The organism is Corynebacterium sp. LK26 (genome assembly GCF_014335085.1).
In the GTDB taxonomy this organism is placed as follows: domain Bacteria; phylum Actinomycetota; class Actinomycetes; order Mycobacteriales; family Mycobacteriaceae; genus Corynebacterium; species Corynebacterium jeikeium_D.
Genome location: NZ_PDHB01000001.1, coordinates 634,387 through 691,479, shown reverse-complemented (window position 1 = coordinate 691,479; position 57,093 = coordinate 634,387). Strand labels below are relative to the sequence as shown.

General features: G+C 58.4%; 56 protein-coding genes (1 of these 56 only partly in view). 31 read left to right on the top strand and 25 right to left on the bottom strand.

Going from position 1 to position 57,093, the window contains the following annotated elements:
* The 10 genes from CRD13_RS03045 to holA all read left to right on the top strand — a co-directional run.
* Window positions 1-77: the final stretch of a class E sortase gene (locus CRD13_RS03045; RefSeq protein WP_049171011.1), read on the top strand. 637 nt of this gene lie to the left of the window's left edge; only the last 77 of its 714 coding nucleotides appear in the window; its start codon lies beyond the left edge, outside the window; it ends in the stop codon at window positions 75-77.
* Window positions 78-230, top strand: coding sequence for a hypothetical protein (locus CRD13_RS03040; RefSeq protein ID WP_016422316.1), 153 nt, complete (start codon window positions 78-80; stop codon window positions 228-230).
* A 14-nt stretch (window positions 231-244) separates the two neighbouring features.
* Window positions 245-1,588: a glutamate-5-semialdehyde dehydrogenase gene (locus CRD13_RS03035; RefSeq protein WP_239660012.1), complete on the top strand. Its 1,344-nt coding sequence runs from the start codon at window positions 245-247 to the stop codon at window positions 1,586-1,588.
* Window positions 1,589-1,609: 21 nt separating this feature from the next.
* Window positions 1,610-2,365 carry a nicotinate-nucleotide adenylyltransferase gene (nadD, locus tag CRD13_RS03030; RefSeq protein ID WP_049171017.1) on the top strand — a complete coding sequence of 252 codons (756 nt, stop codon included), beginning with the start codon at window positions 1,610-1,612 and terminating at the stop codon, window positions 2,363-2,365.
* An 87-nt stretch (window positions 2,366-2,452) separates the two neighbouring features.
* A complete protein-coding gene (rsfS, locus tag CRD13_RS03025) occupies window positions 2,453-2,911 on the top strand; it encodes a ribosome silencing factor (protein ID WP_005511538.1) in 459 nt (152 codons plus the stop codon).
* Window positions 2,912-2,913: 2 nt separating this feature from the next.
* Complete coding sequence (locus tag CRD13_RS03020) at window positions 2,914-3,621, top strand: histidine phosphatase family protein (RefSeq protein WP_069359622.1); 708 nt, start codon at window positions 2,914-2,916, stop codon at window positions 3,619-3,621.
* A complete protein-coding gene (locus CRD13_RS03015) occupies window positions 3,611-4,951 on the top strand; it encodes a DegV family protein (protein WP_070546419.1) in 1,341 nt (446 codons plus the stop codon). Before CRD13_RS03020 ends, CRD13_RS03015 begins: the two co-directional genes overlap by 11 nt.
* A 126-nt stretch (window positions 4,952-5,077) precedes the next feature.
* Window positions 5,078-5,848: a ComEA family DNA-binding protein gene (locus tag CRD13_RS03010; RefSeq protein ID WP_242451371.1), complete on the top strand. Its 771-nt coding sequence runs from the start codon at window positions 5,078-5,080 to the stop codon at window positions 5,846-5,848.
* Window positions 5,832-7,808, top strand: a complete 1,977-nt coding sequence (locus CRD13_RS03005) for a ComEC/Rec2 family competence protein (RefSeq protein ID WP_070546423.1) — start codon at window positions 5,832-5,834, stop codon at window positions 7,806-7,808. The genes CRD13_RS03010 and CRD13_RS03005 overlap by 17 nt, the downstream gene beginning before the upstream one ends.
* Window positions 7,805-8,863, top strand: a complete 1,059-nt coding sequence (holA, locus tag CRD13_RS03000; protein WP_005511539.1) for a DNA polymerase III subunit delta — start codon at window positions 7,805-7,807, stop codon at window positions 8,861-8,863. Before CRD13_RS03005 ends, holA begins: the two co-directional genes overlap by 4 nt.
* A 257-nt stretch (window positions 8,864-9,120) precedes the next feature.
* Here the strand turns inward: holA and rpsT are convergent, their stop codons facing one another.
* Entirely contained in the window at window positions 9,121-9,387 is a 267-nt protein-coding gene (gene rpsT, locus CRD13_RS02995) for a 30S ribosomal protein S20 (protein WP_016422323.1), read from the bottom strand.
* Window positions 9,388-9,658: 271 nt separating this feature from the next.
* Window positions 9,659-10,273, bottom strand: a complete 615-nt coding sequence (locus CRD13_RS02990) for a type II toxin-antitoxin system PemK/MazF family toxin (RefSeq protein ID WP_070546425.1) — start codon at window positions 10,271-10,273, stop codon at window positions 9,659-9,661.
* A gap of 162 nt (window positions 10,274-10,435) precedes the next feature.
* Here CRD13_RS02990 and lepA point away from each other — a divergent pair, with 162 nt between their 5' ends.
* The 4 genes from lepA (at window position 10,436) to CRD13_RS02970 (ending at window position 15,637) form a co-directional block, all read left to right on the top strand.
* Window positions 10,436-12,283, top strand: a complete 1,848-nt coding sequence (gene lepA, locus CRD13_RS02985) for a translation elongation factor 4 (protein ID WP_070546426.1) — start codon at window positions 10,436-10,438, stop codon at window positions 12,281-12,283.
* A gap of 12 nt (window positions 12,284-12,295) precedes the next feature.
* Window positions 12,296-13,312: an ankyrin repeat domain-containing protein gene (locus CRD13_RS02980; RefSeq protein ID WP_070546428.1), complete on the top strand. Its 1,017-nt coding sequence runs from the start codon at window positions 12,296-12,298 to the stop codon at window positions 13,310-13,312.
* A 91-nt stretch (window positions 13,313-13,403) separates the two neighbouring features.
* Window positions 13,404-14,987, top strand: coding sequence for a cation:proton antiporter family protein (locus CRD13_RS02975; RefSeq protein WP_049189287.1), 1,584 nt, complete (start codon window positions 13,404-13,406; stop codon window positions 14,985-14,987).
* Between the two features lie 77 nt (window positions 14,988-15,064).
* Entirely contained in the window at window positions 15,065-15,637 is a 573-nt protein-coding gene (locus tag CRD13_RS02970; protein ID WP_049189288.1) for a histidine phosphatase family protein, read from the top strand.
* Between the two features lie 279 nt (window positions 15,638-15,916).
* Here CRD13_RS02970 and CRD13_RS02965 read toward each other — a convergent pair whose 3' ends face one another.
* Window positions 15,917-17,002 (bottom strand): biotin/lipoate A/B protein ligase family protein, encoded by a 1,086-nt coding sequence (locus CRD13_RS02965; protein ID WP_049172633.1) that lies wholly within the window; start codon window positions 17,000-17,002, stop codon window positions 15,917-15,919.
* A gap of 32 nt (window positions 17,003-17,034) precedes the next feature.
* On the opposite strand from CRD13_RS02965, the gene CRD13_RS02960 reads away from it, so the two are divergent.
* The gene (locus CRD13_RS02960; protein ID WP_049172738.1) at window positions 17,035-17,655 is read left to right on the top strand and encodes a cation transporter; all 621 of its coding nucleotides are present in this window, start codon (window positions 17,035-17,037) and stop codon (window positions 17,653-17,655) included.
* Between the two features lie 58 nt (window positions 17,656-17,713).
* Here CRD13_RS02960 and nagB read toward each other — a convergent pair whose 3' ends face one another.
* The 5 genes from nagB to CRD13_RS02935 form a co-directional block, all read right to left on the bottom strand.
* Window positions 17,714-18,499 carry a glucosamine-6-phosphate deaminase gene (nagB, locus tag CRD13_RS02955; RefSeq protein WP_049172635.1) on the bottom strand — a complete coding sequence of 262 codons (786 nt, stop codon included), beginning with the start codon at window positions 18,497-18,499 and terminating at the stop codon, window positions 17,714-17,716.
* 161 nt (window positions 18,500-18,660) lie between these two features.
* Window positions 18,661-18,972: a hypothetical protein gene (locus CRD13_RS02950; protein ID WP_049172637.1), complete on the bottom strand. Its 312-nt coding sequence runs from the start codon at window positions 18,970-18,972 to the stop codon at window positions 18,661-18,663.
* A gap of 81 nt (window positions 18,973-19,053) precedes the next feature.
* The gene (locus CRD13_RS02945; RefSeq protein ID WP_049193606.1) at window positions 19,054-19,368 is read right to left on the bottom strand and encodes a cupin; all 315 of its coding nucleotides are present in this window, start codon (window positions 19,366-19,368) and stop codon (window positions 19,054-19,056) included.
* 65 nt (window positions 19,369-19,433) lie between these two features.
* The gene (locus CRD13_RS02940; protein WP_049172640.1) at window positions 19,434-20,222 is read right to left on the bottom strand and encodes a MerR family transcriptional regulator; all 789 of its coding nucleotides are present in this window, start codon (window positions 20,220-20,222) and stop codon (window positions 19,434-19,436) included.
* Window positions 20,223-20,337: 115 nt separating this feature from the next.
* Window positions 20,338-22,077, bottom strand: coding sequence for an ABC-ATPase domain-containing protein (locus tag CRD13_RS02935; protein ID WP_070605501.1), 1,740 nt, complete (start codon window positions 22,075-22,077; stop codon window positions 20,338-20,340).
* 142 nt (window positions 22,078-22,219) lie between these two features.
* Here CRD13_RS02935 and CRD13_RS02930 point away from each other — a divergent pair, with 142 nt between their 5' ends.
* Window positions 22,220-23,539 carry an MFS transporter gene (locus CRD13_RS02930; protein ID WP_246839544.1) on the top strand — a complete coding sequence of 440 codons (1,320 nt, stop codon included), beginning with the start codon at window positions 22,220-22,222 and terminating at the stop codon, window positions 23,537-23,539.
* Here the strand turns inward: CRD13_RS02930 and CRD13_RS02925 are convergent.
* Together CRD13_RS02925 and CRD13_RS02920 are read right to left on the bottom strand one after the other, a co-directional pair.
* On the bottom strand, window positions 23,536-24,570 hold the full coding sequence (locus CRD13_RS02925; RefSeq protein ID WP_016422338.1) for an NADP-dependent oxidoreductase: 1,035 nt from the start codon (window positions 24,568-24,570) through the stop codon (window positions 23,536-23,538). The genes CRD13_RS02930 and CRD13_RS02925 overlap by 4 nt on opposite strands.
* Before the next feature lie 170 nt (window positions 24,571-24,740).
* A complete protein-coding gene (locus CRD13_RS02920; RefSeq protein ID WP_070866550.1) occupies window positions 24,741-25,337 on the bottom strand; it encodes an HD domain-containing protein in 597 nt (198 codons plus the stop codon).
* A gap of 57 nt (window positions 25,338-25,394) precedes the next feature.
* On the opposite strand from CRD13_RS02920, the gene CRD13_RS02915 reads away from it, so the two are divergent.
* Together CRD13_RS02915 and CRD13_RS02910 are read left to right on the top strand one after the other, a co-directional pair.
* Complete coding sequence (locus CRD13_RS02915; RefSeq protein ID WP_070866551.1) at window positions 25,395-26,489, top strand: trimeric intracellular cation channel family protein; 1,095 nt, start codon at window positions 25,395-25,397, stop codon at window positions 26,487-26,489.
* Window positions 26,490-26,504: 15 nt separating this feature from the next.
* On the top strand, window positions 26,505-27,800 hold the full coding sequence (locus CRD13_RS02910) for an alpha/beta fold hydrolase (RefSeq protein WP_070866552.1): 1,296 nt from the start codon (window positions 26,505-26,507) through the stop codon (window positions 27,798-27,800).
* A gap of 46 nt (window positions 27,801-27,846) precedes the next feature.
* Here CRD13_RS02910 and CRD13_RS02905 read toward each other — a convergent pair whose 3' ends face one another.
* The 8 genes from CRD13_RS02905 to arsC form a co-directional block, all read right to left on the bottom strand.
* Entirely contained in the window at window positions 27,847-29,673 is a 1,827-nt protein-coding gene (locus CRD13_RS02905) for an amino acid ABC transporter ATP-binding/permease protein (protein WP_070429479.1), read from the bottom strand.
* Window position 29,674: 1 nt separating this feature from the next.
* Complete coding sequence (locus CRD13_RS02900) at window positions 29,675-31,393, bottom strand: ABC transporter ATP-binding protein (RefSeq protein ID WP_246839545.1); 1,719 nt, start codon at window positions 31,391-31,393, stop codon at window positions 29,675-29,677.
* A gap of 117 nt (window positions 31,394-31,510) precedes the next feature.
* Entirely contained in the window at window positions 31,511-32,536 is a 1,026-nt protein-coding gene (locus CRD13_RS02895; RefSeq protein WP_070866554.1) for an ABC transporter substrate-binding protein, read from the bottom strand.
* An 84-nt stretch (window positions 32,537-32,620) separates the two neighbouring features.
* A complete protein-coding gene (locus CRD13_RS02890; RefSeq protein ID WP_070866555.1) occupies window positions 32,621-33,481 on the bottom strand; it encodes an ABC transporter ATP-binding protein in 861 nt (286 codons plus the stop codon).
* A complete protein-coding gene (locus CRD13_RS02885; RefSeq protein ID WP_246839546.1) occupies window positions 33,478-34,575 on the bottom strand; it encodes an iron ABC transporter permease in 1,098 nt (365 codons plus the stop codon). Before CRD13_RS02885 ends, CRD13_RS02890 begins: the two co-directional genes overlap by 4 nt.
* A gap of 141 nt (window positions 34,576-34,716) precedes the next feature.
* Entirely contained in the window at window positions 34,717-34,884 is a 168-nt protein-coding gene (locus CRD13_RS02880) for an antitoxin (RefSeq protein ID WP_080969535.1), read from the bottom strand.
* 142 nt (window positions 34,885-35,026) lie between these two features.
* On the bottom strand, window positions 35,027-36,424 hold the full coding sequence (locus CRD13_RS02875; RefSeq protein WP_070866557.1) for an MFS transporter: 1,398 nt from the start codon (window positions 36,422-36,424) through the stop codon (window positions 35,027-35,029).
* Window positions 36,425-36,621: 197 nt separating this feature from the next.
* The gene (gene arsC / locus CRD13_RS02870) at window positions 36,622-36,966 is read right to left on the bottom strand and encodes an arsenate reductase (glutaredoxin) (protein ID WP_049189324.1); all 345 of its coding nucleotides are present in this window, start codon (window positions 36,964-36,966) and stop codon (window positions 36,622-36,624) included.
* Window positions 36,967-37,240: 274 nt separating this feature from the next.
* Here arsC and CRD13_RS02865 point away from each other — a divergent pair, with 274 nt between their 5' ends.
* The 7 genes from CRD13_RS02865 (at window position 37,241) to CRD13_RS02835 (ending at window position 42,318) form a co-directional block, all read left to right on the top strand.
* The gene (locus CRD13_RS02865) at window positions 37,241-38,371 is read left to right on the top strand and encodes a metal ABC transporter substrate-binding protein (protein ID WP_016422351.1); all 1,131 of its coding nucleotides are present in this window, start codon (window positions 37,241-37,243) and stop codon (window positions 38,369-38,371) included.
* 23 nt (window positions 38,372-38,394) lie between these two features.
* Complete coding sequence (locus CRD13_RS02860) at window positions 38,395-39,063, top strand: metal ABC transporter ATP-binding protein (protein ID WP_070549455.1); 669 nt, start codon at window positions 38,395-38,397, stop codon at window positions 39,061-39,063.
* Window positions 39,053-39,883, top strand: coding sequence for a metal ABC transporter permease (locus tag CRD13_RS02855; protein ID WP_070549457.1), 831 nt, complete (start codon window positions 39,053-39,055; stop codon window positions 39,881-39,883). The genes CRD13_RS02860 and CRD13_RS02855 overlap by 11 nt, the downstream gene beginning before the upstream one ends.
* Window positions 39,876-40,694, top strand: coding sequence for a metal ABC transporter permease (locus CRD13_RS02850; RefSeq protein WP_016422354.1), 819 nt, complete (start codon window positions 39,876-39,878; stop codon window positions 40,692-40,694). Before CRD13_RS02855 ends, CRD13_RS02850 begins: the two co-directional genes overlap by 8 nt.
* A gap of 3 nt (window positions 40,695-40,697) precedes the next feature.
* Window positions 40,698-41,390, top strand: a complete 693-nt coding sequence (locus tag CRD13_RS02845) for a metal-dependent transcriptional regulator (RefSeq protein WP_049172669.1) — start codon at window positions 40,698-40,700, stop codon at window positions 41,388-41,390.
* Between the two features lie 77 nt (window positions 41,391-41,467).
* The gene (locus tag CRD13_RS02840; protein ID WP_049193624.1) at window positions 41,468-41,800 is read left to right on the top strand and encodes a hypothetical protein; all 333 of its coding nucleotides are present in this window, start codon (window positions 41,468-41,470) and stop codon (window positions 41,798-41,800) included.
* Window positions 41,797-42,318, top strand: coding sequence for a hypothetical protein (locus CRD13_RS02835; protein WP_187401237.1), 522 nt, complete (start codon window positions 41,797-41,799; stop codon window positions 42,316-42,318). The genes CRD13_RS02840 and CRD13_RS02835 overlap by 4 nt, the downstream gene beginning before the upstream one ends.
* A gap of 13 nt (window positions 42,319-42,331) precedes the next feature.
* On the opposite strand, the gene CRD13_RS02830 is transcribed toward CRD13_RS02835, so the two are convergent.
* Complete coding sequence (locus CRD13_RS02830) at window positions 42,332-43,297, bottom strand: NADP-dependent oxidoreductase (protein WP_239660055.1); 966 nt, start codon at window positions 43,295-43,297, stop codon at window positions 42,332-42,334.
* Between the two features lie 30 nt (window positions 43,298-43,327).
* Window positions 43,328-44,014, bottom strand: coding sequence for a GntR family transcriptional regulator (locus tag CRD13_RS02825; protein ID WP_049172746.1), 687 nt, complete (start codon window positions 44,012-44,014; stop codon window positions 43,328-43,330).
* 148 nt (window positions 44,015-44,162) lie between these two features.
* Between CRD13_RS02825 and CRD13_RS02820 the strand changes: the two genes are divergently transcribed.
* The 5 genes from CRD13_RS02820 to CRD13_RS02800 all read left to right on the top strand — a co-directional run bounded on the left by CRD13_RS02820 (window position 44,163) and on the right by CRD13_RS02800 (window position 48,425).
* The gene (locus CRD13_RS02820; RefSeq protein ID WP_049172676.1) at window positions 44,163-45,374 is read left to right on the top strand and encodes an NRAMP family divalent metal transporter; all 1,212 of its coding nucleotides are present in this window, start codon (window positions 44,163-44,165) and stop codon (window positions 45,372-45,374) included.
* A gap of 94 nt (window positions 45,375-45,468) precedes the next feature.
* Window positions 45,469-46,242, top strand: coding sequence for a LamB/YcsF family protein (locus CRD13_RS02815; RefSeq protein WP_049172677.1), 774 nt, complete (start codon window positions 45,469-45,471; stop codon window positions 46,240-46,242).
* Window positions 46,243-46,331: 89 nt separating this feature from the next.
* On the top strand, window positions 46,332-46,967 hold the full coding sequence (locus CRD13_RS02810; RefSeq protein WP_240593312.1) for an allophanate hydrolase subunit 1: 636 nt from the start codon (window positions 46,332-46,334) through the stop codon (window positions 46,965-46,967).
* An 18-nt stretch (window positions 46,968-46,985) separates the two neighbouring features.
* Entirely contained in the window at window positions 46,986-47,870 is an 885-nt protein-coding gene (locus tag CRD13_RS02805) for a biotin-dependent carboxyltransferase family protein (RefSeq protein ID WP_049172680.1), read from the top strand.
* 87 nt (window positions 47,871-47,957) lie between these two features.
* Window positions 47,958-48,425: a GNAT family N-acetyltransferase gene (locus tag CRD13_RS02800; RefSeq protein ID WP_126107948.1), complete on the top strand. Its 468-nt coding sequence runs from the start codon at window positions 47,958-47,960 to the stop codon at window positions 48,423-48,425.
* A gap of 49 nt (window positions 48,426-48,474) precedes the next feature.
* Here the strand turns inward: CRD13_RS02800 and CRD13_RS02795 are convergent, their stop codons facing one another.
* Both CRD13_RS02795 and CRD13_RS02790 read right to left on the bottom strand, forming a co-directional pair.
* Window positions 48,475-49,950 carry an NAD(P)(+) transhydrogenase (Re/Si-specific) subunit beta gene (locus CRD13_RS02795; RefSeq protein WP_187401236.1) on the bottom strand — a complete coding sequence of 492 codons (1,476 nt, stop codon included), beginning with the start codon at window positions 49,948-49,950 and terminating at the stop codon, window positions 48,475-48,477.
* A gap of 6 nt (window positions 49,951-49,956) precedes the next feature.
* Window positions 49,957-51,546, bottom strand: a complete 1,590-nt coding sequence (locus CRD13_RS02790) for a Re/Si-specific NAD(P)(+) transhydrogenase subunit alpha (protein ID WP_070705968.1) — start codon at window positions 51,544-51,546, stop codon at window positions 49,957-49,959.
* Between the two features lie 387 nt (window positions 51,547-51,933).
* Here CRD13_RS02790 and CRD13_RS02785 point away from each other — a divergent pair, with 387 nt between their 5' ends.
* A complete protein-coding gene (locus CRD13_RS02785; protein WP_187401235.1) occupies window positions 51,934-53,136 on the top strand; it encodes an alpha/beta hydrolase in 1,203 nt (400 codons plus the stop codon).
* 6 nt (window positions 53,137-53,142) lie between these two features.
* Here the strand turns inward: CRD13_RS02785 and CRD13_RS02780 are convergent, their stop codons facing one another.
* The 3 genes from CRD13_RS02780 to CRD13_RS02770 form a co-directional block, all read right to left on the bottom strand.
* Complete coding sequence (locus CRD13_RS02780; RefSeq protein WP_049189337.1) at window positions 53,143-53,688, bottom strand: TetR/AcrR family transcriptional regulator; 546 nt, start codon at window positions 53,686-53,688, stop codon at window positions 53,143-53,145.
* Window positions 53,675-55,171 carry an MFS transporter gene (locus tag CRD13_RS02775; RefSeq protein WP_187401234.1) on the bottom strand — a complete coding sequence of 499 codons (1,497 nt, stop codon included), beginning with the start codon at window positions 55,169-55,171 and terminating at the stop codon, window positions 53,675-53,677. Before CRD13_RS02775 ends, CRD13_RS02780 begins: the two co-directional genes overlap by 14 nt.
* 210 nt (window positions 55,172-55,381) lie before the next feature.
* Window positions 55,382-57,031 carry a hypothetical protein gene (locus CRD13_RS02770; RefSeq protein WP_255467758.1) on the bottom strand — a complete coding sequence of 550 codons (1,650 nt, stop codon included), beginning with the start codon at window positions 57,029-57,031 and terminating at the stop codon, window positions 55,382-55,384.
* Window positions 57,032-57,093: the final 62 nt, after the last annotated feature.

The following is a 57,093-nucleotide window of genomic DNA, read 5'->3' as shown; positions in this document are numbered from 1 at the left end:
ATCCGCAGTGGGACAACACTCATCGGCTCATTATTCACGCGGTTCTCGCCGGTGTTGAGACCAAGGAGGTCAACTAGATGTACGCAGCTTTTTGGCGATCCCTGCCGGGTCCGTGGTGGGTGAAAGCGATCATCACCATCGTGATTGCCGTCATCGTGTTCCTGCTGTTGATGAATTACATCTTTCCTTGGGTTGCTGAGCTAATTCCTTCAAATGATGTCTCACTCTAGTTATGCTGGTAGGCATGACTGCTCAAACGAACGAAACTGCTAACACCATTCAACAGGGCATTGCCGAGGATTCGGCTCTTAGCCCGGAGCGTGCTGCTGAGCGCGCCGAGGTTTTAGATAAGGCACAGCGTGCCAAGGCTGTCGCGGGAGAGCTGGCTCGCTTTACGTCGGCACGCAAGAACGAGCTCCTGCTGGCCGCAGCAGATGCGCTGGTCGCCCGTACTGAGGAGATTCTGGTAGCCAACGCCAAGGACATCGAGGCCGGTAAGGCCCGTGGTTTTAGTGACTCCCTGCTGGATCGCCTGCGTCTTGACGCCAATCGTGTTGAGGGTATTGCCGGTGGGCTGCGCCAGGTTGCGGCCCTGCCGGATCCGGTAGGCGAGGTGCTGCGGGGAAGCACTCTTCCTAACGGCATTAAGCTTTCCCAGGTCAGCGTTCCGCTGGGCGTGATGGGCATGGTCTATGAGGCTCGCCCGAACGTTACTGTCGATGCCTTTGGTCTGGCGCTGAAGTCGGGCAACGTGGCCTTGCTGCGTGGCTCCAAGTCCGCCGTCCACTCCAACACGCAGCTGGTCGCGGTTTTGCGTGAGGTGCTGGCCAACCACGATGCACCGGAGGACCTTGTTCAGCTGCTGCCGTGTGAGACCCACGATTCCGTGCAGGATCTCATCACTGCCCGCGGCCTGGTTGACGTAGTGATTCCGCGCGGCGGTGCCGGTCTGATTGAGGCCGTCGTGACGAAGGCAACGGTGCCGACCATTGAGACCGGTACCGGTAACTGCCATATCTACATCGATGCTTCCGCCGATATCGACGAGGCGATTGCGCTGATGATTAACGGCAAGACCCGCCGTCCGAGCGTCTGTAACGCCACTGAAACGGTTCTCATTGACTCGGCGCTGTCCGCGCAGGATCAGGTCCGCATTTTGGACGCGCTTGCCGACGCGGGCATTGCGGTCCACGGCGATGTCGATAATCTGGCGGCCTCTGGGTGGACCGGTGAGGTCATTCCTGCGACGGAAGAAGACTGGTCGGATGAGTACCTTTCGCTAGACATTGCCGCACGCATTGTCGACGGTGTGGTGGCCGCGACGGATCACATCACTGAGTACTCCTCGGGTCACACGGAAGCTATCTCTGCACGTGACTGGGGCGTGTGCCAGGAGTTCGTCGACCGTGTTGATGCTGCCGCTGTCAGCGTCAATACCTCCACTGCGTTCACCGATGGTGAGCAGTACGGTTTCGGCGCAGAGATTGGTATTTCCACCCAGAAGCTGCACGCCCGTGGGCCCATGGGGCTGCCGGAGTTGACCAGCAGCAAGTGGGTTCTGGCTGGTCGTGGACAGACTCGTCCGTAGTGCCCGGGTAAAGTGCCAGTCATGATTAAGCGCAAGAAAAGTGTGCGGTCGCGAGTACACGCCGCGTTGACAGCGAAGTCGGCGGAAGCGCCCCGGCAGCGCATTGGCGTAATGGGTGGCACTTTTGACCCCATTCACAATGGTCACCTGGTTGCCGCGAGCGAAGTGGCAGACCGTTTTGACCTCGACTTTGTGCTTTTCGTGCCCACGGGTGAACCGTGGCAAAAACGCGGCCGGAAGGTCTCTCACAGCGAAGACCGCTACCTGATGACGGTCATTGCCACTGCGTCGAACCCGCAGTTTTCGGTCTCGCGGGTTGATATTGATCGGCCGGGTGCGACCTATACCGTCGATACGCTGCGGGATTTGAAGGTCATCTATCCCAACGCGGATCTGTTCTTCATTACCGGTGCCGATGCGCTGCAGAAGATTATGACGTGGCGGGACTGGGAGGAGATGTTCGACGCAGCAACGTTCGTCGGTGTCACTCGTCCAGGGGTTCACCTGCGGGCAGAGGACCTGGAAGGAATCGACGCTTCACGGTTGCACCTCATCGAGATTCCCGCCATGGCTATTTCTTCTACCGATTGTCGAAAGCGTGCGGAGGCAGGACGCCCTGTTTGGTACTTGGTGCCGGATGGCGTGGTGCAGTACATCGCTAAGCGGGGTCTGTACCAGTCTGCTGAGGGCACGGTTGGTTCTGTGGGCCCCGCATCGGTGAACTCGACCTCCGAGGATGCGGCATCGGTGGATGCGAAGTCCGATACCGCGGACTGAAAGTTAGCAAAATCCCGCTGAGACGGTAAGTTACAAGTACAAACGCTGTTTTTCACGACTTTTAATCACAAGGAGCTGAAGTCTTTCGTGACTGCACAACCACGCGCCATTGAGCTGGCGACCGCCGCGGCGAAGGCCGCCGATAGCAAAAAGGGTGAGGACGTCGTTGTTCTCGATGTCTCTGGCCCGGTGGTGATTACGGACGCATTCGTCCTGGTCAGTGCTGACAATGAGCGTCTGGTTGCCGCAATCGTCGACGAAATTGAGGACGATCTGCGTGACCTCGGCGCAAAGCCGGTTCGCCGCGAAGGTGTCCGTGAGGGACGTTGGGCGCTGCTGGATTACGGCGACATTGTCGTGCATGTCTTCCGCAGTGAAGAACGCGACTTCTACGGCCTGGATCGACTGTGGCGCGATTGCCCGCGCATCGAGGTCGAGGGCATCGAGCAGCCGAGCAACGAGGACGGCGAAGATTCCGCCCGCAATGCTCGTTCTATCGACGAGATTCCGCTGGCTGCCGAAAACCCGGACACGGACGAGTTTTAATTGTGGCGGGCTCACGCGAGGCACATGTTGCCGCTCGACGTCGCCTGATTATGCTGCGGCACGGGCAGACCTCGTATAACGCTACCGGCCGCATTCAGGGACAGCTGGACACGCAGCTTTCCGACGTTGGTCGCGAGCAAGCCCGTACTGCGGCGCAGTACCTGGCGGAGGCTGAACCGCGAATCACAAAAATCGTGTCCTCTGACCTGACCCGGGCAGCCGACACCGCCCGCGCGCTAGCCGAGGCCACCGGTGCAGAGTTGAGTTTTGATAAGCGCCTGCGTGAGACCAACCTCGGTGAATGGCAAGAGCGCACCTACGACGAGATTGACTCCGCGTTTCCCGGTATGCGTGACCACTGGCGCCATAATCTCAACTGGGCACCCAAGGGCGGCGAGACCCGCTTTGAGGTCTCCAACCGAATGCTGGCGGTCATTGCTGAGCTAGCGGCCAACCCCGATTGGGAGTCGGATACCTTTGTGCTCGTGTCCCACGGTGGTGCCATTGCTGCCGCTACCGCAGCCCTGCTGCAGATGCCGCGCGACTACTTCAGCACGTTCAACGGCCTGGGCAACACTGCGTGGGTCGAAATGGAGCAGCGCACGCGCGTCAATGGTGAGACCTCCTGGTACCTGAATGCTTTTAACGCGAAGGTCCGCGAGCGGGAGTCCCAGGTTTCTGATTCTTCAGGAGGCCGCCATGCCCGGTGACGGTCGCGTTCGCATTGTTGTTGATGACACCGCGTGCTTGATGCCCGAGGTTGCCCGCAAGCTCGACATCACCGTGGTTCCCATCGGCCATGACATCAATGAAGACGCCGTCACCACGTCGGCAGTCAGTCCACTGAAGCTGTGCGCCGCATATGCGCGTGCGCTGGAACGCTCCAACAAGGATGGTTCTGACGCTGGCGTTGTCGCCCTGCATCTTGGCAAGGGAATGTCCGCTACCTGGTCTAACGCTGTCACCGCTGCTGGTGCGCTGGACCGTGTGACCGTCATCGATACCGACACCGTCGGAGCTGGAGTCGGTGCCGCTGCCATCGCGGCGGCCAAGGCTGCGAGGGCCGGGGCCAGTCGTGATGAGGTTGCCGATGTAGCGCGTGATGTGCTGCAGCGCTATCGACTCTGGTTGTTTGTACCAAAGCTTGATTCGCTACGTCGTGGCGGTCGCATCTCCGCGGGCCAAGCGATGCTTTCTACGGCTCTCGCTATCAAGCCCATCGTCGGCATCAAAGATGGCTCACTAGCGCTGGTCGCCAAGTGTCGGACAGAGGCGAAGGTCAAGCAGCGCATGGTGGATTTTGCCACGAAGATGGTGCGGTCCGCGTCATCGGCGAACCGTCCGCCTGCGGTATTGCTGCATCATTCCGATGCGCTTGACGACGTTCACGAGCTCCAGGCCATGCTTGCCGAAGAGCTACCCGACGATACCCGGTTTAGAATCCTGGATTTGCCGGAGTCTCTTACCGCTCATGTCGGGCAGGGAGCCTATGCAGTTGGCATGGTCTCCGGTGGCTCGATTGATTCGAATGCCATGGATTTTGAAACAGAGATGGGCGTGACAGCGCTGCTCCACAGTGTGGAGGAGAGTGACGCGCCTGCTGTTGATGCTGTGGCTGCAGACGCGGTAGACGACGATTCCGGGAACATAGACAATTCCGGTGACTCTGCTGACACGGACGGTTCGGCTGAAAACGCTGGCACCACAGACCCAGGTGAGCCGATCACCGATCAGGCTGCGGTGAAGGTAGTTGAGAATCCGGCTGCCAGTCGCAACCGCAATAAACGAATCCATCGCACAGTAGTGACTAATGAACAGGGAATTCCGCTTTTCACCACGGCGGTTTCTAAATTGCCAACGTGGAGTGAGAATCGCCAAGCAGCTCTGGATAAAGCTGAGCGTCTGGCGAAGGCTATCTCTGATTTGGCGCTGCGCGATAAGTCCGATCCCGAGGGAGCTGTATTTGGCACCGATGGGGAGAAATCGCGGGAGTCGTCGTCAAGCGACAAGCGTGATGATGACGGCGACGAGAAGAAGTAGCGGCTGAACTGCGAAGATGATCTGGCCTGTGGATAACCTCCACAGGTCATTTTTTATCCACAGATGACGCCTTGATGAGTGCTTTCGTCAAGGTGGGGTGTGGTGCGGGGCGCTAGGGTGCGCATCGTGACGAATTTGCGGAATCGGCTGGCGGACTATCTGGAACCGATTGATCAAGACAAGCGCATGGCGGTGGACTTTTCCACGCGCCGGGCGGTGGTGACGCCGCGGGTGGCGATGGCTGCGTGCCTTGTGATTGCGGTGTTGGCTGTTGGAGCAATCGCTGCGGTGGTGTGGCCGTCGACGCCGCAGGTGGAGATGCCTGCGGTGCAGGACGCGGCTGTCGCGGGGACGACACCGGAGACGACCGAAACCCCAGCGGAGGCGCCTGGCGGTCCGGGGCAGGAGACTAACGCTCAGGCACAGGTGGGGCCGTTGATTGTGTCGGTGGTGGGGTTGGTTGTGAATCCTGGCGTGGTGGAGGTGCCAGTGGGTGCGCGGGTGGTGGAGGCAATTGAGCGTGCGGGTGGGCTTTTGCCGGAGGCTAATCCTGCCAGCGTGAACCTGGCGGCACCGTTGGTAGATGGTCAACAGATTGTGGTCGGGACAGAGGCGCTGCCAGCAGGGACGGCGGAGGGCGGTTCCGATGTTTCTGGCGGTTCTGGCGCCGGTGCTGCAGGCGGGGCTGACCCGGGTGGCTCTGACGGAAAGATCAACATCAACACCGCCACTGCTACGCAGCTGGAGGAATTGCCCGGAATTGGACCCGCAACAGCGACCAAAATCATTGACTTTCGTGAAAAGAACGGGCCTTTTGCGAGTATCGACGCACTTGAGGAGGTACCGGGAATCGGCCCGGCGAAGGTAGAGGCTCTGCGCGATGCCACCACCGTCTGACCTGCGCGCTCGTGCTGGGCTCGATGTGCGGCTAGTGCCAGCAGCGGTGTTGGCGTGGGCGACTGCGGTGGCGGTGATCATGCGCCCAGAATGGGCGATAGTTGTGGTACCGAGCTCAATCGCGACTGCGGTGGCGTTGCCGTGGGCGTGGCAGCGTTGGTCGTGGCGATGGGGCAGAGGTGCGGTGACCTCCGGCTGGCGAGCAATCGCCACTATCGTGGTGCCAGCTGTGGCGGTGGCCAGCGTTGCGGTGGCCACGCGAATCCGCATAGCGCAAGCCCGAGCCCATGAGCTCTATGAGGACATTGGTGGGATGGCGAAAGTGCAATTGCGCCTCGTCACCGAGCCGAAAGCAACCGAGTTTGGGGCCAGTGCGAAGGCCCGCATCGAAGGTCTTCCGGGGCAGGTGACGGCTTTCGGCGACGAGTCACTGTTGGCTATCACGAGAGACACCGTAATTGAATCCACAGCCGGTATACGTGTGGCCAGCAAGCCCTGCATTAGTGGTATCCAGCTGAATCTGCGCGGTGATGTTGAGGTCATCGCGCCACCACAGGGGCTGGCAGCTGACGTGAGGCAGCAGCTCTTTGACTCGGCGCAGAATCTCCCCGTTGGTCCCGACCGCCTGATTCCCGCCATGGCCATCGGCGATGAGCGCGGCTTTAGCCTCACCGATGGCGATGTGATGACTGCTTCTGGGCTTTCACATCTATCAGCGGTCTCTGGAGCGAACGTTGCGCTTGTTGTCGGGGCTGTTGTAGCCGTGTTTTCGTGGGCTGGACCGCGGGTGCGCGTCGCAGTCGCCGCGCTTGCCCTGTATGGCTTTGTGGCAATTGTGGGTACAGAACCGTCAGTGCTACGCGCGGTGGTCACCGGCTGCATTGGGCTGTTGGCGATTCTTGTAGGACGAGCTGGCCAGGCCATCGCGGCGCTGTCGGCTGGCATTATTGGGTTGATTCTCCTGGCTCCAGACCTATCGGTATCAGTGGGCTTCGCCCTCTCGGTCGCAGCCACCGCCGGGTTAGTCCTTCTTGCCGAGCCCCTTGCCAGACGCCTGTCCGCCACCACCGTTATGGGTACCTGGCCCGCCCCAGTAGTCCGCGCCGTCGCCGTATCGATTGCCGCACACGTGGTCACCATGCCCGTGTTGGCGCTCCTTATCGGCGAAATTAGTCACGTCTCACTGCTCGCCAATCTCCTCGCCGCGCCCGCCGTCGCACCGGTTACTATCGCTGGTTCGCTCGCTGCCGTTGCCGCCGCACTGCATCTCAATTGGCTGGTCAGTGCGCTGCTCTGGTGCGCCGCGCCGTGCGCATGGTGGATTCATCAGGTCGCACGCCTCGCTGCGGGAATCGTCGCGCCCGCCACTGGGACGGTCACGTTGGTCATCTCCTGCACGCTCACGTTCGCATGCTTGACGGCGCTCTGGGCGTGGCCCCGTCTTGCGCTCCGCGCTGGTTGCTTCGCAGTGGTACTTGCCGTCTGTAGTTACGCGGTTATTTGGGTGTTCGGGCTGGACATTGCGCGTGCCCCACAGGGGTGGAAGGTTGCGGCCTGTGCGGAGAAGAACCAGGTTGTTCTCATTCACGCGGAGGCTGTCGGAGAACCCGCCAACCATGTGGCATCGGTTGGTTACCCTGCACCGACCTCGCTCAGCCGGCAGTGCCGAATTGCACTCGGACTCACCGAGGAAGAGGCGGGGTACGTCCAGGTGCTCGATGACACCACCAATAACCCCACGACAGAAACCGTGGCGGTGGAGTCCCCGTCGTACATCGCTGAATCCGTGAGCGGCCAACCGTCCCAATCAGGCCGCTCACCCCAGTGGTTTATCGCTCGCGAGTGTGGTCCGCGCGTGCGAGAAACCGTAATGACACCCGAGCAGATTCCTGTGGTGTGCCCGCAGCGAGATGGGCCGCAAGCCCTGTATTCCAATGGTGAAGTCTGGCGAGGAAGGTGAAATCCGGGCTGTCCCGTAGGCTAGAAACAACAGTCGCAGGAATTAACGCGGAAAAGAGGTCGGGATTGAGCGCCGTCGCACCCGTGAATTTGATTGTGGGCAAAGAGGAGCTGCTGAAAGACCGCGCCCGCCTCGCCATTGTCGCTGCCGTCCGCGCGCAGGCAGCAACGGAGTCCGATCCGGGTGGACGCTCGGTGCCTGTGACCACCATCCGCGCAGGGGACATGACCACTGTCGATGCCGTGGAGCTCTTCAGCCCTTCGTTGTTTGGAGATGACCGGATCGTGGTTGTCACCGACTGCCAAGACGCCGGCAAAGAGCCTGCCAAGCTGTTGATGGATTCGGTTAAGGATCCCGCGCCGGGCATCACGTTGATTCTCCTTCACAGCGGTGAGGGGCGTCAGAAAAAGATGGTCGCTGACCTGCGCAAGTTGGGGGTCCGCTTTTTCGAAGCTCAACCGCTCAAGCGAAACGACTTGCCCGGTTTTGTTGGCGAAGAGTTCGCCTCACACGGGGTTAAGGTGCGTCGCGACGTCATCGATACCGTCCTGGATGCGGTCGGTTCAGACCTCCGCGAGCTGGCCACCGCCATTTCCCAGCTGTGTGCGGATACCGCGGGCAAGGTCACCTCGGAAGCAGTGCGCACCTACTACGGTGCTTCGGCGGAGGTTTCGGGCTTTGAGATTGCCGAGCTCGCACTGCGCGGCCGGGGTGGGGAAGCGTTGGCCAAGATGCGCCGTGCCTTGCAGCTGGGCATGGCACCGGCACTGCTGTCGGCTGCAATCACGGGAATGGTTGGTGATGTAGCTCGGCTCCACGGTGCACGTGGTGTCAATGCGCGTAGAGATGCCCACCGCTATGGCATGCCGCCGTGGAAGTTGGAGAAAACTCAGCGGTTGGCATCTGCCTGGTCAACCCCGGCGGTTGCTCGCGCTGTGGTTGTCGCGGCACAGCTGGATGCAGACACCAAGGGAGCCTCATCGACGCCGGAACTATCGCTGGAACAGTCGGTGCTTCGTATCGCGGAGCTGGCCCATTCGTCCCATCGGCGTTAAAATTTACGGGCTGCAAATGTGAAACTGTGTGAGTTTATGACACTTTCAAGCCATTTTTCAGGCCATTTTTGTCATAAACGTAGTCAGTAACTCGCATCGCCCCACCGCCGCCAGCCATAAACGCAGCCACTAACTCGCGTTGGGGTTAAATAATAAAAACCGCCTCCCGCCACATCCGAAATGAAATCGGAAAATAGCAGGAAGCGGTTAATTTCACGGCACAAGCGCCACAAGAACGGCACAGCGCCAAAAGGGAATTAGCCCTCCAGCTTGTTGAAAGCCTTAGCCATACCGGACTTCTTGTTAGCCGCAGTGTTGCGGTGGAAGACGCCCTTGGTGACAGCCTTGTCCAGCTTGCGGGAAGCAACGCGCAGCTGAGCCTCAGCAGCAGCCTTGTCGCCAGCCTCAACAGCAGCCTGGAACTTGCGGATCTCGGTGCGGACTGCAGAGCGGATAGCCTGGTTACGCAGGCGAGCCTTCTCGTTGGTCTTGTTGCGCTTGATCTGGGACTTGATGTTTGCCATCGTGAATACCTCTTGTATCCGTAGTAGTTGGAATTGCTACCGCCCGCCACCAAGAAAAGTCCTGATCACAGTACAAATTTTGGCTCGAATCCCTGCCGTTCAAACTAATTAACCAGCGGGATAAAACCATGCACTGCGCTTATACGGCGATGAAAACGCGAACCCAAGGTCCTGCCCGCGCTCGCCGCAAAGGAACGCAACGGTAAACAACTTGCAGAATCTTAGCAAACAGCGCTGCCTAATACCAGCCGCTGCCTAATTCCAGCTGCGGCTAATTCCAGCCGTAGTCCCCGCGCAGTCGGGCGGCGATGAGCTCAAAGCGCCTGCGGGGCATCATCGCACCTGCGCGGCGAATCCCGGATTCCGGAATGAGCAAGATACGGTCCATCCGCACCCACGACGGCTTGGGGTCTTCATTCCAGAACCCACTGCCGATAAAGAGCCACTCCGGTTGCTCGCTGTGCTCGGTGCGAGTGGAAATCAGCATGCCCAGAAGGTACTGGTCATGGCGGCCAACCACGACAACTGCGCGCTCCCGCAAGGCGGCGTCTTCGCCTTCGAGTTGCAATGGAATCCACACCACTTCGCCGGGGTCGGCTTGACCATCCATGTCGGGGCTGTACACGATCGTGCGGGCCAGTTCCGCGGTTGGACGCGCGATGGTCACCGGGTCTCGCAGGCGAAGTAGGGCCTCCTTGGACTCGTCGGAAAGCGAGGTGTCCTGAGCGAGCCCAAGTTGCGTGTTGAGCTTAAACAGCGCCTCATCGAGGGTGTCGGGGCCGCGGAACCACTCGGTACCGGCGAAAAGACGCGCGCTGATGCGATTGCGCAGGCGGCGTGGCCAGCTTTCGCGTTCATTTTGATCGGTGGACGAAGTGGAGCTCATGGAATCTAAGTCTAGAGGTTTAGTGCGGAGGGAATCGATAGGTAAGATTGTGCGTGATTGTATTTAAGCCCGGCTGGTCGGTTTTCGAGGCCGGCGCATATGGGTCGGCCAACGCCGCGCCCCAATGCCCATAACGTCTTTATTTTTCGGAGTAGACCCAACGTGACCAAGAATTTTGCGGAGCAGACTTTTACGGACCCCTCACGGATTCGAAATTTCTGCATTATTGCGCACATTGACCACGGTAAGTCCACCCTGGCGGACCGAATTCTGCAGCTCTCGGGTGTTGTGGAGGCGCGCGACATGCGCGATCAGTACCTCGACAATATGGATATTGAGCGCGAACGCGGCATCACTATTAAGGCTCAGAACGTGCGCCTGCCGTGGGTTCCGAGCACAGGTCAGCACGCGGGGGAAGAGATTGTCCTGCACCTGATTGATACGCCTGGTCACGTCGACTTCACCTACGAGGTCTCGCGCGCGCTAGAGGCGTGTGAAGGCGCGATTCTGCTTGTCGACGCCGCGCAGGGCATCGAAGCGCAGACGCTGGCCAATCTGTACTTGGCCATGGAAAATGACCTGGAGATTATCCCGGTTCTGAACAAGATTGACCTGCCGGCCGCGGATCCGGATAAGTACGCGGAGGAAATCGCGCACATCATCGGCTGTGAGCCGGAGGATGTCATGCGTGTTTCGGGTAAGACCGGTGAGGGCGTTGAGGAGATGCTCGACCGAGTCTGTGAGCTCGTCCCGGCACCGGTCGGCGACCCGGAGGCACCTGCCCGTGCGCTGATCTTTGACTCCGTCTACGACACCTACCGCGGTGTGGTCACCTACATCCGTGTTGTTGATGGTCAGCTCAAGCCGCGTGAGGTCATTCAGATGATGTCCACCGGCACCAAGCACGAGCTGCTGGAAATCGGCATTGTTTCGCCGCAGCCGAAGAAGTGTAAGGGCCTTGGCGTCGGCGAGGTCGGTTATCTCATCACTGGTGTGAAGGATGTCCGTCAGTCCAAGGTCGGTGACACCGTCACGCTGAACGCCACACCGGCTGAGGAGCCTCTGGAAGGTTACGAAGAGCCCAAGCCGATGGTCTACTCCGGTCTGTTCCCAATCTCTCAGCAGGACTATCCCGACCTGCGTGATGCGTTGGAAAAGCTCCAGCTTAACGACGCTTCGTTGACATTCGAACCGGAGACTTCGGTTGCCCTCGGGTTTGGTTTCCGCGGTGGCTTCTTGGGCTTGCTGCACATGGAGATTACCCGTGCCCGCCTCGAGCGCGAGTTCGACCTGGATTTGATTTCGACGGCTCCGAACGTTGTCTACCGCGTTGTCATTGAGGACGGCACCGAGGTCACTGTTCACAATCCGAGTGACTGGCCGGAGGGCAAGCTCCGCGAAATTTACGAGCCGATGGTCAAGTGCACCATCGTTGTGCCGAGTGAATTCGTTGGCCCCACCATGGAGCTGTGTCAGCAGAAGCGCGGCGAGATGGGCGGTATGGACTACCTGTCGGAAGACCGCGTGGAGCTGCGCTACAAGATGCCACTGGGCGAGATCATCTTCGACTTCTTCGACATGCTGAAGTCCCGTACCAGGGGTTATGCCTCGCTGAACTACGAAGATGCCGGCGAGCAGCTTGCGGATCTGGTCAAGGTGGATATCCTCCTGCAGGGCGAAGCAGTCGATGCTTTCTCCGCTATCGTCCACCGCGACAATGCGCAGTGGTACGGCAACAAGATGACCAAGAAGCTGCGCGAGCTGATTCCTCGCCAGCAGTTCGAGGTCCCGGTTCAGGCCGCAATCGGTTCGAAGATTATTGCCCGCGAGAACATTCGTGCACTGCGCAAGGACGTCCTTGCTAAGTGTTACGGCGGTGACATCTCCCGTAAGCGCAAGCTGCTGGAGAAGCAGAAGGCCGGTAAGAAGCGTATGAAGAACATCGGTTCGGTTTCGGTGCCGCAGGAGGCATTCGTGGCTGCGCTGTCCACCGACGAGGGCGGTAAGTAAAGGGGAAACTGCATGCCACGGAAGCGGAAGAAACTGGTCGAGAACTTCGAAGAGCTGCTCGAAGCCGGTGACATGGATGCACTGAAGGCCGTCTATGACACTTGCGCTCTCGACGCAGTCTTTGGCTACAGCAAGGACACTGCACTGGCGCTCCGTGGCACCCCGCCAGAGCTCATGCGCTGGCTAATCGACCAGGGGATCGACGTCAACACTGAGAACCACTTCGGTAAGACCGCGCTGGCAGAGCATGCAAGCCGGGGCGATACCGACAAGATGAAAATCCTGCTCGAATGCGGTGCCGACATCGAAGCCGGTAAGTATCCTCCGCTTTTCATGGCAGCGAAGAGCCATCAGCCCAAGGCGATTGCGTTGCTGTTGGAAAATGGTGCTGACCTTCACCGCGAGAACCGCCTCGGTCACGGCCGGACAGCGTTCAAAGAGGCGGTTGCTGCTGCCGATACCGATTCCCTCAGTCGAGTCCTAGACAGCATCGAGGTGCTTCTGGACGCTGGTTCGGAAATCGACGACGAAGTGCGCGAAGAGTTCACCAAGTTCGGTCGCCGCTACAACCGCATGTCAGAGAAGCAACGCGACAAGTACCAGCCAGTTATGGATCGCCTCTACGAGCGCATCGGTGCGGAACGTCCGGACGTGATTACACCTCACGATGGCCACAGCGACATCATTGTCCCCGCAGGCAAGTCGACCAACGGTCAGTTCCGATACCTCTGGAACTACCTGGTGCCGGGTGGTGGCGCAGCCGCGACTGTGCAGGGCGAGGTTATTCGCATCGTGGGCCGGCTCGGGTACGAGGCCCTGGAGATGGGCTACGTCAACTGGGACGAAGACTTTGTCGCGATGACCGACTTTTGGCTGGAGACGGTTGGGGCTGCCGAGGATGCAATGGCCGTCGTAAAGCAGCGCAAAGCTGGTGAGGCGGACATTGATGCGTTGACGGCAGCGGCGGTCGCGTGGGTGGCAGAGCACCCGCAGCCGATTGCATTGGGCGAGGTTCCGTACCGACGCTAGCTCCCAAGACGCTAGCCCCAGTCGGGTGGCAAAGAACGGTTAATGGCCAACCTCTGCATTTATCAGTTGTGTCAGACGTTATCTTTGATGGGTGGAATCCGTATACCTAACAGCAATACTGTTTTCGATTATCGGCGGGCTCGGTGCTTCGTTGCTTCGGCTGCCGCCGCTGATTGGTTTCCTTGGGGCCGGTTTTGCCGTTCATGCAATGGGACTTGAGGAAATCCCGTTTATTGATTCGCTGGCCGAGCTCGGTGTTACCACCTTGCTCTTCACAATCGGTCTGAAGCTGAATCCCAAGGATATCGTGGCGCCGCGAGTGGTCTTTTCAGGGTTGGGTCACGCATTTTTAAACACGGTGGTTTTTGCCGTGCTGTTTGGTATCGCCAGTTTCTTGCCGCTGCGTGAACTCACGGGGCTGTCGGTGACTGCGTTGATTTACATCGGCATCGCGACTTCCTTCTCGTCGACGGTGTTTGTGATGAGCCACTTGGAGGAGCAGAACCGCGGTGCTTCGGCCATCGGACGCATCGCGATTGGTGTGCTCATTCTGCAGGACATCATTGCGGTCGGTGTGCTGGTGGCATCGTCGGGTAAGACCCCGGAGCTGTGGGCGCTGGCTCTACCACTGTTGTTCTTCATCCGTCCGCTGGCGGCGCGGCTTCCCAACCGCATGTTCCGCACTGAGCTGCTGGTTCTCACCGGCATTGGTATTGCTGTGGCCGCTTACTCGGCTTTCGAGCTGGCAGGGCTGTCCGGCTCGCTGGGGTCCTTGGTTGCCGGTATTCTGCTGTCCTCGCACCCGATTTCTGACCGTCTGTCGGAAGCTCTGATTAGTATCCGTGAGCTGCTGCTGGTCGCGTTCTTTATCGAAATTGGCCTCGGTGGTCTGCCAAGTGCTGGCGGCTACGTTATCGCCGCGATTATGGTCCTGTTCCTGGTGTTCAAGGTCACTATCTTCATCGGGATTCTCAAGCGCACCGGACTGTCCCTGCGCACTAGTGCGTTGGCGGGTCTGACGTTGAGTAACTACTCGGAGTTCGGCCTCATTGTCATGGCTGCGGCGACGCAACAGGACATTCTGCCCGATGAGTGGACCTCGATTATGGCAGTCGCCGTGGCGGGTAGCTTCATTGCCAGCTCGCTGATGGTCCCGCATGAGGACAAGCTGGTCAGCTTCCTGCAGAAGTTCGTCCCAGAAACCCCAGAGGACCGCCTGGTCCCAGAAGAGGCAACGGTCATTATTGATAACGCTGATGCCCTCATCATGGGTATGGGGCGCGTCGGCGTCGGTGTCTACGGCAGGTTGGTTAATGAGTACGGCATGAACGTCTTTGGCGTTGACTTCGATGAGGATCGCATCGAAGAGCTGCGTGAGCAGGGCTACCAGGTTATCCCGGGTGATGTGACAGACCCAGAGCTGTGGCACCACATCGAGTTGGAGAAGAAACCAGCGCTGTACGTGTTGGCGCTGTCTGAGCACGCTGAGACCTACGCGATGATTCAGAACATCCGTAAGCAGGACACCGAAGCCGTGGTTGCTACCACCACTAAGGTGCAGAGGTTTAAGGATCAGCTTCTCAACGTTGGTGCCGACATGGCCGTCTACCTTTATGACGGTGCTGGCGAGGAGCTTGCCGACCGCGCAGTGGAAACACTTCAGCAGCGTTCGTAGTCGGATCCGTGACCCCGTGATGGGCTAGCAGGGCTGCCGCGGCTAACCGCACTTTCAGATAAGCCTAAGCTGGAACTATGACTGATTTATATCTCGTGCGGCACGGCGAAACTGAGTGGTCGCGCACTGGGCAGCACACATCGGTAACTGATCTTCCTCTGACTGACAACGGTAGGGAAGAAGCCAAGGCCCTCAACGGCTGGCTGGATCCGAAGGACTTTGGGCTAGTGCTGGCATCACCCCGCCAGCGTGCCCAAGAGACCGCTCGATTGGCAGGATTCCACGACTTCGAAGTCGAAGAGGATCTCGCGGAATGGTTCTACGGCGACTACGAGGGGATTACCTCGAAGGAAGTGCAGAAGACTGTTCCCGACTGGCAGATTTGGACTCACGGTGTGCCCAATGGCGAAACCGCGGAGGAAGTCCGTGAGCGCGTTGAGCGCGTGGTCAAAAGGGTTCGTGAATCGGGTGAAGACAAGGCGATTTTGTTCGCACACGGTCACTCGCTGCGTGCGCTCACTACGGCCTGGTTGGAACTGCCCATTGAACTTGGCCAGTCCTTCCCATTGAATACTGCGTCCCTGTCAGTGCTTGGTCGCTACCATGACCGGCCTGCGGTTCTGCGCTGGAACCTCTCGCGGGGGCTGTAGCGGCGTTGTGGCCGGTGCCTCAGTGAATTCGCCGACACCGTTCAAGCTCTGTAGTGGGCGCCCGTGAATCACAATTCCGGTGCCTTCGATATCGGGGAGACCACCACGGCGGTGTTGTTACGGCGCGCGCCGAACCCTTCACCAGGTTTTGGTGCATATTCGCAGGATAGGACCCAATTGCACGCTCGCCGCTCACGTCGACTCTCCTTTGTTTACTTGTCTCCTTTAGTTAACTCCTTTTCCCGACCAGCTGTCGTATACAAGTAAGCAGTGCGACGTTTAGGGGACTCGGTGAGTCCAGCCCTCCGTGCCGTATTTGGTGTCAATAAGATGCTGCGCCGCAGCGAAGTCCTCGTCGGAAAGCGATGCCTCGGTGGCGCCGTAGCGGTTGATGAATGTCTGCTTCATCGTGTCAATGACTTCCGCGCGGCTGGCACCGGTCTGGCGACGGAGCGGATCGACGCGCTTCTTCGCGCTGCGCAGGCCCTTATCGGCAATCTTGGCCTTGCCAATGCGCAGGACTTCCATCATTTTGTCGGCATCGATGTCATAACTCATGGTGACGTGGTGGAGCACTGTCGAACCACGGCGCTTCTGTGCGGCACCACCAATCTTGCCGCCATCGGAGGTGATGTCATTGATGGGGACGTACCACGCATTGACGCCGAGCTGTGCGAGTGCGGCGATGACCCAGCGGTCGAGGAACTCATAGGATTCGACGTAGCTGAGGCCGGCGACCAGCTTCTCCGGAACATAGATCGAGTAGGTGACGCAGTTGCCACCCTCCATGAACATCGCGCCACCGCCGGAGAGACGACGCACCACTTGCACATCGTGCTTCTCTACGCCCTCGGGTTCGAGTTCATTGACATAGGACTGGTAGGAACCGATGACGGTGGCACGATCATCCCAATCCCAGAAGCGCAGAGTTGGTCCGCGCTGTCCGGAATTGACTTGGTCAAGGAGGAGTTCGTCGAGCGCAACATTCATCACCGTCGGCAGGACTCCCGGCTGCAAAACCTCCCACTCCAAATCAGTGAAGTCGACAGCCTGTGTCAGTGCACGTCGAACGACCTGCGCAATGATGTGGGTATCAAAACCGTGCAGTCGCACCTCGCGACCAGACTGCTCCTCAAAATCCTTCAGCGCCGCATCGAGGCGAGCCTGTAGGCGTTCCGTATTGTCCCCGGCAGGCGCACCGAGGAGAGCGTCATTAATAATGTCGTAGGCTTCATCGGGTTCGAGGAAAAAATCGCCCGAAATGCTTATCGACGAAATAGTGTCACCGGTGGTCTCGCAGTCGGCAACAACCAATTTGCCGCCGGGAACCTTCATTTCTGAGTGGAATTTCTGCGGGTGCGTCATAGGATTCGATGGTACTCGCGCCGGGCGTTACGATGTCCTCCGTGTTTACCTCATCAACTTTGGATCACCGCGCCCGCAAAATTGTTGCGTGGGTAGCAGGCCTGAATCTTCTCGGATTCTTCATTGAATTAATTGTTGCCTCAATTATTGGTTCCGCAGCGCTGTTCGCCGACGCTGCAGACTTTCTTGAAGACTTTCTGATCAACCTGCTGGTTCTCACCGCATTGGGGTGGTCGCTGGCGAGCCGTCGTAAAGCGAGCTTCGGCCTTGCCGGGCTGATTCTGATTCCGGCGATTGCGGCGTTCGGCACCGCCATTTGGAAGATGATTAGCGGTGAGCCGCCAGAGCCACTAACGCTGTCGGTGACGGCAATTATCGCGATGGTCATCAACCTGGTCTGTGCGATTTTGCTGATGAACCTGCGCAAGGCCGACAGTGCGCTCATGCGCGGCGCGTGGTTGGCGGCGCGTAACGACGTCCTGGCGAACCTGCTCATTCTCGCCGCCGGAGTGGTCACCATTTTCTGGTTCAGCGCATGGCCGGACATCGTCGTGGGACTTGTCATCGGCGTCATTAATCTCACGGCAGCGAAGGAAGTTTACGAGCAGGCGCGTGCCGAAGACCCCGAGCTGGAGATGGATGATGACGACTAGCGCTGACTAGTCCGGGGGTGGGAGCGAAGGTTGGGAAGGGGCCGGGGAGGGCCGGGGCCTACTTCCACATATCCTTCTGCCACTGCGGCTTATGGGCGTAGGTGAACTCGTAGTATTCCTTGTTCTTCAGCTCACTGGCTGCGGCCTGGTCAATGACAACCGTGGCCCGTGGGTGCAGCTGCAATACGGACGCAGGCATCGACGCGCTCAGTGGGCCCTCGATGGATGCGGCAATAGCGTGCGCCTTTGCGGTGCCGGTGGCCAGCAGCAGGAGGTGCCCCGCACGTGAAATGGTGCCAAGCCCCTGGGTGACCACGTGGTACGGCACATCGTCCGCGGAGTCGAAGAAGCGGGCGTTATCCAGCACGGTCTGCGGGTGCAGCGTCTTAATGCGAGTCAGAGAGCCAAAAGAGCTGGCGGGCTCGTTAAAACCAACATGCCCATTGGTGCCGATGCCCAGCAACTGAATGTCAATGCCGCCGGCCTCGATAATCTTTCGCTCGTAATCCTCGCAGGCCGCGCCGATATCGTCCGCGAGGCCATCGGGAATATGGACCCTCGCCGGGTCAACATCCACGTGATCGGAAAACTCATTGTGAATCACGTGGTAGTAGCTCTGCTCATGCTCGATGGGCAGTCCCACGTATTCGTCGAGTGCGAAGAAACTGCAGTCCTTAAAAGTGACTTCACCAGCCCGATGGCGACGAATCAGTTCCCGATACGTCGCAAGCGGAGTCGATCCTGTCGCTACACCGAGGTTTCCACCTTTGTTGGCGTAGTGAGCGAGGTAGTCCGAAGCGATGCTCGCGACTTCGGCCTCAGAATCGACGATGATGATTTCCATGGTGGAACACTCCTGAAAACGAGGGCTCGTGGCAGAAATTGCAAAAGGTGCGAGACAGAGTACCAGTGACTCCACAACGCTAAGCGCTATAGCCCTATTCAGATGAGGTTAATCTGCCACGGGGTGAGACCTGTAATTGAGCCCTGTTTTTCCTGCGTAGGCTACTTCACCCAGAAGTTGCCGTCTTCATCCTTGTAGATGATGTCGCCAGCGTGAGCGACCTGGGTGTCGTTAACCTGAAGCTCAACCAAATCCAGCGTTTCGACGATTGGTTCAATGTAGACGCCACCGTTAAACCAAACCTTGAAAGCATCTGCTGAAGTCGAAGAACCGGAGAAACGGTGTTCTTCATACTTGTGCACTGGTGCAAAGGGGCAACCAATAGCCTGTGCGACAGCTGGAGAGGCAGCAACAGCGCCCAGCACAGTAGCGGCACCGATGGCGACAGCGGCGATAGAGCGAGAGAATTTCATGGTTAATTCCTTCCCGAGTCGGGGATATGACGGAGTTATGGAGATGCCGAAGTGTGCACTGTCAGCTGCTGTTGCTGTGGGCTAGACTGAGCCTTCTTTTTCAATGACAAGCATGCGCGCCTCGCCCTGCGGGTGCGCGACATGTTCGTCGCCGGCTTCTGCGAAACAGATAGTGCCAGGCGTTAATGTGCGTACGCATTCCTCTCCCGCATCGCGGTAGTGCATATCGACGGCTCCGTCGACAACCACAAAGACCTCTTCGCCATCATTGATGTGCCACTTGTATGGCTGATCGCTCCAGTGGAGCCGAACGCTTGTGGCTCCAGTCATAGTGACCACATCCAGTGCGCCCCACGGGCGATCAGCGGTGAAGTCTGCGGCTTCGATGAATTTCATGAGGCAATTCTATGCCGATTCAGTCCCGGATGGGAAGGCCGGGCTGAACGGCTGCTTCCCTGTATTTACCGCCACTCGGCAGTTGCCGGGTCAATGCCTTCCTTACGGGCCTGAGCTTCAATCAGCTCCAGCAGGTAGCCAGCATTGCCGCGGTAGTACCGATCAAACCGGGAATCAGCGACGTACATGCGAGCCAACAGAATCTGCTTTTCTCGACCAGCCTCGTAGAAGCGAGTAATAGAGGCCAAGTGACGGTCAACTAGCTCGGCCGCCTCAGCGGAACCGGGCTCGACGTGGCGCTCGGCGGCGTCGGCAAGCGCATCGGCAAAATCCTTAGCCTCTGCTTCAAGCTCGGCCCAGTCGCTGTCCTTCATCTTTTCCTGAGCCTGCTGAGACTGCTCCCACTCAGTGGTGTCGCCCCAGCGCTCCTCAGCTTCGGCTTCTAGATTCTGCCAGTCGCGGCCCAAGAGCTCCGCTTTCGTCTTTGCTTTCATGGTATTTCCTTCCTCAATCAGTTTGTCCAAGGACTGCACCATGTGGTGCAGGTCAGCGATCTTCTCGGTGAGAACAGTTCGCTGTGCGAGTAAACGATCTTTCCGACTTCTCGGGGAGGAATCGCCGTGGATGAACTCCTCGATAGTCTTCAACGGCACACCGGCGGCGCGGTAGACCAGAATCTCCAGCGCGGTGTCGATGTCCTCATCGGTGTAGAGGCGGTAATCGGACCACGTGCGATACTGCGGGCTGAGTAGTCCGATGGCATCCCAATGCCTCAGCGTGCGTGTGGTAACGCCCAGGAGCTCGGCTGCCTCGCCGATGGTGTACTCGTTGTCGTTGTTGCTCACGGGAATCATCTTTCTGTTTGACGCCGCGTCAAGGTCAAGACCTGACGCCGAAATCCGTCGAGGAAGTTAGCTGGGGCAGCCGCAGGGGAGGGAGCGGGGCCGGGGTCCGCCAATCTTCGAGGCTCTACCGCAAGAGCCGAAGCCGATTGATTGCCGCTGCGACCTCCTGGACGCGAGGCTCGGCCAGATGACCAGAGTTGGTGAACTCAGCTGTCACATCGAAGAGTGAATGACAAAAGTTGTCGTACTCGCGCTGGATTAGGTCGGTGAGGTCAGTACGCCCATCGAGCTGCTTTACGACGGCGCCCAGAATCCGGGCAATTGCTTCTGTTTGGGAGGAGTCCATCAATTGGCTGACAGCGCGCAAATCAAGATTGTCCTTGCCCACCTGAATCAGCTCTAGACCACGAGCACGCGGTGGCTTAGGTGGTTTCGCACCGCCACCGCGCCCACCGCGACCGCCGCCGCGGCCGCCATGCCCACCACGGCCACCACCGGCGGGGAAGTCAGCCTGCAGAAAACGCTCACCGATCTGCGCAAAAGCAGGCGAAGGCTCGGCCGGAGTAGCCGATTCGCGGAGCTCACGGGCGCGCTTGGTGACGTCGTAAGGCGTGTACGCATCCATAGCAATCACGGTGTCCGCGACATCGATGAATGCACCAGAACCACCAGCGACGATGACCGTGGAGATTCCGTGGTTTTCCCAGAGCTCGCGGACCCGTGCGACCAGTGGAGTAATCGGCTCGCGGTCATCGGGGATGAGGCGGCGCATGCGCTCATCGCGAATCATAAAGTTGGTCGCGGAGGTGTCCTCATCGATGAGCAGCACTCGCGCACCGGAACCTAGCGCCTCCATCAGGCCCGCAGCTTGCGACGTCGACCCCGATGCATTCGCGGTGGAAAATCGAGTCGTGTCATCACCGGAGGGAAGGCCGTTGATAAACGGCGAGATATCCACACCAGTGATGGCTCGGCCGTCCTCGGCACGCAGCGCAACCGCAGTCTCGTCGGCGACTACAAACTCGCGGCCATCGCCAGCGACATGGTTATAAACACCCGTGACCAGGGAAGACAACAACGTGGACTTGCCGTGATAACCGCCACCAACAATCAACGTCACGCCCCGCGGAATACCCATGCCGTGCACGGTTTTGCCCGACGGCAGCTGAAAACTGTGCTGCAGCGATTCCGGCGAGGTAAACGCAGTCGCGCCGGGCTTCGGAAGCTGGCTATTGCCCGCCTGACGAGGCAACACCGCACTGTCTGCCACAAACCCAATCAGGTCCGCGTCCGCCACTGCACGGCGCAAAAAGAGCTGGTCATACTCCAATTCCGCGGCTGCCTCGAGCGCATCGATGGGTGCGTTCACGATGGCGTCGTCAAGCGCGTCAAACAGATCCTCACAGATCAAGCGCGCCGCCTCACGCCCGAGAATGCGTCGGCCGCGGGCGGGCAGTTGGATTTCTAGGCTGATCTGTAGGGCATCGCCATGCTTATCGACGTCGTGCGCATCCGCACGGAGCTCAGCGACAGCTGCTCGGCGCAAGACCTGCTGACCTGGAGAATCAATGAATAGCCCGCGACCATACTTCTTCAAAGCGCGCACGAGACGGCGGTTCAGCAAATCGAGCTCCGCCGTGCTGAACCTGCCGGGCTGTGACCGGGAGGCGCCGCGATAGTCCAGTACGGACAGCGGAATATGGACGCGTGCCCGTGATGCCGGGGCATAGGGGTCGGATTGGACCTTGTCGATAAACAGCGTCGCGTCCAGATCCGGCAGGTCGTGGGAGCCACGCAAAGATTTGTATGCACCGTAGCTCTTGCCATCGAGGTTGGAGAGACGCCGATAAAGGTCAGCGGGCATATTTCTACTTTCGTTGAAGCTGTTAGATGTTCTTCCCGCGAGTGTAGTGGCTGAGGGGACAAGCGCGATTCGGTCTTTGACTGGCCTGGGCAGACAGCCACGTGCGGTAGCGCCGTTGCTACAGGCAGGTAGCGTAAAAGGTATGACTGATAGCTCGGAAGCTGCCAAACCCGCAGGGGAGAACCCAGAGTCGGTGCAAAAACACGCCAGCGCCAACGCCAAGCGCTACGTTTGGGCGCACGGTTTGCAGAATATCGGCGATCAAATCGTTGCGGCAAAGACGCTGTTGCCATGGTTACTTCATTCGGCTGGAGCGCCGGGCTTCTTCATCGCCATGCTTGTGCCGGTGCGTGAGTCTGGTTCGATGCTTCCGCAGGCAGCGCTGACACCGTGGGTAAAGTCTCGCCCGCGCCGCACAACCGTCTGGATCGCTGGTGCTTTGGGGCAAGCCATCGCGGCGGTGCTGATTGGTCTGGCGGCATTGTTCCTGGAAGGCACCGCGCTCGGCGTCGCTGTCATCATTGCACTTGCAGGCTTTGCGACGGCACGAGCCCTGTGCTCGATGGCCTCGAAGGATGTTCAGGGACGCACGATTCCGAAGGGGCAGCGCGGGCAGATCAGCGGCCGAGCTGCGATGTTGGGCGGTGTCGCCGCAATTATCGTTGGTGCGGTGTTGTGGATCATCCGCGACAACGTCACCAAACCAATCGTGGCGGGGCTCATCTTTGTTGCGGCGCTGTCGTGGGTGGCAGCGGTTTTGATCTTCCGCGGAATTGTCGAGCCCACCAATGAAGATGACAAGGACGAGCCGAATAAAACCTGGTGGCAGGACACCTGGCGGCTATTTGCGGAGGATAAGAACTTCCGTGACTTCGTGATTGTCCGTAGCTTGTTGCTGGTCACAGCACTATCCACGTCGTTCATCGTCACGCTAAGTGCACAGGTGGGTGCTGACCTGGAAGCCTCTGACGGTAGTGGCGGGGGAGTGAGCGCAAACGTCGGCATCTTCATGCTCGCCGCCGGGTTCGCGTCGCTCATTGGCGGAAAAGTCGCCGGAATCTGGTCTGATAAATCCTCGAAGAAGGTCCTGACCTACTCTTCGCTGGTCGGTTCGATTGTGCTTTTCCTGCTGGTCGCCAGTTCACACTGGCTTTCCACCAGCACCAATGCCTGGATTTTCCCACTCGGCTTCTTCGCAATGTCGGTCGTCCACGCCGGTGTTCGCGTGGCTCGGTCGACCTATGTCGTTGACATGGCAGAAGGAGACAAGCGCACCGAGTACGTCGGAGCGGCCAACACCATCATGGGCGTTGTCCTGCTCATCGTCGGTGCGTTGTCAGGTGTTATCGCTAGCTTCGGTCCCGCGGCAGCTTTGATCTTCCTGGCGCTGATGGGACTGGTCGGTGTCGCTATGTCGAGCAGGCTGAAGGAAGTCTCGGCGCCCCACAAGACAGTTATTTAGAACTCTACGACCATCTTGCCGGTATTGCCTCCGCTAAACAGCTCGAGGAATGCAGCTGGCATGTTCTCGATGCCGTGACGAGTGGTGACATCGTAGGCGACCTTGCCACTGACCACGAGCGGAGCCATTCGCTCCTGGAATTCACCTGCCAGGTGCAGGTACTTTCCCAAGACGAAGCCGCGCAGAGTAATGCACTTGCCAATCGCTAGAGCCAAGTTACGTGGTCCGGTCGGAGCTCCAGTGTTGTTGTACTGGGAGATTGCGCCACACATAGCGACACGGCCAAAGGTGCGCATCGCGCCGATGGCTGCCTCGAGATGGTCGCCACCGACGTTGTCGAAGTAGAAGTCGATGCCCTCCGGCGCTGCCTGTGCCAGCTGTTCTGCAACCGGGCCGTCGTTGTAGTTGAAGGCGGCATCAAAGCCGAGTTCGAGTAGGCGCTCAACCTTTTCGTCCGAGCCGGCGGAACCAATGACACGGGATGCGCCCATCTGCTTGGCAAACTGACCAGCAGCCGAGCCGACCGCACCAGCAGCGCCAGAGATAAAGACGACGTCGCCTTCCTTCATCTCTCCGACAGCAGTCAGGCCAACGTAAGCAGTAAGGCCAGTAAGACCAAGGATGCCCAGGTAGGCAGCAGCCGGTGCAACGTTCAGGTCAACCGGTGTTGCCTCGGAATCGGCAATAACAGCATTGGTCTGCCAGCCATAAGAGTGGCGGACAGCGTCGCCAACCTGGAACTTATCCGACTTGGACGCAAGGACAGTGCCCACAGCGCCGCCAGTCATTGGCTGGTCAAGCTGAAAAGGAGGAACGTACGACTTGGTGTCGTTCATACGGCCACGCATGTAGGGATCGACGGTAGCGACCGAGTTGGCTACCAAAATGTCGCCGTCGTTAAGCTCTGGCAAATCGACGGTCTCGAGGCGGAAATTCTCGTCAGTCGGCAGGCCAGTCGGGCGGGAAGCCAGAACCCACTGCTGAGTGGTAGTGGGCAGTTCGGTTGTGGACGATGCATCAGTGGAAGTCAATGTTTTCTCCTCTTGCGTATTCCTGGACTTAATTTCGGATTTATTGTCGCGCGGCATCAATAACGGCATCAATATCTGAGCCACGTAGGCTGCCACTGTACCGTCGCTTGAGTGCTCCGGGCTATGCCTGGATATGTTTTTATAGTTTAAAGCGATTGGGAAATCGCAGGTTAAGTCTCCTGTACCCAGGAATCGAGTCGCTCAATTAGAACGTCCAAGTCGTCCAACAGAGGCATGTCGGGCAGTCGTTCGGCTACTACGTTGCGGACATTCGTGTACCACCACAATTGCTGGCTCGGAGTTGAACGAAAGCGTTTCCACAGGGCGTGGCCATTGCGGTCCAAATCCTCCAGAGTTTGGCTGAGATTGTGGAACTTATCCGCGGCGGCCACGATGATTGACTCCGCGCTGCCACGAGAAAGTTGCTCCAGGTAGGCATCGGCACGCTCCTGCCAGGAGGGCAAGGAAGAATTTTTGGTGACACCCTCGACAATCTCAACTACTCGAAGCCCGAACTCATCTTTCATCTCGGCACGTGAGTAGTTTTCCGGCACGTCTTCCAAAATGTCGTGGAAGAGGGCTGCCAACAGCACGTCTTCGTCGTTAGTCACGCTCGCCGCAATCAACATCACCGCCATTGGATGGCTGATATAGGGAACGCCAGATCCCTTTCGGTAGTGCCCATCGTGCGCGCGGGAAGCAGTTGCGATGCCGCGCATGAGCCTGCCACTGGGGCGTGTCGAAGCAAAGGGGTTAGCGTTTTCCATGGGTATCCCGACCTTTCGTTGATGCTTGAAAAATAGCAGCGTCTAAGCTTGAACATCATGAACGTCGCAGAAGTAGATCCGCTCATTGAGTCGATGTACCAGTGGTCCGATGTCAGCGGTGTCCTGCTCATGGGCATCATCGGTGGCACCATCGCCCGGCAACGAGGCTACGACATCATCGGGTTCTTCTTTATTGCGCTGTTTTCCGCACTGGGTGGCGGCATGATTCGCGACGTTCTGATCAACCAGGGCACTGTCGCCGCCATGAGTCAGCCGGAGTACCTAATCCTGGCATTCACCGGTGCACTTATCGCGCGATTTTTCTATTTCAAAGGTAAGACCTGGGAATATGTCCAGGTCCACGGTGACGCCGTGGTCTCGGGGCTCTGGGCCGCGACGGGAACGGTCAAAGGTGTCACGTATGGCTTGCCCATCCTGCCGTGCATCATGATGGGCGTTTTCACCGCCACTGGCGGTTCCATGATTCGTGACATTGTTACCGGACGCGTGCCCGCTGTGTTCGGTGGCAATCAGCCTACGGTCATCCCCGCAGTGGCCTGCGCAATCATTGTCATTGGAGGTCACCATCTGGATTTTATGGCCGTGTCCATGGTCATTGGTCCTATCGTCAGCATCCTGCTTTCGCTGCTGGGGTACTGGGGTAATTGGCGAGTGTCGGCACACTCGGAGTGGGCGCCACTGAACGACACCGCGGCGCAGATTGCGGTCCTCGCACGTCGAGCAGAGGGCAAGAGCCGCGAGGTTGGTCGACGTTTCGAGCCCGCACGCCTCCGCAGCTGGCGTCACCGACAGATGGAAAAAGCGCTGCAGCGTCGCATTCAGGCTGAGGTTGATAGGGGAGTGTCGCGTTCCGACGCCGAGGCCAACGCGGAGGAATTCCTGGAGGAGTTCAATGCGGACTTCCCAGCGGATCTGCACATGCCGACGGCGCAGCAGGAGACAGTGCAGGATGACAGCGACGAATCCGATTTCGGTGTGGACCTATCCGGTGATTCCTATGATGACTACGGAGAAGATACGGCACTGCGGCAGCGGGAATACCGGGAGATGTTGGATCAAATTCTTGCGGACGATGAGGCGACCGATTTACTCGTCGCAAAGCTGATGAAGAAATACGAGCAGCGGGATTAGAGGAGCGGCAGAGACATGGCATCGACGAGTACTGCAAGCAGGCATTTTGGGTACATTATTAAGGAACACACCGTTGAGGTGCCCTGGGATCCTTTTACCGAAGCTGCGAATGCCGCGACATTTGAGCTTTTCGCCAGGGAAATCTATGCGCCAGGAAATGAGGATGCGCCGGCAATTGTCTATTTGCAGGGCGGCCCGGGATTTCCGGCACCGCGTCCGGTAGGTGCCAGCGGAGTAATCGGTGAGGCGCTGAAGGAATTCCGCGTCATCCTGCTGGATCAGCGCGGCACTGGGCGCTCGCATCGAATTGATGCGGCCAATATTGCAGATGTTCCGGCCGAGCGGCTTGCCCAATTGCGTCAGGAATACATCGTCGAAGACGCGGAAGCATTGCGAAAGCATTTGGGCATTGCCAAATGGTCACTGTATGGCCAGTCCTTTGGCGGGTTTTGTATTACTTCGTATCTCAGCCGCTATCCGGAATCCGTGGAGCACGCTTATCTCACAGGCGGTTTACCTGTTCTGGACCGTGGTGCTGACGACCTTTATCGTACGACGTATGCGAAGCTGCGCACCCGTCACGAGCGTTTTTATCGCGAGTATCCGTGGGCCGAAAACCGAATTCGAGAAATCTGCGCGCACCTCGAGCAATCTGCAGAAACTCTCCCCACCGGTGAGCGACTGAGTTCTCGCCGATTCCGCACCATCGGAATTGAATTAGGCCGCGGAGATGGATTCCACAATCTGGCGTATTTGTTGGAAGAGCCATTCCACATTCGCAATGGCGAAAAGCAATTGCGCACCGATTTTCTGGCCGATGTAGGGACCCGCGTGAGTTTCGCCGACGGTCCGCTATACGCCGCGATTCATGAATCCATTTATGGTGGCGTCGGGAACCAGCCCACAACTAATTGGGCAGCTCACCGTATTCGCGAGGAAATCCCAGGTTTTGAAGAAAAAGCCAATCCTGCAGGAGACAAGCCGTTTTATCTCACCGGTGAGCACGTTTTCCCCTGGCAATTCGACGAGGACCCCGCGCTCGTTCCTTTCAAGGAAAAGGCGGAAGCATTTGCGCAGCACACCTGGGAAAGCTCGCCGTATGATTCCGCACGCTTGCTTGCCGACGCCCCGACCTCGGCAGCCGCGGTTTACCTCGACGATATTTTCGTGCCGTTCGAGTACTCCATGGAGACAGCCAACTGCTACCGGGACCTGCGGCCACATGTGACCAATGCATTCCAGCATGACGGCATTCGCCACGATGGTGCGGCAATCTTTGCCCGGCTCCGCGAGCTCGTCGAGGATCACTAGACGAGTATTCGAGCGCTGAGTCTTAGCGCAGAGAGCTAGACCGAGCCTAGACCTCGGCGCGCGCAAGTCGAGCAAATGCGCCGTCTGCGTTGAGGAGGTTGTCATACGTGCCGCGTTCGATGAGCTGGCCGTTTTCGATGACCAGGATGTCATCGGCCTCGGCCAGTGTCTGAAGTCGGTGCGCAATAAAGATGCAGGTCGCTCCACATGCGCGGGCATTGTCTACGATACGAGCCTGCGTCAGTGGATCCTGGTGGCTGGTGGCTTCGTCGAAAATAACAATCTTTCCGGCGAGGTGTGCAGCGAGGTCATTGGGCTTAGTGCCGTCGGCTAGTACCGCGCGTAAGTAGGTGCGGGCCAGCGCCAGACGTTGACGCTGACCACCGCTGAGCCGCTGCGCGCGGCGGCCAATGGGCCTGTCCAGCGGCATCTCAGCAGGGTTGATGGCGGCGAGTTCGAGCGCCCAGTGCATCAGTGATTCGGGAACCTCGCAGCCATCAGGCGCGCCGAGACATAGATTCTCAGCGATGGTGGCCTCCATGAGAAAGGGATTCTGATCTGCGACAACAACCGTTCGGCAGACATTGGTTGAGCCGAGGTCACGGGCATTGTGGCCATTGATGATGACCTCGCCGACATCCGGATCGACATGCCGCTGGATTAGCCGGGAGAGTGTGGACTTGCCCGAACCAGTTGGGCCGACCACACCGATGAACTGGCCTGAGGCAATGCGCAGATTGATCTTGGTCAGTGCAGGGTTATCGGCGCCAGGGTAGCGGTAGCTGACATCGCTCAGTTCGAGGGCAGGGACTGAGTCGCCGGAGTTGGCCCTCGCGGTCTGCGCGTGGTGCAGGTCCAGCGACTCCGGCTGCTTCGGCTCTTCCACAGTCGGCGGCTGCGCGGCCAGCTCCCTGATCCGAGTGACTGCATTGAGTCCCGCTGGCAGAGAAGATGCCAGGCGCTCGATCGAATCCATTGATGAAGCAGTTCCCGCCACCAGGGACGTCGTCACCAAAACAGCAGGGAGCATACGGTAGTCGGCTGAAAGCGCCGGGATACCAGCACAAAAGACGGCAATGCTGCCACCCCAAATCCGAAGTCCGGTCGCGCCAGAGCGCAGTCCAGCCCGCTTGCCGCCTGCACGCATTTTCTGAGCAAGCTGTTCATCGAGCTCACGCAATCCCCGCAGCCGCTGCTCGGCTGCGCCGTAGATGAGGATTTCCTCCCGAAGGCGCAGCGTATCGGCAATGTACTGCGCAATGTCCGTGCGTGTGGAGTTCGTTGCGGAAGCCTCCGTCGTCGCCTTCTTAGAGCCTGCGAGCGCAATCACAAAGCCAACCGCGAAGGTCAGCGTCAGAGCAATCGCAGGCAGGGCTCCGGCAGTCGATGCCGCTGTCACGACCGCCATCAGCGGAATCAGTACGGCCGTCACCGCGGGCGCAATTGTGTGCGCGAAGAAGACTTCCACTCGGTCAACATCACGAATCGCAATTGTGTGAATCCTGGCAGTACCCAGCCCATCGGTTACCGCGGGCGCCTGCGGGATAAGACGCTCGACGATCCACAGCCGCAGCTCGCCGAGCAGCCGAAACGCAGCCAGATGCCCGAGGTACTGCTCGACATACCGCAGAATCGCTTTCAACAGCGCCAGCCCTGCAACCACGCCAATGACCGCCCACGTCCACTGCATGCTCAAGCTTTGCGACGAGTCGGTTGCGTCCCACTTCGACAGCGCAATTGTGGCAATTGCCCAGGCGGGCACAGCCAGCATCAATGCACCCAGAATGTGCCCAGCCACGCGTGCGAGGATAGATGCACTGAGCGCTCCGCGAGCCTGTGCGGAAAAGCGCAGCAACCAGATGATGTTGTTCATGTCAGCTCTCCTCGGTCAGCGCTCGTGCGTAATACTCATTGCTTGTGCTCAGTTGGTCGGGTTTGCCCGCAGCCACGATCCGGCCTTCGGCGACGACAATGACCAGATCAACGTCCGATAGCGCTTCCATGCGGTGAGCGACCATGATGCTCGTTCGTCCTTCAGCAAGGCGGGTCAAGGACTCCTTGATGAGACCTTCCGTCCGACGATCGATGTCCGCTGTCGGCTCGTCGAGAAGCACAATCGGAGCGGCGCCGAGCAGACCACGCGCAATGGCCAGGCGGCGTCGTTGCCCGCCTGAGAGCCAATTGCCCTGATCGCCGACCTCCGAATCGAGACCACCAGGGCGCTGCTCGATTTCAGCGAGTAAGTGCACGTCGCGAAGTGCTTTTCGCATATCGACGGCCGTTGCGTCCGGGCATGCGATGCGAAGATTGTCCGCGACGGTGGTGCCGAAAATGGCTGGCTGCTGGGAGATGAGCAGCGAGTTGGCGAGCAACTCCGGGGTCGAAAGCGCGTCGCCGTCAAGGCAGACTTCCCCGGAATGCGGCTGTAGGCCTGCGAGTACACGCAGGAGTGTGCTCTTTCCGGAACCGCTGGGGCCAACGATGCCGACTCTGCTGCCGGCTGGAATTGTCAGGTTGATATCGGAGAGAATGCGCTTTTCGCCGATGTCAACGCTCACATCGCGGAGGGAAATCTCCGGTGCGTGCGGTGCGGAGGCTTTGGCGGAATGCGCTGTTCCGGTTGTGAACGCTTTAGCGGCAGGCTCACCGAATACCTCCACTATTCCGTTTCGATGCGTGCGCCCGCCGAGTCCGATGTAGAAAGTGCGGCCGACGCGATTGACGGGCTCGTAGAGCAGAACGGATAGGAAAACACCTGCGAGGGCCGTGCCCACGCTGATTGCATCTGCCTGCAAACGCAGCAAGACAAGACCGATTGCGGTCGTCGACATTGCAATACCAAAAACCGCGTCGTTGACAATAATCATCAGCTGATTGCGGGCGAGTAGGGCGGTGAGCTCAGACATCGCAGTGCGAGTTTGGCTGGCAAAACGTGCCATGACTCGATCAATTGCTCCAAGAACTTTGAATGTTCCCAGCCCTTCGAGCATCTCCAAGTAGGCATGCGTGGCCTTCGCTTGCTTTCGGCGATACGTCGCATTGGATTTCCGCAGAATCTTTCCCGCACCAATAATGATCAGCGGCGTGGAAATGAAAAATAGTGCCAGCCACAAGGCGGTTTTCGTATCCACCCACAAAGCCCAGACCGCCAAAATGATCAGTGGAGCACTAAACGAGGCCAACGTGGGAGCGAGAAATGTCGCTCGGTAGTTCGCGGTCTGTTCGACGCTTGTGGTCGCGGCATCGAAGAGTAGGCCTTCGCCAGTGTTGGACGCGCTTCGGTGTGAGTGACCGGATTTCCCGCCACCGTGCCCTCTTCCATGCGCGTGCTTCGGGGCTTGTTCAGGAGCGGAAAACTCCGGCTTCAGCACACTGCCAACCACATGTGAGCGCCACAGCTTTTCCTGCTCGCCAGCAAGCCGTGGTGGCAATGCCTCGGTGACATAAGCACAGAGGCTTCCCAAAATGACCGCCACAATTGCAGCGGACAGGGATTCATAAAGCCCCCAATCCCCAAACCAATTGCCGCCACTGGTGTCTGCGACACCGCCGTACAAACTGCTGAGAGCATCGAGCGCGTGTCCAAGAGACACGGCACTGAGAGCGAAGAAAAAGCTGCGCCCCCAGCTGGATAACAAAACCCAGTGCATTCGGCGGGGTGGGGAAGTCAGTGCTTCATGAATCCACATAGCGACGTGAAAACCTATTTTCTATTTAGCCAGTGCGTCAGCGATCTCACGCAGTCCATCGGGCATGTGCATTCCGGCGGTGCCAGAGGTCGTCTTCGCATCAATCAGTTGCACTCGATCATTCTTGACCGCAGCGACGTCGGCAAGCGCCGGATTATCCAGCAACTCCTGGAATGGAGCCTTGCCCTGGCCGTGGAAATCCTGAATCAAAATGACATCCGGATTCAGCTGCACAATTGTTTCCGGATCAGCGGGAACGGCACCCGGGCGCTTGCCCTTTGGCGAAATCGGCTCGCCACCGGCCAGCTCAACGAGATTCGTCGTCGCCGACTGCATGCCCATAATCATCTTCTGACCACCGCGGGCAAACAGGACCAGCGTCTTTGGCTTAGTTGTGGAGTCAATTTCCGAGAGAATCTCTTCGGTTTCCGATTCAATCTTGGCAACCATTTCAGCCGCCTTATCTTCGGCTCCGAGCAACTTGCCGAGTTTGGTCACCGACTCTGCCAGCGCCTTCGGCGAGGCGAAATCACTGCTGGCAAACGCCGCGGTCGGAACATCGCTGGCACCCAGCAGCTCACTTGCCGACTGCTCCTGATCATGGCGGCTGGTCATCAACACCATGTCCGGCTCATAGGACAGAATCTGCTCCGGATCCGGCTTCGTGGAGTTGGCAATTGCATTAGGCACCTTACGCGCCAGCTCAACCTGATTACCAGAGGTCTCATCGAGCGCGTTCTTCGTCACCGCGACGACACGCTCTGGCCCAACCAGTTCCAACGCCAGATCCGCAACTTCGGTCGACAGTGCAACGATGCGCTTCGGCTGACTCTGCACCATGACGTCATGGTCGCCGACTGTCACAGTCCGCGGCCACTGCGCCTGCTGGTTTGTCGAAGTTTCGCTTGACGACGGCTGCTGCGACGCCTCCTCCGAAGAAGAACAGGCGACCACCGCAGCGAGTGGGAGCGCTGCAATCAACGGCAGAGTGAAGGCCTTTTTAGAGTTTCGCTTCAAGGCAGAGATAGGAGAAGTTGGTGAAAACACGAAAGTACTTCCTTGAATGTTGAGTTTTGATTGTTGGGAAAGTTTTCGGTTGCGTTATCGCTAGCTGGAATCAGTTAGCCGCAATCAGTCAGCCGGGCGAGCCCGAGCCAACGCCGTCACTCGCACCGAACCGGTATGCGGATCCGTATCGACAGCGCTGGAGATGCGATAAATCGCATCTATTCGGGGAGGCGTCAGCACTTCTTCGGCGGAACCAGTGACTTCCAATCCGCCGTTGTGAATCACACTGAGCCGGTGGCAGCTGCGGGCCGCGAGGTTGAGGTCATGAAGGACGACTCCGATACCGTGGCCTTCGTCGGCAAGCTCGCCGAGGAGCTCGAGGATTTCCAGCTGAAACCCGATGTCCAAGGCCGCAGTGGGTTCGTCGAAAAGCATGACCTTGGCCTGTTGTGCCAATAGCTTTGCGATGAACACCAATTGCCGCTGCCCGCCGGACAGAGCTGTGATAGGGCGGTCGGCGAGTGCGGTGACACCGACGCGGTCGAGAGCGTAGGCGACGATGTCGTGGTCCGTGGAGTTTAGTGAGCTGCGGAAACGGTCACGCCGACGGTGGTGCGCGTACCTGCCGAGTGCCACGACAGTTCGAACGTCAATAGCAGCATCGGCCGGTGTGTGCTGCGGCAGGTACGCCAATCGAGTGGCGCGTTCGTGGGCACGAAGCTTCGTCAGCGGCGCGCCGAGGAGCTCAACCTGCCCCGAACTCGGTGTCACAATGCCAGCCATAGCACGGAGCAAGGAGGATTTTCCGGTGCCGTTGGAGCCGATGATGCCTTGGACTTCGCCAGGTCGAATAGCAAGGTTCACGCCACTTACGACGGTCCGATTGCGGTAACCGACACTGAGATCGGTAGCCCGCAGCAGCGCGGTGCTGTCGGTGTCTGGCTTAGTGACGTGGTCGGTGAGATTTTGCGTCTGCTGACTCATGACTGGCGACCACCTTGCCGAAGAATCAACGCGAGTAGCGCAGGTGCGCCAAGGAACGCGGTGACTGTGCCAGTTTGCAGAGCAACTGGGGAAAAGAGACTGCGGGCGACGAGGTCGGCGAGAATGAGAAATACTGCGCCGAGGCACATAGAAATGGGCAGCAGGCTGCGGTGATCGGGGCCGATGGCAAGGCGAATCAGGTGCGGGACGACCAATCCGACAAAGGAAATAACGCCAGTGACAGCGACGCCCGCTGCCGTGACTAAAGCAGCCAGGGCGAGTAGCAGTTGCCGGATCCAGACTGTGCGCATACCAGTGGCAGCGGCCTGTTCTTCGCCGAGGAGGAGCAGGTTGAGTTCGGGAATGAGCATCATCAGGATAACCGTGCCGACGGTAATGGGGCCGACTGCCAGCGCAATGTCCTGCCAATTGGCAGCAGTTAAATCGCCGTTGAGCCAGAACATGGCCTGTTGTGCGTCATCGCTGTGTGGCGCGTTCGCGATGGTGGCGGCGATGACTGCGCCGAGGAACGCATTGAGCGCAATGCCGACGAGCAACAGGGTGGCTCCACTGCCGCCATTGAGACCGGCGACGATCTGGACAAATATGACAGCCAGCAACGCGCCTATGAATGCGCCTGCCGAGAGGACCCACGGCGCTTTCGCGGCCACGCCAGTGACGATGAGAATAACGGCTACCACTGCTGCACCGGAGGAGACACCGGTAACACCGGGTTCCGCCAGTGGATTGCGAAAGACTGCCTGCATGGTTGCGCCTGCGACAGCGAGCGAGGCACCGACCAGCCCCGCCAACAGGACACGGGGCAGCCGGATGCTCCAGACAAGTGATTGCGTGGCAGGGGATATCTCTGGCAGGAGGTGGTTGAGAGCTGGGAGGTCGTCGGAAAGCGTATTGATGAGCGGGGTGAGCAGTGCGACGATGCCGTTGCTGAAACCTGTTCCCGCGGGGCCGATGGAGATTGCCAGGAGGATTGTGGCGGGGACGGCCAGGAAAAACAGAAAGCCGAAGAGCCGGGCTCGAAGTTTTTGGTTTCGAGTACGCGGAAGAGAAGCTCTATCGACAATAGTTTTCACGTGGCTAATGATGGACAATGTGAAAATAATTGTCAATAAAGGCGTGTCAGCGGTCCTGTGGGATCTCCTAAGGACAGCAAAACCCCGCACCAGCTCCCCTGTGAAAGTGGGGTGCTAATGCGGGGTGAAAAGCTCTGTAGCTTACTTCTCGTCGCCCAGGCGCTCGTCTGCCATGTCGCGAGCCTTCTTGATCTGGTCGGCCTTGTCCTCGCCGAGCTTCTCCTTGCCCAGCTGCTCAGCCTTGTCCAGAACCTTATCGGTGTTCTCTTCGTTGCTCAGTGCTTCCTTGGCCTTGTCCATAAGTCCCATGGTGAAGTCTCCTTCCATTCGTAATGTCTACTCGCGTTTTTTCGTTTGTGACATAGAGTGTACCGATGAATTGGCGACCTTGCGACCGTATTGGCCCCACGGAGTGAAGTTGATATTCGACTAGCAACACCGTGACCGACAGTTATTGAGCTGTTTTGGTGCGGGCTTCATCTGCCTTGTGCATGACATCGCGCTCGTACTTGCCGACGAACATCATGAGGACAAACGCTATAGCGACAACGCCAATGAGGGTTGCGAATGTAACATTCCAGCCTGCGAAGTCGATCAAGAGGCCGACACCAGTCGAGGCGAGTGTTGCGCCGAGAAGGTATCCAAACAATCCAGTGAAACCAGCTGCGGTTCCCGCAACATACTTAGGCGAGAGGTCGATGGCCTGCAGTCCGATGAGCATGATTGGACCGTAAATGAGTGCGCCGATCAGGGAGATGAGCACGTAGAACATCCACAATGGTGCCGTGGCGGGTAGCTGCCAATATGCGAAAATGGTGATGCCGGTGCCAATCAGGAAGAGCATGCCGGCGCCTGAGCGCCAACCCTTGAAGACCTTGTCGGAGACCCATCCACACAGCAGGGTGCCAACAATTGCTGCGCCTTCGTAGAGCATGAATCCGATGATTCCGCCCGTGACGTTGGTCTTGTGCAATTCGTTTGTCAAGTAAATCGGAATCCAGTTAAGAACTCCGTAACGGAGTGCGTAGACGAACACATTGGCCAGCGCCAGCATGACGATAACCGGATTGGTAAGAACGTGGTTCTTGACGATTGTGAACCAGGGTTCTTGTGCCTCGTCATTAGTTCCTTCGACCTTGTCCGGGTCGTTCCGGTATTCCTCTACCGGAGGCAGGCCCATGGATTGCGGGTTGTCTCGAATCAGCAGGAATGCGATGGCGGCAATCACGAGCGCGACAATTGCCGGTAGCCAGAATGCGGGAGTCCAGTCGGCGTCGGAAGTGGCGAACGAATGCAAGCCCCAGGCTGCCAGAGCACCGCCGACGGCGGCGCCGACATTGTGGGCAGTGTTCCAGATCGACATCAAAGTGCCACGCTCGGATGTCGAGAACCAGTGGACGACAACTCGTCCAGAGGGCGGCCAGCCCATGCCTTGGAACCAACCATTGATGAACATGACTGTCGCGAATATTGCAACAGAGGCGCTGATGGCTGGGACGAACGCAACAAAGAGGTTTACGACCGCGGACAGTGCTAGGCCAAGCGGGAGGAAGTACCTGGCATTGGCTCTGTCGGAGAGCATGGCCATGAAGAATTTGGATAGGCCGTAGGAGAACAGAACTGCATTGGCTACGATGCCGATTCCGGCTGCGCCAAGTAGGTCGTGCTTTTCCAGTACGGCGGACACCAGGGGGATGTTATTTCTGATGAGGTAGAAGCCCGCGTAGCCGATGAAGATGCCCATGAACACGTTGAATCGCCAGGTTCGGTAGGTCGGGGCAATTTTTTCCTCGGGGAGGGGAGCTGCTGGGCCGGGTGCGCTGAGCCAGCCGAGCCTCTGACTGCTCATAATGACAGTCCTTTCGCTGAAGGCCGCCGTTGCCTCTAATGCGACCTGTGCGGGTGGTTAGGGCAGCAGGCGGGGAGCTTTATCGTTTCAGCGTTGAGTTTACAGAGACTTCAGTCTCTATTAACGGGGCATTAACCTCCCGGCCTTGGAGGTCTTTGAGAGGGGTTGGCGTAAAAGCAATTAATGCTTGCCACTGCCTAGAGAATGTCATTAATGGCCTCGGTGGGGCGAGCCATCCTTACCCCCTTATTGGTGACGACAAACGGGCGCTCAATCAGGCGTGGGTGTGTGACCATTGCGTCCAGCAGTTCCTCGTCGCTGGAGTCCTTGGAGAGTCCCAGTTCCTTGAACTCTGCTTCCTTGGTGCGCACGGCATCGATGACGCTCAGGCCGGCCGCCTCGATTAGCGAGCGCAGCTCGGTCTTGGTTGGAGGAGTGTCTAGGTACTTGATGATCTCCGGCTCGATTCCGGCCTCGCGTAGTACGGCGAGAGCTTGGCGGGACTTTGAGCAGCGGGGGTTGTGGTAAATCTTCGCTTCCATGTCTCCATCATGGCTGATGTTGTGGTGTGAAGGTTAGCGCTGTGGTGAAACCGCCTGCGGTTAGATCCTGTTCACTGTTTATCTTTAAAAATGTAACGCCAAAAACACTTAAGTTCAATAGGTTGAAAATAGTTGTCGTTAGGTTTACTCTCACACGTGATAGATGAACGGCGAAGTGCGCCCCAACCGCCCCTAAGGTGACCAGATTTACTGAAGCGGCCGGTCAGCGTAGCCGTCGCAAAGCAATAACAAATAATCAAGAGCGGACACCAACATGACAATTTCCGGAAAACTTTCGCGATCAGCTAAGTCCATGTGTGCGGGCCTTTCGATCTTGCTAGCGGGCGCCGGCCTTGCAGCGTGTGGCGATGGCAGTGAGGGAGCCAGCGGCGAGAACCCAATCAACGTCGTGGCTTCCACGACGCAGATTTGTGATTACGTGAAGCAACTGGACATCGATGCAGTTGATTTGACCTGCCTGTTGGCGCCGAATGCAACAGCACATGAGCTGGAAATGACCCACGAGCAGCTGACCAAGACTGGTAACGCCGATCTCTTGTTCGTCAACGGCGTTGACCTGGAGCACTTCCTGGATCAGGCGATTGAGTCCTCGGGCTTTTCCGGAACGATGGCAGTAACCAGTGGCGTTCTCACTGCAGGTGACGTAGATGCCATGAAGGCAGCCAAGGACACGGACAAAACAAAGCCACTGCCACCAGAGAAGGCGAAGAATGGTAACTACACCATCGACCGAGGGGTGGAAAAGATTGATGTCGCCCCATGGCCATTCCCGCCGGAAGAACCCGGTGAGGAGGCGGAATTCCGCTTCGATCCGCATGTATGGACCTCACCGAAGAACGCCAAGATCCAGGTTGCCAATATCGGCTATGCCCTGGAACAGGTCGCTGAGGAACGTGGCGACAATGAGCTGAAGTCCACCATCGCCGACCACGTTGCGGCCTACCAGGAGAAGCTGAATCAGCTGGATGAGTGGGCAAATAAGTCCATCGCCACCGTGTCGGACCCTGTGCTGTTTACCAGCCACGATGCCTTTGGATACTTCTCCCACGAGTTCAATATCAACTTCATCGGCGCAGCGCTGTCTGATTTCAACGAGCAGCAGGATGCCACGGCCGCGCATATCGCCGAGGCGGCAAAGACCGTGAAGGACTCGGGTGCAACCGCGCTGTTTGCGGAGAACTCGAACAACTCGAAATCAATTGAGGCGATCGCCAAGGCCGCAGGTGTCAAGGCCATCGTTGGTGAGGACGCACTCTACGGCGACTCCCTTGGTCCGGCTGGCAGTGCCGGCGAGACCTACATCGGTTCCATCATCCACAACGTCACTCAGGTTGTGACGGCATGGGACGGAACTGTCGCGCCGCTGCCAGAGGGCATCAAGTGAGCCGTAACCGCTTAGCTAACCCCATGTCAGCTGACCCCATAGTCACGCTCCGCGATGCCTCATTCGGCTACACGGCGGTACCCATCGTCAATCACATCACCGCCAATGTCGCGCCGGGTACCGGGCTTGCACTCATCGGCGCCAATGGCTCTGGAAAAACGACTGTGCTGCGCGGAATCCTAGGCGGGACTCGTCTTCTCGCTGGTGAGATGCACAATAACGCGAAGATCGTGTCCTACGTCCCGCAGTCGGCAGACCTCGATCGCACTTTTCCGGTCACGGCTTTCGATGTCGTCGCCATGGGAGTTCTGCGCGAACTGCGCCCCTTCCAACCGCTTGGACACCGCAAAGAACGCATCCACGCAGCGCTAGCCAAAGTCGGACTTGCCGACCGCACCGTTGATCGTTTCGGCAACCTCTCCGGTGGTCAGCAGCAACGCGTCCTGTTGGCGCGCGCCATCGTCGCACGTCCGCAACTTGTGCTTCTCGACGAGCCGTTCAACGGCCTCGACACTGAAAATCGGGCCATGCTGCTGAATCTCCTCAACGAACTGAAGGAAAATGGCACGGCGATCATTGCGGCCACTCATGATCTCGTGCTTGCTGAAGAGACCTGCGAAAACACATTAATCGTGGCAGAACAGCCGGCTTTTGGTGCGACCTCGAAGTTGGTGCCAGCCTATGTGGACTGAGCTTGCGAATGCGCTTGGGATCGCGCCTTTCATGTTCAGGCCACTAGTGCTGCTGATTGCCCTCGGGGCGGTCTCTGGCCTGGTCGGTGTCATCGTGAACCTTCGTGGTCTCGAGTTCAATGCCGAGGCCATGGTGCATTCGATTTTTCCCGGAATTGTGGCCGGTGCCGTATTCGGCGGCATCGACATGATTATCCCGGTGGCCGCGGCATTTGCGGTGGTAGTGGCAGTAGCACTGACCTTGGTATCGCGCTCGCACATGTCGGAAGCCGGAGTGGCAGTCGTACTGACCAGCTTCTTTTCCATTGGCGTGATCCTCTCGCTGAAGAAAGGTGATCAGTCAGGACAGCTGGAAGCGCTCATGTTCGGGCGACTGCTGGAAGTCACCGACTCCCGTCTCACCAGCGCCCTAATTGTCTGTGCCATCGCCTTGGTTCTTATCGCAGTGACCTGGCGCCAGCAGGTGTTTGTTGCCTTTGATCGCTTCGGTGCCAAAGCCGCAGGCGTCAATGTGTGGGGCATCGACCTCACCATTAACGCGGCGATTGCTGCGGTGGTGGTGTCGTCGGCAAGCGCAGTGGGAGTGTTGCTGGTAGTCGGATATCTGGTCGTGCCGGGAGCGGCGGCGAGACTGCTGACTCGCCGAGTGCATGTGATGGTGCCGATTGCGATTGCAGTGGGCTGTCTCAGCGGAATCGTTGGTTTGGCACTGGTGCCTTTGGGGCCGGTGTCGCCTCAGGCAGTCGTCGCGCTGACCTCGGTGGGACTGTATTTCGTGGCACTGGGACTGCGCGGCGTGATGGGAGGCGACCGTGTCTAGCATCCTGATTTTGCCAATCATCGAGCTGATATTGGTCGGCGCATTGGCCGGCGTGGTGGGGGTACTCGCGGTGCTGGGCAAACAAGTGTTCTTCGCAGAAGCGATTACACATGCGACTTTTCCCGGTGCGGTGGTGGGCGTTGTTATTGCGGCAGCGCTCGGCCTGAGCCACTCGTGGATTTCGGTGTTCCTCTTTATCGGGGCATTTCTGATGTGCATTCCGATTGGGGCCCTGTTCGGTCTGTCGAAGGTGGGGACGACGTCCTCGGCGGCGGGAATTGTGCTGACATTCGGGTTCGCGCTGGGCTACTTTCTGAACAAGTGGTTCGCCCCGTTGCCGGTGAAGGTAGAAAGCTTCCTGGTCGGCAGCGTACTTAACGTGAACAAGATTGATATTGTGCTGTCCGGTGGCCTCTTGCTGCTGGTGGCGTTGGTGCTGGTGGCTCGGTGGCGCCAGCTGATTTACTTCACATTCGATCCGGAGTCTTTCGGGGTCGCGCATTCGAGGAGAAGAGCACAGTTGGTCATCAGCGGGCTGATTGTGTTGACTCTGGTGGCGCTGATTCCGGCTGTCGGCACGATTTTATCCATCGCGCTGTTGGCTGCCCCGGCAGCTGCGCTGGTTGGGGTAGTGAACGATACCCGTTTGCTATTCGTGTTAGCACCATTGATGGGTATCGCGATTGGCCTGGTGGGGCTATTCATTGCGGTGGCGGCGAACTTGTCAGTTGGTGGCTGTATTGGCGTGTGCGCCGGTTGTTTCTATGTCCCCCTCAAGATTGCGGCAACACGCAATAACGCTAGAGTTTAAAGAATGCACGTGGAGGATTTACCAGCAAAGACCCAGGACTACCTCAAGGTCATTTGGGATTTGCACGAGCGCACCGGTGAAAAAGTGGCACTAGGCGACGTCGCTGAGCGGATGGGTGAAAAGAAGCCCACCGCCAGCGAAGCTGTGAAGAAGCTAGCTGCACGTGGACTTGTCAACCACGAGCCGTACCGGGGCATTAGCCTGTCGGACCGTGGGCGGGATATTGCGCTGATCATGGTGCGTCGCCACCGGCTTATTGAAAGCTTCTTGGTCTCGACTCTGGGATACACCTGGGATGAGGTTCACGAGGAAGCTGAAAAGCTTGAGCATGCGGTCTCGGATGATTTCATTAGTCGCATTGATGCAATGCTGGGATTCCCTGAGCGCGATCCGCATGGCGATCCAATTCCCAGCGCCAGCGGTACCATCGCCAGCGCAGTGCGCACTGACCTGACGGATATCGAAGCTGGCGCGATGGTGGTAGTCGATCGTATTAACGACTCCGATCCTGAATTGCTGCGCTATTTGGCTACATCAGGGGTAGGCCCGGGGACCGTGCTCCGAGCCGAAGCCGCACCATATGCAGGTATGCATGTCTTCGCCATCATCGATGAGGTGGGCGATAACGAGCCAAAGAAAATTCATGTGGCAGACTCGGCACTATGGGCAATCAAGGCGACTCCAACAACCAACTGACGAGAGCCGCAGCGCGCTCTTACTATAAGGTGTCGCGGAATCTCACTGGGCCGACGAAAGTGCCACCCGCACCGTCAGTGTCGTTCGACAGCGTGAAGAGTGCTCGTCGGCAGGCATATGCCAGTGTCGAGAGTGTTGATGTGCCGTTGAATGCCATCGCTATCTCACGCGCCGAGCAGCAGGAACACATGGTTGACCTCGAACGTCGCTTGAATGCCTCGACCAAAGACATGCGTGCCCTGGTTGACTACGAAGAGCAGCGCATTGCGGTTACTAGCACTGTCAAAGAGGCAATCGTCTATACGCTGCTGGCAATACTCCTTTTGGCAGCAGCCATTGGACTTGGCTACGCCAGCCACCTGGGGGCCGATGCGATTTTGAATGCTGCGGCGGAGGTGACGCCGCGGTGAGTAAACGCTCAGGCTCCGACAACGGGTGCGCGACGGTCATTGTCGTATTTTTCTTCTTCGGCCTGATTATTCAGCTCTTCGGTGTCACGCTGTGGATTCTGCAATATGCATTGCCAGTGGCGGGTTTGGTGCTTGCGATCCTCATCGCATACCAGGCTTGGGCCGGTGTGCGCCGCAGTGCTGAGGCGCACGAGCTCGCCGAGCGTAATCACGCGGAGCTGCAGCAGATTGCCATGGACACCGAGTACCAGCTCACCGCAATCCTTACTGCCTGGGACAATGTGAACACCACAATGGGTGTCGGCACCATCTACAAGGATGTATTTGCCTCCGGTGAGGCTACGCCGGAGCTCATCGAGCTACGCGGTGAGCTCTCTCGTGCTCGAAAGCTAAACAACCGACTGCGCGAGCAGCGCGAAACTATGACTAACCGGGAGCTGGTGGAAGCCATCTCTGATGCCGACGAGCTGTGGTGCTCGCTGACGAAGACGTATCAAAACGCTCGTCGCGAGCTGTAGTAACGCACCTGGTTTACTCGACGGTCATCACAATCTTGCCGTCAGCGTGCCCGTCTTCCAATACTCGGTGGACCTCCGCGACCTCGGTGAGATTCTTAGTCAGGCCGATAGGAAGTGAAATCTCACCGGCAACCACGCGGTCGGCCAGGTCGGCGTAAATAGTCGTGTCATTCGAAATAGCCGGAATGTGCGCCTCAATGCCACGTTCCTTCGCCGGTGCCAGATCGGCCAGTGAAGGTAGCGCCACAATCCGACCATCCGATGCCAACACATCCAGCGAGGGGAGGAAAGTGTCGAAGTACACGCCATCGAGCACAACATCTACGCCCTCGGGGAACCGCCGGCGCACAGCCTCGAATACATCTTCCGCTGTGTAATCAATATGCTGCGCGCCAAAGCCCACTAGTTTTTCATGATGGCGTGACGACGCACTCGCCAACACAGTTGCGCCACGGGCAACCGCCAGCTGCGTCATCAGCTGGCCCACGCCACCACCGGCACCATGAATGAGTACAGTGTCACCGCCTTTCACCTTTGCTAGCTGATCGACAGCCACGGTCGCCGTGATTCCCACTAGGGCAAGGCCCGCAGCGGTTACGTCGTCAAGCGAATCGGGTGTTCGAACCACACCGTCGGCGGGGAAGACGTTGTGTGTTGCGTAGGTGCCGCGGAAGTCGTCGAAGCCGCGCATGCCGAAGACTCGGTCGCCGGGGTGGAAGTTGTCCACACCTTCGCCGACGGCAACGACTTCGCCCGCGGCTTCGCGTCCGAGGACGGCCGGAGGGGTGAACTTTGCGCACAGACCGGAAGAGCCATCGCGCATCTTGTAATCCAGCGGATTCGCGCCGATGGCTGTGGTTTTGACCAGGATTTCGCCGGGACCGGGCTCCGCAGGGGTGCGGGAAACCTGCGTGAACTCATCGGGGTCGCCAAAGCGATTGATGATCATTGCGTATGCGTTGCCTGAATTTGCTGCCATGTCCATCACTGTAGTCCTAGCAGCTAATTATCAACGGTCGGCAAGCGGGAGGGCAGCGGTGACGGCACTGAACGACTCATTGAGGTAGGCGCTGAGGAGGTCGGCGGCGTGGTTTGGGGTGTCCTCGATGAGAACTTTGGCGATACTGATGTGGCGATCGGCGTATCGGGCATGGAGTTCGATGCTTTGGGGGTAGGAGAGGAAGCAAAGACGGAGTTGGGCCTGAATTGATTCGGCGGTGGCTAACAGGTCGGGGGACCCGGAAGCTCTGACGATGGCGAGGTGAAAGGCATTATTCCGTTCGGGAAGGTTCAATGATGACTGTGAACCACAAATAGAAAGAATCTCTTCGCCGAGGAGCTTTGCCTGGCTCTTGCTTAGCGATCGCAGTGTTCCGCATTCGACGACATGGCGAAAGGCATACAGTTCGCGGATGCGTTGTTTGTCGAAGGAAGCGATAAACACGCCGTGATGAGGGATGTGAGTAAGTAGCCCCTCAGATTCCAGCTTGCGGTAGACCTGTCGGATGGTGTTGCGACTGACCTGCAGTCGCGCAGCAAGTTGGGTTTCACGGAGCTGCTCGCCACTGTAGTGCTTTCCGGCGAGAATCTCTCGGCGCAGGACAGTTGCGGTGACATCCGCTACTGAAACGTCTTGTTGTTTTTCCCCAGAGGACGTGTGGGTCTGATCGTCGAGGATGCTTCCGGGGGTAGTCATGTAATACAGACTACTAAAGCACTTTTGTGTGGCGGCCATCACCAATTAACATACGAGACATTGTTCAACAATCTCTGTGCAGGCGATCTTCAACGTAGGAATCCTTCAACGTGGGAATCGTCAGACTTGTAGGGAAAGGCCTTACGCTATGGACGCTTCAACATCTGCCCATAAGGCGCGGCGAACGGCACTCCTCGGCGCCGTATTCCTGATGGCGACCAGTGCTATCGGGCCGGGCTTCCTCACCCAGACCGCAACCTTTACGGCCAAGCTTGGCGCGGCTTTCGCCTTTGCCATTGTGATCTCGGTGCTTCTTGATATCGCGATTCAGCTCAACGTGTGGCGAGTGATTGCTGTCTCTGGACGCCGCGCGCAGGAGCTCGGCAACGCCGTGCTTCCGGGGCTGGGCTGGTTAATGTCAATTCTCATTGTCATCGGTGGTGTGGTCTTCAATATTGGCAACGTCGGCGGTGCTGGACTTGGTGCGAACGCGATGTTGGGCGTGGACGCAAAGATTGGCGGCATTGTTACTGCAATCCTCGCCATTGGCTTCTTCCTCTCCCGGCGGGCGGGTATGGCGCTGGACAAGGCACTCGTTGTGCTCGGTGTCGTGATGATTCTGGTCACTGGAATTGTGGCGTTCAGTTCTAACCCGCCAGTAGGGGAAGCACTGAAGAACACGGTCATGCCCGACACGATTGACTTGTTGGCAATCATCACGCTCGTCGGTGGCACTGTTGGCGGGTACATTACTTACGCTGGCGCTCACCGCATGCTTGATGCTGGCGCCGGCGGTGTAGAGAACCTCGCACAGACCACTCGCTCATCTGTTACGAGCATCATCGTCACAGCCATCATGCGTTTCCTCCTTTTCCTAGCTGTCTTGGGAGTGGTTGCGGGTGGCGTGGTCCTCAATACGGATGGAAACCCCGCTGCAGAGGCATTCCAAGCTGCGGCAGGAGATTGGGGTATGCGCTTCTTTGGCGTTGTCCTGTGGGCTGCGGGAATCTCGTCGATTGTGGGTGCCAGCTACACCTCAGCAACATTTCTGACTCGTTCCTCGGGTGCTGGAGCCAAGACTCAAAACACGATCACCATTGTCCTAATTGCAATCTCCACGCTGCTCTTCGGTCTCATCGGTACGGCTCCAGCGACGCTGTTGGTTTTCGCCGGAGCCTTCAATGGTTTGGTTCTTCCAATTGGCGTTACTGTGCTGATTTACATCGCGCTGTTCCGTGCGGATCTCATGAATGGTTACAAGTACCCGAAGTGGTTGGCGGCTATCGGAATCTTGGGTGTCGCAGTCGCCTGGTTCTTGGCGTGGCGCTCATTCGGCGGTGTGTTTGAAATGCTCGGCTAATCCCCCCCCCCGGTTTCTCGCACAGCTCAGATGAGAACCAACATAACAACGGTACAAAGACCAGCATTATTACTTGGAAGGAGCGGTGACGTTTATGGGCGCCACTATCGATCTCAACTCTGACCTTGGGGAAGCGTTCGGCTCGTGGAAGATGGGTGATGATATCGCTCTGCTGAACATTGTGACCAGTGCCAATATTGCCTGCGGGTATCACGCGGGTGACGCTAGCGTCATGATGGAGACCTGTGAGGCAGCTGCTGCGCGCGGAATTCGCATCGGCGCGCACGTCGCCTACCGCGATCTCCCCGGGTTTGGACGACGTCGCATGGATTACGCACATCGAGAATTGCGAGCCGAAACCGTCTACCAGATTGGTGCACTTTCGGCATGTGCACGGGCGGTGGGTACCGAAGTTTCCTACGTCAAGCCCCATGGTGCCCTCTACAACCGCATCGCAGTGGATGAAAATCAGGCCGCTGCAGTGGTGGAGGCGCTCCTGCTCGCTCGCTCCACCTGCGGAGATGAGCTTGCCATTATGGCGCAGCCGGGGTCGGTCATCGAACGGCTCAGCCTCGACGCGGACCTCCCTGTGATTAGGGAAGCTTTTGCAGATCGCGCTTACAACTCCGATGGAACTCTGGTGTCCCGAGTACTCGAGGGGTCGGTCATTGTAGAACCCGATGCCGTCGTCAAACGCGTCATTGCAATGGCTAGCGGGGAACCAATCGTCGCCTACGACGGTTCACCGTTGACCGTGCAGGCTGACTCTATTTGTTTGCACGGAGACACCCCTGGTGCGGTCGAACTCTCCCGTATGATTCGCCAAGGGCTCGTCGACGCCGGAGTCACCGTCGCTGCCCACGTATAGCGCGGACTCGCACACCGGTCTTATCAACCGCAGTTTTTCAACCCCGCAAGAAAGAAAGGATCAGCACCGCCATGGCCGAGATTCGCCCTATGGGAACAAATGCGCTGCTTATCGACTATTCATCATCGGCCAATCCGTTGGCGAAGGTACTTCGTGCACACTCTGCTGCGGCTGAGATTGAGGGACTCGTTGACAGGGTACCTGCAGCCCAAACGCTCCTTCTTCGCTTTCGCGGACCGGCTCGTCGTTACCTCGGCGCAGTAGAAACCGCGCTGCGGGGCAACAATGCGCAGAGGCAGACCGTCGACAAGCGAAAAACAATGACGATTCCCGTTCACTATGACGGCGCGGACCTTGAGTCCTTGGCACAAAGCCTTGGGATGAGCCCTCAAGCGTTAATCGATTGGCACTGCGAACGCCCTTGGACGGCCGCGTTCGGTGGATTCGCGCCGGGCTTTTATTACATGGTGCGCGGGAGCGGTCAGGGGTGGCCAGAGCCGCTTGATATTCCCCGCCTTACGACGCCGCGCACTCGAGTTCCCAAGGGCTCCGTCGGACTTGCGGGCCAATTCGCAGGTGTATATCCCATCGATTCGCCCGGTGGCTGGCAGCTCTTGGGACATACAGATGTGGAGATGTGGGACTTGAATCGGCCTAATCCGGCGCTGCTTGAGCCCGGGGTTGAGGTGCAATTTGAAGCGACTTCTACGGTGAGTGCGGCGTAGAAAAAGGGGGCGGAAGAGATGAAGAATTCTATCGAGATTATTCGACCCGGCATATTGACGACGATTCAGGATTTGGGCCGTGCAGGGCAAGGCAGCCTGGGCGTGAGTACTTCCGGTGCGTTCGACCACGAGTCCGCGGCAGCTGCTAACCGGATGGTTGTCAACGAAGAAAGCCTGGCGGTGCTTGAGTGCGTCGTCGGCGGGTTGGAGTTCCAAGTAGCGGAGGGAGCAATCATATCCTTCGCAGGAGCCCACGGTGAGGTGACTGTCGAGCAGGATGGCAAGGTCATCAAGACCTCGATGAATAGTCGAATTGTGGTCGGGGCGAAGGCAATTGTGCGGCTTGGTACCTTCGATGCAGGTCTTCGCGGGTACGTCGCGATTCGAGGGGGCATCGATGTCGCGGAAGTGCTGGGCTCGAGGTCATACGATACGCTCGGCAAGCTCGGCCCAGCGCCTTTGCAGGCCGGTCAGGTCTTGCAGGTCGGCGACCCGGAGTATTCGACGGGGTCGTCAATCGCAATTTATCCCGCGCCTCATTGGTCGAGCGAGGCTGCGCGCTTAGATGTTGTTCCTGGCCCTCGGGCGGACTGGTTTACGCGGGAAAGCGTCAGTGATTTCTTTCACGAGACATGGACCGTGACGCAAGAGGCCAACCGCGTCGGACTTCGGCTGAATGGGACTACTCTTGAGCGCCAGGTCACCCATGAGTTGGCAAGCGAGGGAATGGTCCCCGGTGCGATACAAGTGCCCGCATCGGGGCAGCCGATTATTTTCGGTCCTGATCATCCGGCGACGGGTGGATATCCGGTCATTGGTGTGTTGACGGAGCCGTCATTGTCGAGGGCCGGGCAATTGGTGCCCGGCGCGAAGGTACAATTCCGCCGGGTGCGGGCGGTATAGGTCTGCGGCTTCATTCTGCGCGATGGTGCGCCACTACGTTTGCCAGCTATGAGCGTCACACCGTTCTTCGCAGTAAAATCAGCCACCATGATTGAACACGCCTCCTTTTCTCAACTCAGCGCGACCGATGCGTATGCCATCTCGGCGCTGCGTACCGACGTGTTCTATCTTGAGCAGTCCTGTGAGGAGCCGGAAATGGATTGGCGCGACCTGGAAGATACCGCAGAGCACTATTTCATCCGCGACGACAATGACTCCCGCAAGATTATTGCGTACTTGCGTGTAATTGACACGCTCGATGAGTACTCTTCAAGCTACCCGCGCACCATCGGCCGAGTTGTCGTCGATGCTGCGAGCCGGGGTAGGGGGTTGTCCTCGAAACTGCTGCAGCAGGTCATCGCTGACCACCCGGATACGGGGCTAATTCTGCATGCCCAGACGCAGGCGAAAGGTGTGTACGAAAAAGCCGGCTTCCATGAGGTCGGGGAGACCTTCATGGAAGCCGGCATTGAGCACATCACCATGGTTCGTGATGCAGCCCGTGGCGAAGCCTAGGAATTAATCGCCTAGACTCCGGTTTGTACGGCGTTGCTTACTTTCGGGTTTAAGCGTTGACCTTCGAATCCGTCAGGATGCGATTCAGGGAGTCGATGCTGGCCTTCGCATCGCCGATAAGCATGTCGGTGTTTTCGTTGAAGAACAGCGGGTTCTGCACGCCCGAGTAGCCCGAACCCATCGACCGCTTGAGAACAATCACGCGCTCAGATTCCCACACCTTCAGCACCGGCATACCCGCAATCGGGGAGCCCGGCTGCTCTGCCATCGGGTTGACGGTGTCATTTGCACCGATGACCAGGGTGACATCCACATCAGCGAAATCATCGTTGACCTCGTCCAGCTCCAGCACGATGTCGTAGGGAACCTTGGCCTCAGCCAGCAGCACGTTCATGTGACCCGGCAGGCGGCCAGCGACTGGGTGGATACCGAAGACCACTTCCTTACCGTCGGCACGCAAATTGCGTACCAGATCGGCGACGGCGTACTGAGCCTGTGCCACAGCCATACCGTAGCCCGGAGCGATGAGGATCTTGTCCGCGTTGCGCAGGATTTCTGCAGTGTCCTCGTGGTTGACCTCAGTGTGGGAGCCTTCCACAGCGCTTGCCGACGTAGCTTCGGAGCCAAAGCCACCCAGAATAACGTTGGCAAAGGAGCGGTTCATGGCCTCACACATGATGTACGACAGGTAGGCGCCGGAGGAACCAACCAGCGCACCGGTGATGATGAGCAGCGGGTTGCCAAGCATGAGACCGGTGAAAGCAGCGGCCCAACCGGAATACGAGTTCATGATGGACACGACAACCGGCATGTCGCCGCCACCGATGGCGATGACCAAGTGCCAGCCCAAAAACAGGCCCAAAGCAGTCACAGCAACCATGCATGCCCATGCGATGGTGCCGCCCTCGGTGCCGGTTGCGATGAAGACAGCCAGGAGAACCAGAGTGACCACCAGAATGGCAATGTTCAGAGCATTGCGGCCTGGCAGCAGCAGCGGCGAGCCCTTGATCTTCTCAGACAGCTTCAGGCCAGCGACGATGGAACCAGTGAAGGTCACAGCGCCGATGAAGACGCCAATGTAGACCTCGCCGAAGTGGAACTTCAGGGCATCGGGGGCGACATCTTCGGCGAAGATGTAGGAGTTGAAGCCGATGAAGATAGCGCCGAGTCCGACCAGACCATTGAACAGTGCAATCAGCTGCGGCATGCCAGTCATGGCAACGCTGCGTGCGCGGGTGATACCGATGACACCACCGATGCCGATAGCGACAGCGATGAGAATCAGGGTAATCAGCGGGGAGAAGTGAGTATCCGGCTTGGTGTCAGCGGTGACGAGTGCCTGAAAGATGGCAATGACGACGGCTACAGCCATACCGGCGATACCGAAGGAGTTACCGCGGCGAGCGGTCTCCGGCTTGGACAGGCCCGAGAGGGCAGCGAGGAACAGGACGGCGGCGACAATGTAGCCGACGTTGGACAGGCGGTAGGTCCAGTCCAGAAGCGAAGCAGTATCAATGCTAGCCATTAGACTTTATGCCTCCTCTTTCACAAACATGCCAAGCATGCGGTCGGTGACGGCGAAACCGCCGAAGATATTGATGGAGCTAACCACGATGGCCGCGAACGCGAGACCGGAAACCAGCAGGTTGGAGCTTCCCACCTGGAGAATCGCACCCACCAGAACAATGCCGGAAATCGCGTTGGTCTCAGACATCAGCGGTGTGTGTAGGCGCGGCGTGACCGCGGAGATTACGTAGAAGCCAAGCACGATAGCCAAGGTGAGAACCATGAAGTTGGCGCTCACGCTGTGCGGTGCGCTGAGCATAACCACAATTGCCAGCAGTGCCGTCAGGCCCAGAGCAATCTTCGAGCCCAGGCCAGATCCCATGAAGGAAACCTTCTCCGGCGCATTCTCTTCTAATGCGGCCTGGTGAGCCTGCTGCTCCTGCAGTGGGGCAGCAGGGGTGACAGCGACCTTGATTGGCGGTGGTGGCCAGAGAATCTCAGCTCCGGTAGCGCCGGCGCCATTTTGTGAGCGAGCCTTTGTCACCGTGATGCCACGGATAATCTCGTCCTCGAGATTGAGAACTGGAGAGCCATCCTTTTCCGGCGTGATCAGCTTGAACAGGTTGAAAATGTTCTGGCCGTACAGCGACGATGCCTGCGCGGGCAGACGTCCTGCAAGGTCGGTGTAACCGATGATGGTCACACCGTTGTCAGTGACAATGGTCTTGCCTGGAACGGTCATCTCGCAGTTGCCGCCACCGGCGGCAGCCATGTCGACGATGACGCTGCCTGGCTTCATAGCTGCAACATCGGCAGCAGTCAGCAGCAGTGGAGAGCGACGGCCAGGGATATTCGCGGTGGTAATGACAATGTCAGCCTGCGCGGACTGCTCGGAGTAGAGCTTCGCGGCAGCGGCAGCCTGATCATTGGTCATTTCCTTGGCGTAGCCATCTTCGGACTTCTCGGTGGCGGCCGGAATCGGGATGAACTCTGCACCCATCGATTCGACCTGTTCACCGGCTTCAGGGCGCAGGTCTGTTGCCTTAACAACCGCGCCCATAGAGTTGGCCGTACCGATCGCCGCAAGTCCGCCGACACCAGCGCCGATGACGTAAACGGTAGCTGGTGGCATCTTTCCTGCGGCAGTCACCTGACCAGTGAAAAGGCGACCATATGCAGAAGCCGCTTCGACTACTGCGCGGTAGCCGCCGATGTTGGCCATCGACGACAGTACGTCCATCGACTGTGCCCTGGAAATGCGGGGAACTGCATCCATAGCAAGGGCGGTGATGTTGCGTTGCGCGAGCTCTTCGACCAGTTCTTCGTTTCGGCCTGGCGCAAGTCGGCTGATCAGCATGGCACCGTCGTTAAGCAGTGCACGGAACTGCTCCGGCGGAGTGTCGAGCGTTACGACGATATCGCTGTGCCAGACAGACTCGTCGACAATGGTGGCACCGGCGGATTCGTAGTCCGCGTCGGTGAACTTAGCAGCCAGGCCGGCGTCAGCCTGCACGGCGACCTCGTAGCCAAGCTTGACGAGTTTGCCGACGGTCTCCGGGGTCGCAGCCACAATTGTTTGCTGGGGATCGGGTTCTAAAGGGATGCCGATTCTCATTGTGGGAGTTCTTTTCTGTTCGGGGGTTTTATTAAGGGCCATGCGCACTCGGTTGTCGGTTAACAGTGAGTGTGGGCGTGGCCACTTTCTCCTTGGTGTCAATAAGGTATGCGCTGGTGGGGAGGCAGCGGAGGCGTTTGTGGAAAAAGGTAATAAAAATATGTGGGTAACGGTGGTGAGGTGGGTTTTCTGAATCTACGGACTCTTGGAAAGGGGGTAGGAAATGGGGGTGATGGTGTTAATTTTGGGCGAGAGTGAACATTTTCAGCGCTCTGAATGATTGTTTGAGGGGTGAAAGATGGGGGAGGCTATTTCTGTCTTTACGTATGTATTTACGTATTAGGTAAATTCGTATTCCTAGGTTCTTGGCAAGAGTTAAGGAAAACGATGATTGGTTCACTAAAGACGGACGGAAAGCCCGTGTCGGCATCCCGTCAAGGGCGGGCGCGCACGTTCTCGAAGGTGGTTGCTCTCTCGCTCGCAGCTGGTGTGGTTCTCGGCGGACAGGCGCCAGCGCAGGCGGCACCGCGCATTGGCCAGCTGCCGGACATCACTGCACGTGAAAGCACTGTTGACTACCAGAACTCGGAAACCGTGGACAAAATTGGCGGTGGTCTGGTGGATGTTATGGGTGGCGTGAACCGCGCCATCTCCGGTGGTGAAAGTGGCCATATCACCGAGCCGTTCGCCCCAGAGGCGGGGTACCTGCGCAAGGAGTTCGGAGCGATGGGCTCCCACCCAGTTGCCGCAACCCGTGAAGCAATGCCATGTGATGGTGTCGTCTACACCATCTACAACCGCGTACTGCGGGACCTCCACGGTCTCCACGGCACCACCGGCTGCTATGACGTGTTGCCGGAATCGGCTAACGCCTCCCCAGTTGGCGCGCAGCTCATTTACCCGGCGGATATCGACTCCATGGAGTCCGCGCCGCTGATGGTTCTGAGCCCTGGCATTGGTACTGAGCCAGGTATGTACGACGCGCAAGCGCGACTCTATGCAAGCCACGGATATGTCGTGGCTCTTGGCTACAACTTCACCAACTGGTTCGCGCCGCAGATGGTGCTGGCAGCTTCCGTGGCCGCAGCGGCCAATGAGGACGAGTCGACGCCACTTGCAGGCAAGATCGATTTCTCCCGGACGATGCTGGTCGGGCACTCTGCAGGTGGTGGCTCCGCAATCTTCCTGAACAACAGGATGGATAAGGCCTTCCAGGCTGCGGGCATCGATATGGTCACCCGTGGTCTGGTTGCTATCAACCCAGGGCCTTCCGACGCTGGGCTGATCTCCACCCCGCCGGAGATTCCAAGCCTGGTGGCCATTGCTGAGCACGAGGACATCGTTCCTTTTGATGCCGATCGACGTGGTTACCGCGATGCTGCAGGGCCCGCCTGGGAAGCGGTAGTCACCGGTTCCTACCACGGCACCTACCTGGATGATCCGTCCAAGAATGTGCTCGGCTCGATGGTGCTGTCCTTTAGCGAGTATGTGCTCGCCGGAACGAGTCGAGCAAAGGCTGTCTATGAGGGTGACAACTATGGCCTGGCCACTGACTCCGAGCTCAAGGACGTTCAGCGCAAGGGCGTCTAGAGCTGGCTACTCCATCGACTCTGGAATTAGCTTTGCCGCGGCCTCGGCGATTGCCTTGCGCTGCGCTTTCGTGAGCTGATTGCCGTTGAGGTAGTCGTTAGCCCAGAGTCCATCGGAAATCATTTGGACAACGTAGGCCATGCAGGCATCCTGGTCGGTGGCAATCCGTTCTACCGGCGGATTCCACCGGCGCAAAAGGCGCGTCCAAATCTCGCGCAGCTCCGGGTCGGCGGCAGAGTCGATGGACATGAGTAGCTCGGCCCTCGTTGCCGTATCCAGCGAGACCTGGAGGTTTGCGCGTAGGCGGTTGGCGGGGGATACCTCCTCTGCGGGCCCACCTGCGGCTTCGATAAGCTCCTCCTCCCATAACTGCGCCATGTGCTCATGGACGCTGCGGATCATGTCTTCGCGGGAGGGGAAGTGGTAAATCAATCCTGATTTACTCATTCCGCATTGAGTTGCAACATTTTCGTAGGTGACCTCGGAAAAACCGCTTGTCTCGATAATCTCAACGATTGTGTCGAGGATGGCAGTGCGCTTACTCGTGCGCATATTCAGTCTCCTTCGGGTTGCCGCGGAATGCCACCGCAGTCGCAATCGCTGCAATGACAGCAACGACAGCCAGGATAATCAAAATGGCCAGGTAGGAACTGTCGAGGCCGGCGCGGGCGCCGTCGTTAAGCGCTGGCGTGTGAAGTGCATCGGTGAGTGAGATGCTGGCGTCGACAGGCGTAAACAGGGCGTAGAACATAGGCAGGAGACTGCCTGTGATTGCGACGGTGATCAGTGTGCCGAATTCGTAGGACACGGATTCCATCGCCGCCGCCATACCTGCCTTTGACCTCGGGGCTGAGCCGATTATCGCGGTCGACGACACCGACATCACAGAACCTGCGCCCGCGCCGAGCAGTATCAATCCCGCGATCATGAGCGGGAAATTGCCCGAGGAAACGCCGTAGTACATGCCTGCCAGTCCGACGGCGTTGAGGAGGAAGCCGCCGGTGATGAGTGTGCGGAAACCCACTCGATGGAGCACCATGCCGCCGATGACACCAACTGGCAAGGATGCCAGTGCCGCGGTGGCAACTAGCAAGCCCGCGTCGAGTGGTGTGTATCCGACGGAAATCTGGAAGCGCTGCGTCGTCATCAATTCGGCGCCTGCCAGGACAAACATGGCAAGCGCTGCTGCCAGCACGCCACCGGAAAACATCGGCGAACGGAAGACTGAGAAGTCGATGAGGGGTTCGGTAAGACGTGCCTGACGACGCTGAAACAGTACCGCGCCCACTAGCCCACAGGCGATAGCTGCGACGATGACGGTGGAGGAGCGATGGCCGGCGAGTTCCTTGATAAGCGAAACCAAGCCCAGCATGGCCAGCATCGCGTAGAGGCTAGTGAGAAAGTCCCAGCGTTTGGCTGGGTTGTGCTGATTCGGTGGAGCGAAAATCAGCGTGCCAATGATTGCGAAAACTACCACAGGGATGTTGATAAGGAAGATTGAGCCCCACCAAAAGTGCTCCAACAGGAAACCGCCGACGACGGGGCCAGCAGCGGCACCCAGTGTTGCTGTGGCTGACCAAATGCCAATAGCCGTGGCAAGTTCACGAGGGTGGTGGAAGGTCTCACGTAGCAAAGCGAGGGTTGCCGGCATCATGGTCGCGGCGCCCAGTCCTAGACAGCCGCGAGCGATGACCAGCGCCCAGGCGTGCGGCGCAAAGGCTGCGGCCAGGGAAGAGAAGCCAAAAATTGTCAGGCCCACAAGAAACATCTTGCGGTGACCGATGCGGTCGCCCAGAGTGCCTGTGCCGAGGAGGAGCGCGGAGATCACCAGTGGGTAGGCGTTGATGATCCACAGGCCCTCCAACTCGGTTGTGTGGAGCTGCTCGCGCAGAACTGGCAGGGCAGTGTAGAGCACCGAGTTATCTATGCCGATGAGTAGTAGGCCGGCGCTGATGATAGCGAGGAAGACCCACCTGTGGGTGACTGAAGTGGGCGAATTAGCCCCCGTGGAAGTGGCGTGGTCGGTACTTGTCATTCCAGTAACTGTAACGAACGTTCGGTTTAGTTACAACTTCTGGAGAGCGACGATTTAGGCCTAAAAATTCAAGAGATGTAGGCCAATCCCGCCAAAGGAGACAGTGAAAAAGTGTCTAAGTTGAAGGCGTTGTTGAGGTACGAATTCGCGGACGCCGTTCGATCCCCCGTGGCGCCCGAGCGGGTAAAGATCAGCTTGGACGCGCTGACTTTACGCTCGGACGTTGTGGCCAATCACCGCCGGGATAGTAATTGGCGCATCCCCGAAAAGCTCCTTCTGGTATTCGTTCTGCTCGAAATCGCCAGCATCGTTATCTCTGATGGTGGCTACATTTGTCAGTTTGCGTGCCGACGGTGCGGAGTCCTTTTGGAGCAGTCCGCCACGGTTTCCCGCAGTGGTGGCTGCGAAAGCGCCTGCGCCACGGTTTCCAGCAGCAGTGCTCGCGGTTCCGCCAGCCGCGCCCGAAGTTCCGGTAGCAGTACTGTTGCGCGCACTGATGAGGGAATTCATCAATCCACTTCCGCGCTGTCCAGGGCTATTCGAGGTGTTTGGCAAGGCAGAACCAGTTACTCCGACACCCAAGCCGGTTCCCATCCCGCGACCTGCTGTTGGCGTTGGCATACGACCGGGACTTGAAGTCGGAACTCCCGAGGCCGGTGGGCGGGAGCTTGCGTTTCCAGAAGCCGGCAGTGCCGGGATATTGCCCGCTGGTGTGAGCCCCGCAGCGCGTCCTGCGCCGAGGGAGCCAGCCGGTCGGTTGCCGTGAACTCCGTAAGGCGAAACTCCTTGCGGTGATGTGCGTTGAAGTGGGGCGCTCGCGCTCGAAGGGGCGATCATGGCTGGATTCGCCGCGTTTGGTTGAGCCATGGTTGATGTACCGGTCGGGGAAGTTGGCGAGATTGTGGAGCTCGTTGGGCTGCCAGGTGATGCGGGGTGCACAGGGGTAGCAGACGGATTAGTAGGGTTCGATAAAGTCGAAGTGCTCGGTTGAACCTGCGAAGGAGCGGAAGGGCTCGCGGCTGTGGATTGCGGTGTTGGAGAATCCGGAACTGTTGAGGTGGCGCCAACTGGTGCGCTGGCGGCCTGCATGCTTCCAGTCATCCCCGCAGGCGAAAGACCGAACTGGCTAGTTCCAGAACGCCCGGCGACTGTTGCTCCAACGGAAACCTCGGCAGTCACACCACTTCCCGCATCGGCAGAAACCAGGTTAGGAATTCGGGGAATAGCGGTCTGTAGCTGTGCGGTATACGGGCCAGAGAGAAAGGCTGCTACCTCGGCCTGTTCAAAAGCTTTCTGCGCGCCGGGGTTTGGGAGTGCCTTGGACTCGGCCTCAATCGCAGATAGTGCATTGACGGCCATCGCCTTCACGGACGGCAAAACGGCAAGGTGCCCGGCCATGACCTCAGATGCGGTGGCGATGCTGGTTGCGCGCGCGGCCAGACCTTTCATTGTCGTATCCGCAGCAGAGAAGACAGCACCGCTGTTGCTCGACACCAAGCCGGATGAGATGGAGGTTAGATTGCTGGCCAACGTGGTCATAGTTTCGGCGAAGTTGTTCCAGTAGGCGATTGCCTCGGCTACGGCACCGTCGTTTGTCGAGGAAAACATGGATAGTAGGGACTTCGCATCGAGACCGAGTTCCGCAGAAAGTGTGACTGGCGCGAAAGTGAGACTTCCAGCTTCAAACATTGGCCGACGCTGGAATACACCGCTTGTTCGCGCTACTTCAGCAATGGAAGCGCCGTCACCATTGAACGGGTTAATGCTTCGAAGGATGCGATTCATGGTGGATTCGTGCTCAGTGATGACGCGACGGAAGTCAGCGAGATTTGTTTGCGCCCACGTGAGCTGTTTGCCCATCGCCAAATGGATGGAACTGGCGCTACCAGGACTGCCTGTTATTGCGAGAGAATGCTCATTCG

Bases quoted from the DNA above. Each gene is read 5' to 3' on its own strand.
- CRD13_RS02845 (WP_049172669.1), top strand. From the start codon at position 40,698: ATGCACGTGGAGGATTTACCAGCAAAGACCCAGGACTACCTCAAGGTC.
- CRD13_RS02820 (WP_049172676.1), top strand. From the start codon at position 44,163: ATGGACGCTTCAACATCTGCCCATAAGGCGCGGCGAACGGCACTCCTC.
- CRD13_RS02930 (WP_246839544.1), top strand. From the start codon at position 22,220: ATGACTGATAGCTCGGAAGCTGCCAAACCCGCAGGGGAGAACCCAGAG.
- CRD13_RS02880 (WP_080969535.1), bottom strand. From the start codon at position 34,884: ATGGGACTTATGGACAAGGCCAAGGAAGCACTGAGCAACGAAGAGAAC.
- CRD13_RS02830 (WP_239660055.1), bottom strand. From the start codon at position 43,297: ATGGCAGCAAATTCAGGCAACGCATACGCAATGATCATCAATCGCTTT.
- CRD13_RS02815 (WP_049172677.1), top strand. From the start codon at position 45,469: ATGGGCGCCACTATCGATCTCAACTCTGACCTTGGGGAAGCGTTCGGC.
- CRD13_RS02935 (WP_070605501.1), bottom strand. From the start codon at position 22,077: ATGCCCGCTGACCTTTATCGGCGTCTCTCCAACCTCGATGGCAAGAGC.
- arsC (WP_049189324.1), bottom strand. From the start codon at position 36,966: ATGGAAGCGAAGATTTACCACAACCCCCGCTGCTCAAAGTCCCGCCAA.
- CRD13_RS02960 (WP_049172738.1), top strand. From the start codon at position 17,035: ATGTCCTCCGTGTTTACCTCATCAACTTTGGATCACCGCGCCCGCAAA.
- CRD13_RS02910 (WP_070866552.1), top strand. From the start codon at position 26,505: ATGGCATCGACGAGTACTGCAAGCAGGCATTTTGGGTACATTATTAAG.
- CRD13_RS02990 (WP_070546425.1), bottom strand. From the start codon at position 10,273: ATGAGCTCCACTTCGTCCACCGATCAAAATGAACGCGAAAGCTGGCCA.
- CRD13_RS02965 (WP_049172633.1), bottom strand. From the start codon at position 17,002: ATGACGCACCCGCAGAAATTCCACTCAGAAATGAAGGTTCCCGGCGGC.
- CRD13_RS02770 (WP_255467758.1), bottom strand. From the start codon at position 57,031: ATGGGCAAACAGCTCACGTGGGCGCAAACAAATCTCGCTGACTTCCGT.
- CRD13_RS02860 (WP_070549455.1), top strand. From the start codon at position 38,395: ATGTCAGCTGACCCCATAGTCACGCTCCGCGATGCCTCATTCGGCTAC.
- CRD13_RS03005 (WP_070546423.1), top strand. From the start codon at position 5,832: ATGCCACCACCGTCTGACCTGCGCGCTCGTGCTGGGCTCGATGTGCGG.
- CRD13_RS02775 (WP_187401234.1), bottom strand. From the start codon at position 55,171: ATGACAAGTACCGACCACGCCACTTCCACGGGGGCTAATTCGCCCACT.
- CRD13_RS02905 (WP_070429479.1), bottom strand. From the start codon at position 29,673: ATGAACAACATCATCTGGTTGCTGCGCTTTTCCGCACAGGCTCGCGGA.
- CRD13_RS02790 (WP_070705968.1), bottom strand. From the start codon at position 51,546: ATGAGAATCGGCATCCCTTTAGAACCCGATCCCCAGCAAACAATTGTG.
- CRD13_RS02795 (WP_187401236.1), bottom strand. From the start codon at position 49,950: ATGGCTAGCATTGATACTGCTTCGCTTCTGGACTGGACCTACCGCCTG.
- CRD13_RS02865 (WP_016422351.1), top strand. From the start codon at position 37,241: ATGACAATTTCCGGAAAACTTTCGCGATCAGCTAAGTCCATGTGTGCG.
- CRD13_RS02810 (WP_240593312.1), top strand. From the start codon at position 46,332: ATGGGAACAAATGCGCTGCTTATCGACTATTCATCATCGGCCAATCCG.
- CRD13_RS02785 (WP_187401235.1), top strand. From the start codon at position 51,934: ATGATTGGTTCACTAAAGACGGACGGAAAGCCCGTGTCGGCATCCCGT.
- CRD13_RS02945 (WP_049193606.1), bottom strand. From the start codon at position 19,368: ATGAAATTCATCGAAGCCGCAGACTTCACCGCTGATCGCCCGTGGGGC.
- nagB (WP_049172635.1), bottom strand. From the start codon at position 18,499: ATGGAAATCATCATCGTCGATTCTGAGGCCGAAGTCGCGAGCATCGCT.
- CRD13_RS02920 (WP_070866550.1), bottom strand. From the start codon at position 25,337: ATGGAAAACGCTAACCCCTTTGCTTCGACACGCCCCAGTGGCAGGCTC.
- CRD13_RS02780 (WP_049189337.1), bottom strand. From the start codon at position 53,688: ATGCGCACGAGTAAGCGCACTGCCATCCTCGACACAATCGTTGAGATT.
- CRD13_RS02875 (WP_070866557.1), bottom strand. From the start codon at position 36,424: ATGAGCAGTCAGAGGCTCGGCTGGCTCAGCGCACCCGGCCCAGCAGCT.
- nadD (WP_049171017.1), top strand. From the start codon at position 1,610: ATGATTAAGCGCAAGAAAAGTGTGCGGTCGCGAGTACACGCCGCGTTG.
- CRD13_RS02950 (WP_049172637.1), bottom strand. From the start codon at position 18,972: ATGAAATTCTCTCGCTCTATCGCCGCTGTCGCCATCGGTGCCGCTACT.
- CRD13_RS02825 (WP_049172746.1), bottom strand. From the start codon at position 44,014: ATGACTACCCCCGGAAGCATCCTCGACGATCAGACCCACACGTCCTCT.
- CRD13_RS02855 (WP_070549457.1), top strand. From the start codon at position 39,053: ATGTGGACTGAGCTTGCGAATGCGCTTGGGATCGCGCCTTTCATGTTC.
- CRD13_RS02805 (WP_049172680.1), top strand. From the start codon at position 46,986: ATGAAGAATTCTATCGAGATTATTCGACCCGGCATATTGACGACGATT.
- CRD13_RS02800 (WP_126107948.1), top strand. From the start codon at position 47,958: ATGATTGAACACGCCTCCTTTTCTCAACTCAGCGCGACCGATGCGTAT.
- CRD13_RS03015 (WP_070546419.1), top strand. From the start codon at position 3,611: ATGCCCGGTGACGGTCGCGTTCGCATTGTTGTTGATGACACCGCGTGC.
- CRD13_RS03040 (WP_016422316.1), top strand. From the start codon at position 78: ATGTACGCAGCTTTTTGGCGATCCCTGCCGGGTCCGTGGTGGGTGAAA.
- CRD13_RS03035 (WP_239660012.1), top strand. From the start codon at position 245: ATGACTGCTCAAACGAACGAAACTGCTAACACCATTCAACAGGGCATT.
- CRD13_RS02915 (WP_070866551.1), top strand. From the start codon at position 25,395: ATGAACGTCGCAGAAGTAGATCCGCTCATTGAGTCGATGTACCAGTGG.
- CRD13_RS02980 (WP_070546428.1), top strand. From the start codon at position 12,296: ATGCCACGGAAGCGGAAGAAACTGGTCGAGAACTTCGAAGAGCTGCTC.
- rpsT (WP_016422323.1), bottom strand. From the start codon at position 9,387: ATGGCAAACATCAAGTCCCAGATCAAGCGCAACAAGACCAACGAGAAG.
- CRD13_RS02940 (WP_049172640.1), bottom strand. From the start codon at position 20,222: ATGATTCCCGTGAGCAACAACGACAACGAGTACACCATCGGCGAGGCA.
- CRD13_RS02890 (WP_070866555.1), bottom strand. From the start codon at position 33,481: ATGAGTCAGCAGACGCAAAATCTCACCGACCACGTCACTAAGCCAGAC.
- CRD13_RS02970 (WP_049189288.1), top strand. From the start codon at position 15,065: ATGACTGATTTATATCTCGTGCGGCACGGCGAAACTGAGTGGTCGCGC.